Raw genomic sequence first — 57,359 nt, 5'->3', positions numbered from 1 at the left:
ACGGCTGGAACAGGAGGCCTGAACCAAAATACCGCCCGGCTTTAATACGGCAAGCCCCAGTTGGGTAAGGCGGCGATAGGCTGTCAGCGCTGCCTCGACCTGTGACTGATTCTGCGCGAACATGGGCGGGTCGAGGATGACCATGCCGAAGCGGCGTTGAATCCCCTTCATTTGCGCGAGCGCTTCAAAGGCATCCATCGCGATGGTTTCGAATTTTGCAGCGTTGACGCCGGGCACATCCCGGTTGCCGGCAATGTTGCGCAGAGTCGCTTCCACTGCCGGCCGGCTGATATCCACGCTGAGGACCTCCTCCGCACCGCCGCGCGCCGCATAGACGGAGAATCCGCCCGTGTAGGAAAATACGTTCAACACCGACTTTCCCGCGGAGAACGCCTCAACCCTTGCGCGATTGTCGCGTTGATCGAGAAAGAAGCCGGTCTTTTGTCCGTGGATGGGGTCACACTCAAAGGTGAGTCCATTCTCCTTGAACAGGATCAGGCCTTCGGGAGGCTGACCGAGGATCGTCATCCCATCCGTCAAGCCGTGTAAATATTTTGCCTGCCTGGTGAGCGAACGGCTGAGTCTCAGGATCAACCGCTCGAATGGATGGCCCCCCTCCAGCGCGGAACACAATTCCTTCAAGTGCGGGACCCAGGCCGGCGTGTAAAGTTTGATGACAAGGGTTTCGGCGTAGCGGTCGATCACCAGCCCCGGCAGTCCGTCGTTCTCGCCGTGGACGAGCCGATAGCCGTTTGTGTCCTGTTCCTGTAATGACGCGCGCAATCCTGCGGCGGTCCCCAGTTTTTCACGGAACCAGTTGCGGTCGATCGGCGCGGGTTTCCCTTTTTGAAAAATACGCACGCGGATCGGGGATGTGGGGTCGTACAAACCGACGGCAAGGAATTTGCGTTTGCCGTCGAAGATCACAGCCAGGTCGCCGGGCGCACCCTCATGGCTTTGTTCGATTATGGATTGATCGAAGACCCAGGGATGTCCCTGCCGAATGATGCGCCCGGCAGGCGCGGTGACTTTCATTGCAATGCGCTGGGAGGCAGGGAGGGGAAGATCGGAAAGTGCGGGAATGAAATCCATGATTTTTGGTGGAAATCATATTACTATAAAATCATGGCCGATACCATGCAAAGAAGGTAAGCCGCATCCCTTATGGATGCGGCTTACCTTCAAACTATTCGATATGACGCACTTCCCCGCTGACAGCGATGCTTTCCGCCGCCTTCTGTGTGAATGATACAGTCAGGCGCGATGGCATGCCCATGTCCTCTCCCTGTAAAATTGTGAAGGTCTTTGGTCCCCGCCAATTGATGTCGCGCAGATACCCCGCCAGCGCCGCGGCGGCGGCTCCCGTGGCGGGGTCTTCGTAGACTCCGCCGGAGGCGAATGCATTGCGCGAGTGGAACACATCATCGGATTCGTTCCAAAGCAGGCTGATCGTGACCAGTCCCTGCTCGGCCATGAGTGCGCGCACCTCGTCAAATGGGTAGGACATGTCCGCCAGAGTTTTGCGGTCCTTGAGGGATATGATCAGGTGCTTGGCGCCTGCCCCCGCCAAACGGATAGGGAAGCGTGTATCAAGTTGTTCCTTCGTCAGTTTGAACGCTGTCAGGATCTTATCCACATATTCCTGCGGCGCAGCCTCCGACCACGTCTCGGGTGATTGCAGTGTGGCCGACATCCCGTTCGTAGATTTTTCCGCACGTACGCTGATCTGGCTGTCGTTCAAATAAAGTTGATAGGTCCCTTCGCCAAAGCGTTCACCGAGCGCGCCGCCGAGCGCAATGGTGGCATGACCGCAAAAGGGGACTTCCATTTCAGGCGCGAAATAACGCACGCGCCAGCCTTCGCCCTGTTTGACAAGAAATGCCGTTTCCGAATAACCGACCTGTTTGGCGATCGCGAGCATTTCCTCGGCAGCGGGCGTCTCATCATAAAATGCCACGCCAGCGGGATTGCCGCCCTGTCCATTCTGGGAGAAGGCGGCGAGTTTTAACACGTTCATTCATACCTCCAAATTTTTTTCAAAAATAAACCGCATCCTCTCAGACGCGGTTTACTGGTAACAGATTACTGTAAACTGAATACTGGTTCTAATCCAGCTTCCCTGTGATCATCGCCATCTTCACCTCGCCGATGGCGCGGGTGATCTTGATCTCGCGCGGGCAGGCCTCGGTGCAGGAATACGCGGTATGGCAACGCGCCACGCCGTCCGTCTTCGCGAGGATTTGCAGGCGTTCGCCGGCGGCTTCGTCGCGGCTGTCGAAGATGAAGCGGTGCGCGGTCACGATGGCGGCGGGACCGTAATATTCGCCGTTCGCCCAATACGACGGACAGGAAGTGGTGCAAGCTGCGCATAAAATACACTTCGTCGTCTCATCGAAGCGTGCACGGTCTTCGGGACTTTGCAAGCGCTCGCGTCCGCCTTCGGGCAGCGGGCTGTCATTGATGAAATACGGCAGCACCTTCTTGTAATTATCGAAGAACGGCTCCATATCCACGATCAGGTCCTTGGCGATCTTCAAGCCGAGCAACGGCTCCACGGTGATGTTCGCCCCGATATCACGGATCAACACCTTGCAGGCCAGCATGTTGCGCCCGTTGATGCGCATCGCGTCTGACCCGCACACGCCGTGCGCGCACGAACGGCGGAAGGACAACGTGCCGTCCTCCTTGCCTTTGATGTATTCAAGCACATCCAGCACGCGGTCGTTCTCATCGGCTTCTATTTTATACGTGACATAGTTGCCGCGCTGGTCCTTCTCGGGGTTGTAACGGAAAATTTTGACTGTAACTTCCATATAAGTCTCCTGTCAAAAACCTCTAAACACGAAGGGCACAAAGGTCACGAAGGAAAACCCTTAAACCCTTTGCGTACTTCGTGTCCTTTGTGTTTAATAAACTCTGGCCTTGGGCTGGTGCTTGGTGATGACAACGGGCTTGTAACTGATCTCAAGCTTGCCGTTCTTCTGCGTGACCAGCGTGTGTTTCATCCAATTCTGGTCGTCACGGTCGGGATAATCCTCGCGCGAATGTCCGCCGCGTGATTCTTTCCTGTTCAACGCACTCAGCGCAACCACTTCCGCAATTTCGAGCAGGTTGCCGAGTTCCCAGGCGTTCAACAACTCGGTGTTGAAAATCTTGCCGGTGTCTGTCACACCCACGTTCTTGAAGCGTTCCTTCAATTCACGCACCTTGTCCAGGGCGGCCTGCATGTCCTTTTCGTTGCGGTAAATACCGACATCCGCGAACATGACCTTCTTCATTTCATTGGCGATGTCGAACGCATTTTCCCTGCCAGACCCATTGCGCAGCGCCTCCAGCGTGGATCTTGTGCCTGTTGCTGCATCCCCGGGCAGATTCTCAAACCCGGCTGCTTTTGCGTACTCCGCCGCCTTGAGTCCCGCGTGTTTGCCGAACACAACCAGATCAAGCAGGGAATTACATCCCAGGCGGTTGCCGCCATGCACGGAAACACAGGCACATTCCCCGGCCGCATACAACCCAGGCAGAACTGTGTTCCTGTCATCAATCACAACTTCGCCGTATTTATTTGTCGGGATGCCGCCCATTGTATAGTGCGCAGTCGGCTGGATGGGCATCATCTGGGTCAGCGGGTCAACACCCAGGTACACCCGGCAAAAATCAATGATATCGGGCAATTTTTTCAGGACTTGTTCAGTGGTCAAATTGAATTTGGAGCCGTCAGGGTTCGTACGTCCATCTTCCGCCGCAAATTTATTCACGCTTTCAGGGCGGATATCCAAATAGACGTAGTTCTTGCCGTCAATACCGCGTCCCTCTTTGACTTCTGTATAAATGGCGCGGCTGACCACATCGCGCGAAGCCAGGTCCTTGATGGTTGGCGCATAACCGGGCATGAAACGCTCGCCCCTGCCGTTGATCAGCACGCCGCCTTCACCGCGTACACCCTCGGTGATGAGGATACCGAGCTTATAAATCCCCGTCGGGTGGAACTGAAAGAACTCCATATCCTCCAGCGGAATGCCGTGACGCAACAGGATCGCCGCCCCATCCCCCGTGTACGCATACGCATTGGACGTGACCTCGAAGATGCGTCCGTGTCCGCCTGTGGCGAAGATGACTGCTTTTGCATGGATGGTATGCAATTCGCCCGTGGCAAGGTCCACCGCCACCACGCCGGCCGTCCTGCCGTCGACCATGATGAAATCCAGCACTTGATATTCATCAAAAAAGTTTACTTTGTTCTTAATGCACTGTTGATACAACGTTTGCAGGATCATGTGACCCGTGCGGTCGGCGGCGTGCGCCGCCCTGCGGACGGGTTTGCCCGTTTCGTTGTTGGTGTGCCCGCCAAACGGTCGCTGGGAGATGCGTCCGTCCGGGGTGCGGTCGAAGGGCAGGCCCATGTGTTCCAGTTCGAGCACGGCGTCGATCGCCTCATTACACATGAACTCAATGGCGTCCTGGTCGCCGAGATAATCGGACCCTTTGACGGTATCGTACATATGCCATTCGGGATTATCGCCTTCCAGGTTGCCGAGCGCGGCAGCAATGCCGCCCTGCGCCGCGCCTGTGTGCGAGCGGGTGGGATATAACTTGCTGATGACGGCGGTCTTGGCAGTGCGCGAGGCATACAAGCCAGCCATTAATCCCGCGCCACCTGCACCAACCACCACCACATCAAATTGATGAACGTTTGCCATGAATTATTGCTCCTGAATTTTCAGCACAAGGGCTTTTGGTCTTTCCTTGCGACACTTCATGTCCTTCGCAGGCAGGGATTTACGAAGTCCAGATGATGTACAAACCCATGCCACAGACCGCGATCGTCATGAGGATGCTCAGGAAGCGCACGAACTTGCGCGCGCCCGCGCCTGCGATGTAATCATCCGCAATCACGACCAGGCCATGCACGCCGTGCGCCGTTGCCACCAGCAATAACGCGCTGGCGGTCAGCTTCCAAAACGAAGAGGCCCAGGGATCAAGGTCCGGCACATCCGTGCTTTGCACGTGGGTAACGTTTGGCAGGAACGCCCAGCGCATCACATCTGCAAAGTTCATCTGTTCGCGCGCACCCATGATCAAGGCACCGGTCAAGCCCACGAGGATCAGACCATAGATCGCCAGGGCAGAGAGGCGGGTGAAGATCCACATCATGGCTTCAAAATTCGTCAATCCACGCTGCTGGATGGAGAGTTTTCTCGATTTTGTCGTCATGCTACCCTCCCAATGCCGTATTCATGATCACGAAGGCGGAGATGCCAAACAGCGGGATAAACACCGCCCATTCGATCCAGATGGCCTCCGTCTGGTAATCCTGCAGGTTGGGCCACAGGTCCAAAACGGTGATGCGCAGTCCATTGATCGCGTGGAACAAGGCGCAAAAGAAAATAAAGATTTGAAAGGCCCAGTTCTCGTACATGCCGTTCAGAAATCCCCCCGTCTCGCCGCCGATGAAGGATGCCAGAATGTGCACGGCGATGAAGACGGCCATGCCCAGCCCGCCGATGCGGTGCAGGATATACGTCAGATAGCCCGCCGGCCCCTTATATCGCAACCCCGCCGAAAGGCTGACATCTCGTTTCAAGCCCATCTATGCCTCCGTATGACTTTTCTGTGGAAGATCCGCCCACTCTCTCCCGGTGATTTTATAGTTTCAGCGCCTATTTTACTATCTAACCCATTAAATCGCAAAAGAAAGTGAAATCGTGAACAATGAAAGGTGACAAACATCCTGTCAATTTCATTTCAGCCGTCATGTAATAAAGTGTAGCAAGACCTTTATAATCCAATTCACACCGCTTATAATTTGCACATTCTCCTTTATTCATGAGCCCAATTCAGCAAGCGCAATAACACCCTTCAAGGAGGAGCACATGTCTGGTTCGAACGAACTTTCCCGCCGCGATTTCATCAAGGTGACGACGGGAATCGTGGGAGGATTGATCGGCGCAGTGATCGGTCTTCCGGCTGTTTATTATTTGATAGACCCCGCACTGCGCGAGGGCGGAAAGGACGCTTGGATTCCCATCGGAAATTTTGACGATATGCAAATAGGCGTTCCCTACGCCTTCTCCTTCACGCGCGTCCAGGTGAACGGCTGGGAGCGAACGGCCAGCAGTTTCGGCGGATACGCCGTCCGCAGATCCGAAGACCCCAACGACTTGCTCATCCTCAACAGCCGCTGTACGCATCTCGCCTGCACCGTCAACTGGTCGGCTGAAGCGGGAGCCTTTCTCTGCCCCTGCCACGACGCCTCCTTCAGCATCGAAGGCGGCGTGCTGCACGGACCACCCCCCCGCGATCTCGACGTGTACGAAGAACACCGCCTGACCGAGGACGGTTTGATCGAGATCTTCTTCAAAGAGAGTTAAACCATGTGGAAAAATATCTATGCCTGGCTCGATGAACGCATTGGATTCAACGAACTCTACACCAACCTGCTCGACCGCCCCGAACCCAAAACCACCTGGTGGAACACGCTCGGCTCGGCCAGCATGTTCCTTTTTATTTTGCAGGGGCTGACGGGCATCTTCCTTACCGTCTATTACACCCCCTCCCCCGATCATGCCTACGACTCCATCACCTACATCATGGAAGGCGTGGCCTTCGGCTGGCTGATCCGCGGCATCCACCACTGGGGCGCAACCCTGATGGTATTGCTTGTCTTCATTCACATGCTGCGCGTGTTCTACACCGCCTCGTTCAAATATCCGCGCGAGCTGACCTGGCTGATCGGCATCGGGCTCTTCCTCACCACCCTCGGCATGGGCTTTACAGGCTACCTGCTCCCGTGGAATCAAAAAGCATACTGGGCAACCATCGTCGGCACGCAAATTGCAGGGACCGTTCCCTTCCTTGGCGAATTCATTCTCAAGGTACTGCGCGGCGGACCCGAGCTCAGCGCGCTCACCTTGCAACGCTTCTTCGCCGCCCATATCTGGATCATCCCCGCCATCCTCACAGGCCTGATCGGTGTGCATTTATATCTCATCATTAAACACGGCGAGTCACACTTCCCAACAAAGGAAGATTAGCGATGAACGACGAAACTAAAAAACAAATCAACGAACGCTATGAACGCCAGCTCAACAAAGGCGAGCGCTTCTGGCCCGACACCCTCTTCAAAGACCTGATCATGTCGCTGGGAGTCTTCGTCCTGCTGATCCTGCTCGCCACCTTCGTCGGCATCCCCGCCGAACCCAAGGCAGACCCCAGTGACACATCCTACATCCCGCGCCCGGAATGGTACTTCCTCTTCCTCTTCAAATTCCTCGCGCTCTATGGTCAACTGCCGCTCATCGGCAAAATCGAATGGATCGCCACCGTCATCATTCCCACCGTCGCCCTTGGTGTGCTGACCCTGCTGCCCTTCATCGAAAAAAGCCCGCACCGCCATTACGGCAGGCGCGCCCTGCCCATCTCCATCATGACCATCATGGTCGTCGGCATCGTCCTGTTGACTCTCACCTCCGAAGTCCCCACCGTCTCCGAAGACGGCTCCACCCTGCTGGGGACTCTCCAAACCATTTCGGGTATCGCCATCCCGTTGGCCGCTTACATCCTGCTCTTCGTCTTCAAATCGAACACCCGCCTCATGATCTGGACGACAAGCCTGGCTGCCCTTTCGATGATCATTCTCTCAGGGACGGTTCTCGCCCTCGCCCCCGAAAAACACGGCGAAGAGGTGGAAGTCGCCACCACCCTGGTGGACCAGATCGTCGCCGGGCAGGATGTGTACTCCGTCCATTGCACCGAATGCCACGGTGACGATGGCTCCGTCGCGATCATCGCAGGCGTGGAGGGACTCGAAGGTGAAAAGATCACGCCCATCAACAGCCGCGATGTGCTCTACACCATCACCGACCCTTCCATGTACGAAGTCATCGCCTACGGGCGTCCCAACGCCGGCATGCCTCCGTTTGGCAAGACCTACGGCGGTGAACTCTCGCGCAGTGAAATAGATTACATGATCATCTTCATGCGCTATTCATGGGATGACCGTTTTGAAGCGCCCGAGATCCCCGAACTCTTCCCGCCGCTGGCAGAGGGGGAAGTGCCATCCTACGATGTCCACATCCAACCCATCGTCAAACGCTATTGCATCTCCTGTCACCGCGCGGGCAAGGATAACAACGACTACCTGATGACCACCTACGAGGAGATCCTCACCACCGGCGAGAACGCGGAGTTCAACGTCATCGCCGGGGACGAGAACAACTACCTCCTGCAAACCATTCAGGAACATCCCATCATGAATCCCGAAAAGCCCGATGAAGAAATAATCGGCGTCATGCCGCCCAGCCGTGCCTTGAAACCAAACGTGATCGATGTCTTCGTCCGCTGGATCATGAACGGCATGCCAAAGACGGCAGCGGAGGCGGGCGCGCTGTTCCAAACACCCACAGAAACACCAGCGCCGTAATTCAAATTCCGCACTACGTGAAAAAAGTCGGGACACAACATCCCGACTTTTTTCCCTCTGATCTTGTCCTAAAAAAGTGGACACAAAAAATGTCTGGATCCAGTAGACTTGGAAAACAGGAGCAGGATCATGGACGAAAAGAAAACAAGGTATCGGAAGTACACCGAAGAGTTCAAATTAGAGGCTCTGGAACTTTTGAAGAGCAGCGGAAAGAGTGCCGGGCAAATTGAACGCGATTTGGGGATCACGCCCGGACTGCTGGTGAAATGGCGCGATCGATACCAAGTGATATCCCAAGGGACAAACCCAATGCACTTGGAAGTTAGTGACTTTGAAGCTGCCAAGCGTGAGATCAAACGCTTGCAACGACGGTTGGCAGAAGTGGAAGAAGAGCGCGAGATCCTAAAAAAAACAATCAACATTTTCTCCCGGGAAAACCAATGAGATACAAATTCATTCGGGAGCATTGCCAGGAGTATAGCGTCAAGCGGATGTGCCAGGTATTGGGTGTGACGCGAAGTGGGTACTATGCCTGGCAGCCAGAAGCAGTCGGTCCGCGAGAGGTGGAGAATCGGATTCTGGTGGAGCAGATCCGGGCAGAATACAAACTGAGTCGCGAGACCTATGGCAGTCCGCGCATCCAGGCGGGTCTACAACGCAGAGGGTTCGCCTGTGGACGACATCGAGTCGCACGTTTGATGCGGAGAGAAGGAATTCGCCCTCAAAAACGAAGGCGCTGGCGTCCCATAACTACGCAGCGCCAGCCAGGTGTGATCCCAGCACCGAATTATCTGAACCAGGATTTTTCTGCCAGCGCGGCAAACCAGAAATGGGTGAGCGATTTCACCTACATTGATACCGCGGAAGGTTGGTTATATTTAGCAGTGGTTCTGGATTTGTTTTCACGAAAAGTAGTAGGCTGGGCGATGGCTGCACAAATGGATGCAACCCTTGTCGAGGCAGCCCTGGACATGGCTTTACAAGGACGACAACCGCAGGCAAGCCTGTTACATCATTCCGATCAAGGCAGTCAATATACCAGTGCCGCTTATCAAAGCAGTTTAGCAGATGCACATATTCAGGCGAGTATGAGCCGAGTTGGAAATTGTTATGACAATGCGGTGGCAGAAAGTTTCTTTGCTACCCTCAAGGTGGAGTGTGTGACCTCTCAATTTGCAACGCAAGCAGTAGCTCGAACAACGATTTTTGAATACATTGAGGTTTGGTACAATCGCCAACGCTTGCACTCTTCACTTGGCTACCTCAGCCCGGTTGAGTTTGAGCAACAATCTGGACTTTAATTGTGTCTATTAAACCGGGGCAAGATCACTCTCCCATTTTGGGAGAGGGGTAGGGGTGAGGGTAGGTAGCAGGTACAATATTCCCAAAATTCAATACTTGGAGAAATCATGAAAACAGCAAGCGGACTGGAATACATCGAAGTGGAAGCCGGCACGGGCGTGCAGGCAGAGGCGGGAAAGACTGTTAGTGTGCATTACACAGGCAAGTTTCAGGACGGCAAGGTCTTTGACAGCTCCATCCCGCGCGGCGAGCCGATCACCTTCCAGCTCGGGCGCGGAAACGTCATCAATGGCTGGGACGAAGGCATCGCGCTGATGAAGGTTGGCGGCAAGGCGCAGCTCGTCATTCCGCCAGCCCTTGCCTACGGCGAACGCGGCGCGGGCGGGGTCATTCCCCCGAATGCGACTTTGATCTTCGATGTTGAATTGGTGGATGTGAAGTGACTTTAAACTGTAGGGCGGGCTTACAGCCCGTCGAGTAAAACGTCAAGCTACAAGCCTGACCCACAAAAAAGGTCGGGACTTTTCAGTCCCGACCTTTTTGATTCATTACTTCTTTTTCTTAGCCGTCTTTTTGGCAGGTTTCTTCGCGGCAACCTTCTTAGCCACCTTTTTCACTGCTTTTTTCGGCGCAGCCTCCTTCACTGCTTTCTTTGTCGCGGTTTTCTTTGCCACAGCCTTTTTCATACCCTTCGACTTTTGACCTTCGACCTGCGACGACGCCGGAATATCCTTATCCATCCAATTAATAACCGCATCGCCAAATTCGGAGCACTTGATCTCCATTGGGTTGTCCATCAGGCGGGCAAAGTCATATGTGACCGTCTTCGCCGCGATCGCGCCTTCCATGCCATTGACGATCAGGTCGGCAGCTTCGCCCCAGCCCATGTAGCGCAGCATCATCTCTCCCGAAAGGATGACCGAACCGGGGTTGACCTTGTCCAGGTCGGCATACTTCGGCGCGGTGCCGTGAGTCGCTTCGAAGATGGCGTGACCTGTCTCATAGTTGATGTTCGCGCCCGGGGCAATGCCAATGCCGCCCACCTGCGCCGCAAGCGCGTCGGAAAGATAATCCCCGTTCAGGTTCATGGTGGCGATGACATCGTAATCGCGCGGACGGATGATGGTGAACTGCAACGAAACATCCGCAATCGAGTCCTTGATGAGCAGCATCTTCTTCCACTTGCCGTCGCCGTGGGTGTCCCACAACTTCAACGCTTCCTCCACTTCGCCCTTGATATCGTTCTGCTGGGCGGGGGACATCATGTCGAAGCCGGGGTCGATCATCTTGGCATTGTCTTCCACGCTCAAGTTCGGCCTGGCTTCCTTGTTGCCAAGGATCCACGTCTCGCGCTCGGTGACAATTTGTCCGCGGAATTCGCGCTTGGCGAGGGCATAGCCCCAATCCTTGAACGCGCCTTCGGTGAACTTCATGATGTTGCCTTTGTGGACGAAGTTCACGCTCTTACGCTTGTTATCCAGCGACCACTGGATCGCAGCGCGGACCAGGCGGTCGGTGCCTTCTTCGGAAATAGGCTTCAGACCAATGCCCGCCGTGTCAGGAAAGCGCATCTTGGCGTATTCCTTGGGGAAGGCTTCCTTGAATATCTCTTTGAATTTTTTATTATCTTCCGTGCCGTTCGCAAATTCGATGCCGGTGTAAATATCCTCGGTGTTCTCGCGGAAGATGACCATGTCCACGTATTCGGGATGGCGCACCGGCGAAGGCACACCTTTATACCAGCGCACCGGGCGCTGGCAGACGTACAGGTCGAGCAGTTTGCGCAGCGCCACATTCAACGAACGGATGCCGCCGCCGATGGGCGTGGTCAGCGGTCCCTTGATACCGACCAAAAATTCGCGAAACGCTTCGGTGGTCTCATCGGGCAGCCAGGTCTGGAACATCTTGAACGGTTTCTCGCCCGCGTACACTTCCATCCAGTGAATTTTGCGTTTGCCGCCGTACGCCTTCTGCACCGCCGCATCGAACACGCGCACAGACGCACGCCAGATATCCCGCCCGGTGCCGTCGCCCTCCACGAACGGGATGATCGGATTATCAGGAACGTTCAACTTTCCATTTTGGATTGAGATCTTCGTCCCGCCTGCAGGGACTTTTACGTTTGTGTAAGCCATCTTACCTCTCTCGTTTTTGAAAATTTTTTTTGGATTATATCACCCGTGATATTTGCGACAAAGTGACGATATTCTTAACCTTTGTTATACTCCATTTATGCTAAAACTCCCCGGATTGATCGACCCCCACGTCCATGTGCGCGAACCCGGTGCAACCCACAAGGAGGATTGGGATACGGTTACGCAGGCGGCTCTGGCCGGCGGCGTAACGACCATCCTGGCGATGCCGAACACCAACCCGCCCATTTTCGATGAAACGACGCTTGACCTGGCATTGACCGCTGCGAAACAAAAAGCGCGCTGTGACTATGGTCAATACCTCGGCGCGGGGCCGGACAACGCGGATATCGCCGCTTCGCTCGCCCCCAAAGCTGCCGGGCTGAAGATGTACCTAGACTCCACCTTCGGGGAACTGCGCCTCGATGACATGACCCTCTGGATGCCTCACTTCGCGAAATTCCAAAAAGATGCGCCGATGGTCATGCACTCCGAAAGCCGCACGATGGCGGCGGCGATCTTGTTCTCCGCGATCCATGACCGCCCCATTCACATCGCGCATGTTTCATTAAAAGAGGAGATCCTGTTGATCAAGGCCGCCAAGGAAAAGGGGATCAAGGTGACCTGCGAAGTCTGCCCGCATCATTTATTCCTTTCAAAGGAAGACATCCCCGTCATCTCGCACGGACAGCCCGGCCGGGGCGAAGTCCGCCCGAGGCTGGCGACCAAAGAAGATGTGGATGCGTTGTGGGTAAATTTGGATGTGATCGACTGCTTCGCCACCGACCACGCACCGCACACCCTGCAGGAAAAGGATTCGGAAAATCCTCCCCCAGGCTTCCCCGGGCTGGAGACGATCCTGCCGCTGCTTCTCACCGCCGTTGGTGAAGGGCGATTATCGATGAACCATATTCTCGAAAAGATGTACACCAACCCGCGCCGCATCTTCAAGCTGCCTGAACAGCCCGAAACCTGGGTGGAAGTGGATGAGAATGCGGTCTACGAGATCAAAGCCGCCGGGCAGTTCACCCGCTGCGGCTGGACCCCGTTCGAAGGCTGGCAGGTGAGGGGCAAAGTAACAAAAGTTGTACTGCACGGCAGGACCGCCTTTGAGAACGGAAAAATCATCATCGGAAAAGGCTTTGGCAGGAATGTTCGGATATAAACCACATATTGCTATCCGAAATATCCTTATCTAAAGCCCATATTTGGGGGTATTTGTTTAGACAAGAGTTTCTCACCGCGCCCTTTTCTGTGGATAACTGCCTGTAAACTGTGGAGAACTACATCCCCCTGTGGACAATAAGGCCGTTTTTTCAAAAAGAGGTCTGACAACTTAAAAAACCCACCCCCCATATATGGGGGGTGGGTTTTCATTATCCCTAAATATAGAAATCTCGCTAAAAGAGTGTTTTCAACCATTTAATTGTTCATAAGTTATTCAAGATATATCCACAGCGGAGCGAATGCCTTGAAAACGGATTCAACCGCAGGCGTGGAGGGAGGCAAAGCAAGTCATCCCGTATATGGGGGTGAATCCGTTTTATCCACACTATCAACACCCCCTACTAATATTACTAAATCATATAAATATATATATACTTCTTGAATCTATTAAGGGATTCCTGTACAATCCATGTACAGAACGTTCGTCCCCTCTTTGCCAACCTTGGGAGGTTGCCATGGATATGATCAAAGTTTCAGCCAACTCCCGTACCTCTGCAGTCGCCGGGGCCATCGCAGGCGTCGTCCGCGAGCATAAAAGGGCGGAAGTGCAGGCCATTGGAGCTGGCGCCGTGAATCAGGCGGTGAAGGCCCTGGTGCTCGCCACCGGATATCTCAAGAACGACGGCATCGATGTGATCTGCGTCCCCGAGTTCGTGGATGTGGAGATCGAAGACAAGGTTCGTACTGCCGTCAAGTTGGTGATCGAGCCGCGTTAGCGCAGCACCTTATTGGACAACCGAAGCCAGGGTGGCGTATATCATACCCGTTTGATGCACAATCGTGAACACGGCGGGTATAATCTTCACAGGTGGATGCTTCACACTGCGCCCGTATGTGAATCTGCGCGCGGGCACCCTCCACCTTATTCATATCCCATGAAAACCTGGAATAGACTCCCGCGCTTCCTGCTGGTCGTATCCCTGCTTGCCGGTCTGTGCGCAGGACTCTTCGCCCCGCGCCTGGAGAATGTGGAGGCGATGCCGTTGGGGGTCTGTCCGGGTGGGATAATCAGCCAATGGACATTTGATAATGTTACAACTCCTTCAACAGGTTTAGGGACTTTTGCAAATGGAATAGGTATAAATCCAGCGGCTCCACAATTTCCTACAGGTAATCCTGACCCTTCTATTAGTTTTACAAGTTGGAATACTCCTATACTTGACGAGACTGCATTTGTTGAATTTCAAGTGCCGACATCAGGCAGATCACTCATCAGATTGAGCTTTGATTTCCGACGATCCCTTTCCGGTCCGATTTTGCTTCAAGTTAGGTACTCAACAGATGGCTCAACATTTATTGATTTTGGTTTGCCAATTTCTGTTACGGATGCTGAGACTTGGTTAGGACATACAATTAATTTTAGTTCTGTTACTTCCCTTGATAACAACCCCAACGCATCTTTTAGGATATACGGGTATTCTGCCTCAGGCGGCAGTGGTACGCTGCGTTTTGATAATGTAACAATTTCGGAACTGTGCCCTCCTCCCATGACACTAATCATTAACGAAGTCGCCTGGGCGGGGACAAATGCAAGTGAAGGACATGAATGGATCGAATTATATAACCCGGGCGCATCCCCGATAAATCTGAGCGACGGCTGGCGGCTTGAATCAAGTGATGGAACTCCAAACATCGATTTTTCATCCGCATTGTGCACAATACCCGGCTGCACAATCCCTGCCGGTGGATATTTTTTGCTGGAGCGGGATACCGACGGGGTAATCTCAACCATCTCTGCCGATCTTATCTATGCCGGCGCACTTTCAAATAGTGGAGAAACCCTTTCTCTTTACTCTCCCGCGAACGAGCTCATTGATACCGCCAATGGCAACGGCGGCGCGTGGCCCGCTGGAAGTGCATCGACAAGAAGCACGATGGAACGCATCGGCATGCTGCCCGATGGCGATACCGCCTGGTTTACCAACGATGGCGTCATGCGAACCGGGCTGGACTATAACGAGGATCCGATATGGGGCACGCCAAGGAATGGAAACTCACTGACACCGACCCCGTCTCCCACCAACACCTCGACGCCCACGCCCACCATCACCACCACGCCGCCGGGCGTCCGTTCCGTCATTATCAATGAGATCGCCTGGGCCGGGACAGCTTCCGGTCTCCCCGACGACGAATGGATCGAGTTGTACAATCCCGGTACCGTACCCATCAGCATCACCGGCTGGAATTTGCGCGCCGTCGACGGCACGCCGAATATCGTCCTGAATGGCACGATCCCCGCGGGTGGATATTTCCTGCTCGAACGCGGCTCCAATCTTGGCGATGATACGACCGTATCCGACATTCCTGCGGATCAGATCTATACGGGGAACGCCCTTTCCAATACAGGTGAGGCCCTAACCCTGTACGATGGTGCCAATAGAGTCATCGATACTGCCAACGGGAACGGCGGCGCATGGCCTGCAGGCAGCGCGACCACCTACGGCACGATGGAACGCATCACCGGCACCGTGGACAGCGATACCGCCTGGCACACCAATACGGGTGTCAAGCGAAATGGATTAAATGCGAACGGCGGAAATATCCTGGGCACACCAAGGAACAGCAATTCCATTGGACCCACTCCCACGCCCTCTTCAACCCGAACGTCCACACCCACCAGCACGCCCGCCTTCGTGATAGATCCCCGTCCCATCATCAACGAGATTCTCGCCCGCCCCGGCTTCGATTGGAACCAGAACGGCAGGGTGGATGTCTTCGATGAGTTCATCGAGATAAAGAACCTCAGCCCGATCGATATCAACTTAAGCGGCTGGAAGCTCGATTTGCTGGACGGCGGCTCCTTCTCCCTGCCCAACGTCAGCCTGAAACCCGGCGAGCGCGTTGTTTTTTATGGCAGCCAGACCAACCTGCTGCTCAGCGACGGCGGCGCGACGATCCGCCTCTATAACCCCAGTGGAAGGATCTATGATGCCTATACCTACTCCTTCGCAAGGGAGGCGGACCGATCCTTCTGCCGCCTGCCGGATGGAAATGTCTTTGGAAAATGGTTTGAAGACTGCACGCCCACGCCCAATCTGGCAAACTCGCGCGCAGGCGTGGTCCCATCCATGCCGGGCGGCGGGTATGAATCCCCCGTCTGCGAACTGCCGGATACCATCCCCGCCGCATTCCTCTTGGCCGAGTGCCGCGGCTACGGCGCAAACATCTGGAACTCGTTTTATTGGGACCAGCCCGGCTGGCACGTTTTGTTTTTCCGGCAGAACACGAGCAAGTGGGAGGCGTTCATCGAGTAAAAGGACAGCCCATGGAAACCTTTTTCACCTTTCTTGAAAAGCGCGTCGAAGACTCAGCCTCCCTGCTCTGCATCGGACTCGACCCGCACTTCTCCGACCTTAAGGAGCCATCCGCCGCATCCGCCCGTGACTTTTGCCTGACTCTCATTCGAGCAACCGCTCCCTATGCTGCGGCATTCAAACCCAACGCGGCATTCTTCGAAGTCTTCGGCGCCGAAGGCTGGACGGCTCTCAAACAGGTCATCGAAATCGTCCGCGAAGAATCAGACCGCATGGGTTCACGCATCCCCGTCATCCTGGATGCGAAGCGCGGCGATATCGCCTCCACAGCGGAGGCGTATGCCCGGGCCGCATTTGAGTCCCTCGGCGCGGACTGCATCACATTGAGTCCATATCTCGGCAGGGATTCCATAGAGCCATTCATCCAAAATCAGGAGAAGGGGGTTTTCCTGTTGTGCAAGACGTCCAATGCCGGTTCCATGGATGTGCAGGATTTGCTCGTTCTGCCCAGGGGGGCAAACAACCCCGTGCATTTATATAGTTATATTGCGCAGCTGGCGCAGCAGTGGAATGAGAGGAACAACGTCGGCATTGTCGTCGGCGCGACCCACCCGCAGATCATGGAAATGATCCGTGCCGCCGTTCCGGACCTGTGGTTCCTCTCGCCCGGTGTCGGCGCGCAGGGCGGCGAATTGGAACTTGCGCTCAAGGCCGGGCTGCGGAAGGATGGAAAGGGAATGCTGCTGCCCGTCTCGCGTGCCATTTCCCGCAACCCTGCAGGCCCGGCCAAAGCCGCCGCGGAGTTGCGCGACCAGATCGTGAATATCAAGCGCACGCTGAACCAGGGATGATACAACGACTTGAAATGGATCACCCATGACAAAACTCGATAAGCACCTTGCAGCCCTTGCCGATGGACTGCTCGCGGCAGGCTGCATCAAATTCGGCGAATTCACCCTGAAATCGGGACTGAAATCCCCCATGTACATTGACCTGCGCCGCATCATCACTCATCCCAAACTGCTGGAACAGATCGGGCGGGCATATCTGCCCCTGCTCGAAAAACTGAAGTTCGACCGTATTGCCGGACTGCCTTACGCGGCCATTCCCATTGCCACAGCAATCAGCCTGGCGGGGAATTATCCGATGATCTATCCGCGCAAGGAAGCCAAAGCCTATGGTACAAAAGCCGAGATCGAAGGCGAGTATCACGCCGGGGAGACGGTTGTCATCATTGACGATCTGGCCACGACGGGCGGAAGCAAATTCGAAGCCATCGAAAAACTGACCGGCGCAGGCTTGCTCGTGAAGGACATCGTTGTGCTGGTGGACCGTCAGTCGGGCGCAAAGGAATCGCTGGAGCAGGCAGGCTATGCCATGCACGCGGTGTTGACCATATCCGCTTTGCTCGAGTATTGGGAGCAGCATGATAAAGTGAATAAGGACAAATTATTGGAAACATGGGATTTTCTGAAGGGATCGAAATGAAAAAGGTGCTTCTTTTGGGAATTTTGTTGATCTCGATCCTGGCATGTCTCCCGGTCATGGCGACAACCAGGGATGTCAGTGTAAACATCACTGCATTTGTTGACGGGAATGGGGAAGGGATATTCTCCGAGGCCTATAAGCCCCTGCCCAATACCCTGGTTATCGCAAAGTGGAATCGGCACGGAGGCGGGTACCGGGAAGTTAAGCTGACGGATCAAAACGGGCAGGTGAATTTTACGGTCAGGTATACACATTATTTCGATGTCAGTGTGGTCCCTCCCTGCGGATATTACTCCACCACCCCGATATTTCAGGATATGACCACTCAAGAAAAGGCCGAGTTTGGTTTTTGGCCCGCCGCTCCGCCGCATCAGATATCCAGGGTGAAGGTCCTTGTTTGGAAGGACCTGAACTCCAACGGGGCGCGCGATCCTCAGGAGGAGGTCGTGAACGAAAAGGTGAGCGTCACGTTCAATGTTCCTGGAGAGGTGAAGGGCGTTGTTGACGTGGATAATTTCGCCCAGGAATCCAATGACGGCTGGTTCGACATCAACCTGGGAAATTCCTGCGGGACCATCAACGTGCTTTGGCTGGGAGACGCTCTTGAAACCAGATCCGTCAGTGAACCGGGAATAATCAGCGATGATGAACACGGGAATGTTGCCATAGAGATCCCATACAACCCGGGCGAAACGACAGTCTATTGGGAAATAAAATAGAAGGCGGTACGGAATCCATATGCCAAACAAACACACCTTCAAAGCCGTCATCCTAAACGCGGGCGGAGGCGGGGCGTTCGTGGAGATCCCCTTCGATGCGGAAACGGCATTTGGCGCGAAAAAGCCCAGGGTCAAAGCCGTGATCGAGGGCGTTCCCTATCGCGGTATGTTGACGCGCATGGGCGGTGAGCAGCATATCCTCATCATCCTGAAATCCATCCGCGAACAGATCGGGAAAACATTCGGCGATGAAATAAGAATCATTGTGGAGGCAGACACCGCGCCGCGTGTGCTCGAAATCCCGAAGGACCTGTTGAAGGAGTTGAAGAAGGATAAGGAAGCCAAAGCCTTCTTTGACTTGCTTTCCTACACTCATCGCCGCGAATACGTGACCTGGATCAACGAAGCCAAAAAGGAAGAAACCCGTCAGGCGCGTATCTTAAAAACCATCGCGCTGTTGAAGAAGGGCGAAAAGTCGCGCTAGTGTATCCCCTCCTGCGTTCGTTCCTTTTTCGCCTTGAACCTGAGCGCGCGCACGCGCTCACACTTTTCGCATTGCGGTTGACGGGCGCGTCTCCGCTGCTGAATTGGACCGTCAGCCGCATGTTCCACGCACCGGAAAAACCTGTGGATGCCTTTGGTTTGAGATTCAAAAATCCCGTCGGGCTGGCAGCCGGATATGACAAGGACGGCCTGGCAATAGCGGGTCTTGCCGCGCTCGGGTTTGGCCACGTGGAAGTGGGCACGGTTACGCCCCTGGCGCAGGATGGAAACCCAAAGCCGCGTGTCTTCCGTCTGGTGGAGGACGAGGCGGTCATCAACCGCATGGGATTTCCCGGGCGCGGCGCGGATTTCCTGCGCAGGCGCATCAAGCCCGTGGATAAGATCAACCTGCTCCAACGCGCATTGGGAACCATGCCGAAGGGACAGCCGACCATTTTGGGGGTGAACCTTGGCAGGAACAAATCCACACCCAATGAAGACGCCGTGCTGGATTATCTGGCCCTTGTGCAGGATTTTTCCCCGTATGCCGATTTCCTGACAATCAACATCAGCTCACCAAATACTGCGGGACTCCGCGAGCTACAGGGTCGGGATGCGCTGGAAGGGCTGCTCGTCGAACTCCACGCACAGCGCCAGTTTGAGGAAACAAAGCTCGGAAAACAGGTGCCGATCCTTGTCAAACTTTCGCCGGATCTCACGGATGCGGAACTGGACGATGCGGTTGAAGTCATCCTGCGCGCAAGCATGGACGGCATCATCGTTACAAATACGACCCTCGCACGCGAGGGATTGAGGTCTGCACATCAGCGTGAATCAGGCGGGTTGAGCGGCGCCCCGCTGGCGGTTAAGAGCGAAGCGGTTCTTCGTCAGACGGTGCGGCTGGTGAATGGCGAAGTCCCGATTGTCAGCGTGGGAGGCATTATGCGGCCCGAAGATGCAAAACGCCGCCTCGATCTCGGAGCGGCGCTGGTGCAGATCTATACAGGTATGATCTATCGCGGACCATCCCTGGTGAAGGAAATTGTGAAGGCGATCTAGTCATGGCTGCGCGGGACGCAGGATCGGCATGGGGGCGTCGTTGCGGCGGGTAAAAAAGCGTTCGGGCAGAGGCACGGGGGCAAGGTCGCGGTCCGTCGAAAGCGAGTCGGCGGGAATGAGATATAAATTAATGGGGCTATCCGTGCCGAGACGGATATCCTGGAATGCAAAAATCACATGGGTTCCATCCGGGCTGAAGGATGCATCGCGGTAACAGCAATTGCCGTTGAAGAGGGCGGGTTTCTCCTGTTTGTGGGTGAACCCATTGTAAAACACAAGGTCGCCGAACCCGCCGTTGCGGGTATTGCCATTGAGGAAGAAGAGCAGGTCGCCGTCCCAGCTATAGTTGACGATCTCGTTGCTGAATGTGAAACGACCGAGCGGGAAGTCATCCAGGCGCACAGGGTCGGCATCATTGCAAAATTGAATCTCCATGATGCGGATGGTATCCACGCGGAGCCCGCCGGAGGGGGCGAGATATTTTATGGCAAGTTTTTGCCCGTCGTCCGACCACAACGCGCCTTTTACGGCCAGCTCGTCGTAGAAAAGGCATCCGCCCATGTCCAGCAGCTGGCTCTTTCTGGTAACGGTTAACAACGTTTCAACATCGAACGGGACGACGAACAGTTCGCGGTTCAGGCTGATGGCAGCCTGCTTTCCGTCCGGCGAGACATGGAAGGACTCGAAATATTCAGCCGAAAGATAATTGAATATGTTCTCCTCGCGCAGTGTTTCGATGTCCACTGTTTTTGCGGTCTTGCCGCTTATGTAAAGGATGGTCCTGCCGTCAGGAAGCCATTGCAGGTTGAACTTTGCGGCACCATCGTTGGTGACGGGGATCAGCTCTGTGCCGTCCACGTTCATGATCCAGATGTCGTTGTTGCGCAGGAAGGCGATCTTATCCGCACCGCCGATCGCGGGGAGTAATGCTGCGGCTGCTTCTTCCGTCGGCGCCGAGGTGGCTGTTTCCGGGATGGAGGCAGTTTCGGTGGTTTGGATGAGGGCCGCGGAGGCGGCATCTTGCGTCTGAATGACAGGTGGCGTGGGCGCCGCACGCAAAAACGGAAGCAGGCTTCCGCCCAATAAATATACGCCGCCGCCAAGCAGGATCAACACAAACAACCCCGCAAACACAGCCAGGGGACCAAACCTCTTTTTCCTAGCCGTAAATGTCTTCTCATTGGAAGGTTTTGAGATCGTGGTCCTGTTATAGGGCGAGATTTTCACGGTCGGCTTGCTTTGCTTAACCGTTTCGAGCGGGGATTCACCGCGCAGAAAGGCTTTGATGGTCTCGGTCATTTCAACGGCGGTGGAGAAGCGGTCGTCCCTGTCCTTTGCCATGGCTGTGGCAATGACCTTCTCCATCCACGCGGGCAGGTTCGGGTTTGCCTCCAGGATGCGCGGGACCGGTTCGGTGATGTGTTTGATCGCCACGCCCAGCGGAGTATCCGCCTGATAGGGCTGCCTGCCCGTCAGCATTTCATACAGGATGACGCCGAGCGCGTAAATGTCGGCGCGCCCGTCAACGGTGGCTTCCCCGCTTGCCTGTTCCGGCGCCATGTAGGCCGGGGTGCCGATGATGGCGCTCCCGGTGACGCTGCCCGCTTCGCCTTGTGTGAACTTGGCGATCCCGAAATCGGAAATGAGCGGGACGCCCTTGCTGGTAAAAAGGATGTTGCCCGGCTTGAGGTCGCGGTGGACAACGCCGCGGGCATGCGCTTCGTCCATGCCCGGCGCGATCTGGTCGAGGATTTTTACCGTGTCCTGGATGCTGAAGGTGGAACCGGTTTTGATGCGTTCAGAGAGCGAGCCTCCGCCCATGTAGCGCATGACGAAATACGGCTGGTTATTTTCCTCGCCCACATCATAGACCGGCACAATCGAGGGATGCTCCAGCTGGGCGATGATCTTTGCCTCGCGCTCGAAGCGCACTTTGAAGTTGGGGTCTGCGTGCACGAGTTCGGGCGGCAGGAATTTGATGGCAACCTCGCGCTCAAAGCGCGGATCGTAGCCGTGGTAGACGGTTGCCATGCCCCCGCGTCCCAATTCCGATCTGATTTCGTAGCGCCCGATCTTTTCAGGTTGCATGCGGGCAAGTATACCTAAGATTCAGGGGGAATACGTTCTGAAAAAACGTTGCAATTTTCTTAAGAGGTCATGTACAGCCCGCCCGTGGATTCCATCCAGTCCGCAATCCTTTCCACGGCGGCGGGAATGTCATTGTCGGAGATATCAAATTCCAGTTTGGGCAGAAGCGATTCGTCAAAAAGTTCGCGGATCAACTTCTGTTCATCGATGAACAGGTTCAGATCATCGTATTGCGAGGGATTGCCAGAGACCTTCAACCGTTCAAGCCGTGCGTCGGCAAAGGATTCAGGCGAGCGCGTCAACAGCACCAGCCGAAAATTGAGCGGCAGCAAACGCTCCTCCAGCCAGCGGAAATCGTAATCCTTGTTGTATGTATTCAGCTGATACATGCGCGTGGAGAGATGGAAGCGGTCGATGATCCAGGAATAATAGCGCTGTAACTCGAAAAGTTTCACCCACGTCTTGTAGGTTTCCATTGCAAGGGACGCCTCGTGCGGCTCAAAGTTGATCAGTCCGCGCCCCCAGGGGAGGTTGGTGAAGGCGCACCATTCGCCGCTGATCAGCGGCGAATGGTATTTGTACTTGCGCGGTCCCACAATACGCGGATGCTCGTTCAGCGCGAAGGCGATGTCGGTCTTGAAGGTCAGGCGCGTGCCTTCGAGGATGATCTTGGGGGTCAGTTTGGGCATGCGGCTATTATATGACGGAGGACCAGAGGCCGTGGACGGCATGGCCGGACTCGGTTTTTATAGCCCATTTGTCCTGTTAAAAATTCTGATAAATTTCTGAAACGAAACGTCCGTGCAATTGTGGTATATTCCCACCGTAAAGGTAATCTTATGGACGATAAAATCACAATCATTGAAGGACCGCCCCCGATCTTCGAGCATGTGAATGATGGTTGGGCAATGGGCTTGAACGAAAGCCCGACACTCTCCGTCCCTGCGCTGACGCGATTGCGAACCTTTAACGGTCCCGCGCTCGTGCAGAGATGCTACACCGCCTGGCACAGCAAGGCCTCCATTCACCTGCACTACCGCAACGAGATGGGCCTCGAACAGACCGCACCCATCCTTGCCGCCCGCAACGTGGACACCCCCGAAGGGAATGTTTTGCTCCTGTGGATCTATCTTGACGGCGAGGGTGTGGAATACGAAATGGACGCCGGCGACGACGACCAGCTGGACGATTTCCCCGACGAATAGAAAGGAATGAGGTGACAGCCGCCCTTAAGCGGCTGTCACCTTTTTGATTAACATGACAACGCTTCTCCCCTCGATGCAAGCTGGCTCTGTTATCCTGAGGCTGAATCGCCCCGAACGCGCCAACGCCTTCAATTATGAAATGACCACAGCCCTGCAAAACGCACTCGTTGCTGCGGAGAATGACCCGCAGGTGAAGTGCGTGGTCATCACCGGGTCAGGGAAAATCTTCAGCGCGGGGCAGGATATCAGTGAAATGAAAAAAAGCGGCGGGGAAATTTCCTACCGCGGACATTTGGAAAAGACCTACAACCCGCTCATCCTGCAAATCCGGCGGATGGGCAAGCCAGTCATCGCCGCGGTCAATGGCGCGTGCGCTGGCGCGGCGTTTGGGATCGCGCTTGCATGTGATCTGCGCATTGCCAAATCCAATGCATATTTTGTAGTGGGCTTTAGCGGCATTGCGCTCGCGCCCGATTCGGGTGTTTCGCTATTCCTGCCGAAACACATCGGGCTTGGGCGTGCACAGGAATATTTTTATTCCAATAAAAAGATTTCCGCGCAGTTGGCATATCAATGGGGCATGGTCAACCAGGTGGGCGGATTCACCTATCAGCGGCTGGTCAGGCAGTGGGCGCAGGAACTGGCTCGGGGTCCGCGTGAGGCGTTTGCGGCGGGGAAGCAGGCGTTCAATCAGGCGATCCTGCCCAATCTCGAGGAAGTCCTGAACTACGAAGGCAGCCTGCAGGAGAAGGCAGGCAGGTCGGCGGAGCATCGCGAGGGTGTGGCGGCCTTTTTCGAGAAACGCGCGACAAAATTCAATTAGCGCAACCTTTCACGAATGGCGGGGGTTTTTATATTCATCAAAAGCCATCATTTTGCCAAAAATAAGCGGATTTTTGTCATATTGACGCAAGGTTGATTCTCGTGTAAAGTTTGATGGTACTTGTGAATTATCGGATTAATCGTATGACCCAGCGAGTTGACAAACATCGTGCTTAAAGCGGGCAACCCCGTCCGGGGTGCCCGCTTATATTTTTCTCTATAACCTACCTAGGAGAACATCATGTCAGGACAAATCAATGCCTTTGAAATGGCGCAGGAGCAATTCGATGCGGTTGCCAAACAATTGAAACTCGATTCGGGTGTGGCGGAAGTATTACGCTGGCCCATGCGCGAGTATTCCTTCCGTATCCCTGTGCGCATGGACGATGGCTCACTGAAAGTTTTTCAGGGCTTCCGGGTTCAACACAACGATGCGCGCGGACCCAACAAGGGCGGCATCCGCTTCCACCCTGCCGAAACGATGGACACCGTCCGCGCCCTGGCGACCTGGATGACCTGGAAATGCGCCGTGGCGGACATCCCTCTCGGCGGCGGCAAGGGCGGCATCATTGTGGACCCGTCCACGCTCTCGGTCGTCGAGAAGGAAGAATTGTGCCGCGGCTGGGTGCGCGCCATGTGGAAGAACATCGGTCCGCGCAATGATGTTCCTGCTCCGGATGTCGGTACCACCCCGCAGATGATGGGCTGGATGATGGACGAATATTCCCGCCTTGTCGGTCAATTTACGCCGGGTGTGTTCACCGGCAAACCTGTCGGCGGCGGCGGCTCGCTTGGCCGCACCGAAGCCACAGGCTATGGCGTCATTTACACCGTGCGCGAAGCGATGAAGCACCTCGGCATGGACTCGAAGAAATCCGTTGCCGCGTTGCAGGGCTTTGGAAATGTTTCGCAATACGCAGCCATCGGCTTTGTCGAGATGCTCGGCGGCAGCATTGCCTGTGTCTCCTGCTATGACCGCCACGACAAGAAAGCCTACACCTACAGCAAGAAGGGCGGTATCGACCCGCGTTTCCTGCTTTCCATCGTGGATCAATACGGAACCATCGATAAGAAGAAAGCCATGGACTCCGGCTACGAAGTCAGCGACGGCGACAAATGGATCGAGTTCGAAGCCGATGTGTTGATCCCCGCCGCGCTCGAAGGCCAGATCAATGTCGACACGGTCAAGAAGATTTCCAAGAACGTGAAGATCGTCGCCGAAGGCGCGAACGGTCCCACCACCCCCGAAGCGGACGAATTCTTCAAGAAGAATAAGGTCTTCAACATCCCCGACTTCCTGTGCAATGCCGGCGGTGTGACCACATCCTACTTCGAACAGGTGCAGAACGACATGAACTTCTACTGGTCCAAGCAGGAAGTGCTGGAAAAACTTGACCAGAAGATGACCTCCGCCTTCCACGGCGTGCTCGAGCGCAGCGCCTCGGAGAAAGTCTACATGCGCGATGCGGCCTACATGGTTGCGATCGATCGCGTGGTCAAAGCCATGGAAATGCGCGGCTGGTTGACCGGCAGCGCATAGCTTTTCGTGATTAACAGTTGGCGATTAAGAGGATGCGCCTGCGAGGCCGCATCCTCTTTTTGATGGACGCTTCCTCCCTGCCCCAAACCTGCTCCTGTTTTCTCTACCAGAATCCTGCACCTAAACATTTGATACAATCACCTAAAACCAAACGCTAATCGCCAACGGCTGTTAGCTGACAGAGGCTCACATGGCAAAACAGAATTTCAAATGGGACGACCCCCTCCTTTTCAACGACCAACTGACCGACGAGGAACGCATGATCCGGGATACGGCGCGGAAGTATTGTCAGGACAAGTTGATGCCGCGCATCCTTGAAGCAAATCGCAGTGAAGTCTTCGAGCGCAGGATCATGGATGAAATGGGGAGCATGGGTTTCCTCGGCGCCACCATCCCCGAGGAATATGGCGGGGCTGGGTTGAACCACGTTGCCTACGGACTCATTGCCCGCGAAGTCGAGCGCGTGGATAGCGGCTACCGCTCCGCGATGAGCGTACAAAGTTCGCTGGTGATGTATCCGATATTCACCTACGGCACGGAAGAACAACGCAAGAAATACCTGCCGAAACTTGCCAGTGGGGAGTGGGTTGGCTGTTTCGGGCTGACCGAACCGAATCACGGCAGTGACCCCGCCAGCATGGAAACCCGTGCAAAGAAAACCGATGGCGGTTATATCCTGCATGGCAACAAGATGTGGATCACCAACTCCCCGATCGCGGATGTGTTCGTAATTTGGGCGAAATTGGACGGTGAGATCCGCGGCTTCATCCTCGAAAAGGGGATGAAGGGCTTGAGCGCGCCGAAGATCGAGGGCAAGTTCAGCCTGCGTGCCAGTTCCACGGGCGAGATCGTCATGGACGAAGTCTTTGTCCCTGAAGAAAATATCTTTCCCGAGGTTAAGGGCTTGAAAGGCCCGTTCGGGTGTTTGAACAAGGCGCGTTATGGCATTGCCTGGGGTGCCTTGGGCGCAGCGGAATTCTGCTGGCATGCGGCACGGCAATACACGCTCGACCGTCCGCAGTTCGGGCGTCCGCTGGCGGCAAACCAGATCATTCAACTGAAATTGGCAAACATGATGACCGAGATCACGCTGGGATTACAGTCCGTTCTGCGCGTGGGACGTTTGATCGACGAAGACAAGGGAACCCCCGAGATGATCTCACTGGTCAAACGCAACTCCTGCGGCAAGTCGCTGGACATCGCCCGTACCTCCCGCGATATGCACGGCGGCAACGGCGTTTCGGATGAGTATCATGTCATCCGTCATGTAATGAATCTGGAATCGGTCAATACGTATGAGGGCACGCATGACATCCATGCACTGATCTTGGGAAGGGCGCAAACGGGGATTCAAGCGTTCTCATAATTTTGTAAGGGCGACGCAGCGCCGCCCCTACAAATTATATATGACCTTCCAAACAGACCACACCCTCCGCGCCGACAGTGGCGTTATGCGACACTCCTGCGGGCAAATCCAATCTGTCTCCTGCTTTCAATGTCAGCGATTGATTCAGTTCGGGCAAGCCGAAGGTGATGCTTCCCTGCACAACGTAGATGACTTTGTCAAAACTGTGCTTGTGTGCGGAGTAGGTATCATACGGTCCATTTGACCATGAATATGGATCAAGACCTTCGTCCGCCATCAACTGCCGGAGCGTAATGCGTGTCGGGGGCTCAGAACCAGCCCAGGGTGTGACGCAAGGCAGGGTTGTCATCTGATTTTTTCCATCAGTTCGATGCGATTTCCAAATGGGTCGAAGACGTGCGCGCGTTTGTATCCATCCAGCGGCGGCTGGGATGTGTCGGTTTCGTATCCAACCGATCCAACCGACTGGATCTTTGCAATCAAGCCTTCAAGGTCATCCACGATGAAGGCGGGATGCGCCTTGCGCGCGGGGCGAAAATCCGCTTCGACGCCGAGGTGCAGTTGTACATTTCCAGACTGGAACCACGCGCCGCCGCGTTTGGCGAGTTCGGGCGGCTTTGGTATTTCGATGAAACCAAGCCCATTGATATAGAACCCGCGGGCCTTCCCTTCCCCGCCCTGCGGTATTGCGATTTGCACATGGTCAATCGAGAGGATTTTCATCTACGGTTGGGCGGGGTAGCCTGCATTGAGCCAGGCTTCGAATCCGCCAAGCATGGCCTGGACGTTGGTGTAGCCGTTGTTGATCAGAAGGAACGCCGCACGGGCGCTCGTATGTTCGTTCGGTCAGGTGCAATAGGTGATGATCCACTGGTCTTTTTCGAGCGAAAGGTTGTTGATGTTGTTCTCGAAATTTTGCAGGGGAATCGAAATGGCGCCTGCAACATGGTTTGCGGCGTAGGATTCCGCGCTGCGCACATCGACGATGACGGCCTGGCCGGCGTCAAGCGCGGCTTTCGAATCCTGCACGCTGATGCGCGGAGCTTCGTCTTCAGACTGCAGGATGGTGTTGTTTTGCGGTTGGGCGGGCGGCGCGGGCGATTCCGCCTGCGGTGAAACGACATTGCAGGCAAGGGCGGTAAGCAAAAGGATCGATACCGCTAAAAGGGTTTTGCGTTTTTTCATCTCTCTCCTCAATTGGTTTGTAGGTTACGCTTGCAGCGTGACGAAGCGCTGATGGAACTTGTCACGCTGCAAGCATGATCTACAGTTTCATTTACAACTGGCAGTAGCGGTCCACACGCCTGCCGATGATGGCAAGGCTGTCTGTCCAGAATTTTTTGGTGCGGATGTTGATGCCGAACTGGTCGGCGAGTTCCGCCGCGCGCGCTTCGCCCGTGGACGCGAGCAGTTTCTTGTACTCCGGTACGAACTCCGCGCCGCGTTTCTGGTAGATGGCATACAAACCTGTGGCAAAGAGCAGGCCGAAGGTATAGGGATAGTTGTAGAACGAGAAGCCGCTGGTGTAGTAGTGAGGTTTCCACGTCCACATGAATTTTTGCAGATACTTCCCATCCAGTCCTTCACCGTAGGAGGCCTTCTGCGCGCGTTCCATGATGTCGTTGAGATCATCTGCGGAGAGTTCGGACTGGGCGCGGCGTTCGAAGACTTCCTTCTCGAAGAGGTAGCGTGAGTAGATATCCACGACCACCTGTGAGGCGTTGTTCAATTGCGCTTCGAGCACGGCCAGGACCTCCTGCGGGTCGGTGACCTGCTCCAGCACGGCTTCGGTGACGATGGTCTCGCACATGATGGAGGCGGTTTCCGCCAGGGTCATCGGCGTTTGCTGCTGGAGCGGGGTCTTGCCCGCCTGATAGGCGCACTCATTGTGGAAGGCATGGCCGAGCTCATGCGCCAGCGTGCTGACCTGGTCGAACGAGCCGTCGAAGTTGCTGAGGATGCGGCTTTCCTTCACGGCTTCCACGCCCATGCAGAACGCGCCGCCGCGCTTGCCGTCGCGCTGTTCGGCATCGATCCAGTTGTTATCGAAGGCGCGTTTGGCGAATGTCCCAAGTTCGGGGGAGAACTTGTTGAAGTTGTTGACGATGAAATCGCGCGCCTCGTCCCATGAATAGACCTTGTCGGTCCTGCCCATCGGCGCGAAGAGATCCCACCAGGCGAGTTTTTCCTTGCCAAGCAGTTTGGCTTTATGTTTGAAGTAGCGCTCGAACATCGGGAAGGAATCCTTCATCGCGCCGAGCATGGCATCCAATGTGGCGCGGTCGATGCGGGCAAAGTCGAGCGAGGCGTGGACGGCATCCTCGCGTCCGCGCTTTTTATCGAGCGCGAGCGTCTCACCCTTGACGCCGTTCATGCAGGCCGTCAATGTTTCCTTGACCCCCTCCCAGGCGGCATTCTCCGCTTCATAGCCGCGGCGGCGGGTGGCTTCGTCGGGATGCGAGCGCAGATTGATCAGCGCGGGCATGGGCATCTTCTGGGGCGTGCCGTCCAGCTCAAAGTCCACGCTGAGCTGCGAAGTGATCGTCCCCTGCAATTTTCCGAAGGCGTTGCCCCCGCTCAAGGTCAGTTCGGCGGCGAGGGCTTCCTCCGCTTCGCTCATCAGATATTTGGATTGTTCCGCGTTTTCGAGCAGGGCGAATTCGTGTGCCTTTGCTGAAAGGTTGGTCTTCGCAGCTTTCCTGACGGCGGGCTTGCCGAGCTTTCCGACCCAGGCGCGGAATTTGGTGTTGAGGATGTTCGCCTGCACTGACATTTGTTCGAATTCGGAAAGGATGCGCATGGCCTCCTTGTCCCGCGAGTCGGTGGAGATGAAGGAATAGATGTAGGGATCCAGGGTGTTCGAAAGTTCAAAAAGTGCGTTGAAACGGTCCACGGATTCGCCGAGCAGTATGCCAAGTTTCTTCGGCTCGGTATTTGCATTGGCTTTGCCGGCTTTTTGGAAGAAGGTTTCCAGTTCATCCAGCGCAGACGTGTATTTCTTGACGGCATTCTTGAATTGCTTTGAATCAAGCGAAGGATAGACGTTGGTCATATCCCAGCGGGGTGCGGAAATGGTCATATGGGTGCTCCTTGTGAAATGATGGATTAAGTATACCGTGATTGGAAAACAAAAACACCCGTCTGAACCATGCTCAGACGGGCGTTTCCATTGAATGGAAGGTTATTTCTTTACCAGTATGAAGGATCCCGTGAAATTGACGCTGACGGAAACATAGCCATCTTCGGTTGTATGTACACCGACGGAGATCTTTTTCCCATCAGAGGGGTCATGCAGGTCTGTGGGGATACCGTTCCCGTCAAGAGGTTGAAGGGGAAGTTCAACCCAGCCGCCGGAGCCATTTTCGGCGGTTTCATCCCAATAGAGTATGGCGAATTCCTCGTTTTCCATCCCTACGGGGATGATGAAGGATACGACCATGAAATCCTCCATGGTCTTTATGAGGGCATTATCCTTGAGTACATTGGCGGTAAGAGCCGATATGAATTCATAGCCTGGGTCAAGCGCGGCGGGCAAGCCCCCGGCAGGCAGACTGTTTATGAAGGCAAAGTCGTTGATCGGACAGGGCAGGATTACATGATCGCCGTTGGGCAGATGCACCGTAATATTGGTCATGGAGCCATCGCAGGTGACCTTCTCGTCGCCGGTAACCGGGATGATCGCGGATAATAAACTCTTGCTGCCTCCACTCCCGCCACCTCCCCCGCCCGGGATCGGGGCGCAGTTTGGATCCTCGACCAGGCTGCCATTGAAGATGTTGTAATCGCCTGAGCCGTTCCCGCCGAAGGTGACACCATTGAAATGCAGCGTGCCATTCGAGCCGGCCTCAATGCCATAGCCGTTTGCGTTGTTCTGGAAGAAGCTGCAGGTGACGGTCGCGTCACCGCTGGCGTTGATCACAATGCCGTTCCCGTCGTTGCCGCTGGCGGTCACGTTGTTCAGGGTAATGTTCACACCGCTCAACGTTGCGCCGTCGCGGTCCAGGATCAACCCGCGTGCATCCGTGAAGCTTGTATTCGAAATATTGATCGAACCGGAATTGGTATTTGCATAGAAGCCGTTACTGTGGCTTAACCCGGTATTGTCTCCGTCGAAACTGCTGTTGCTCACCGTGATATCCCCGGAGTCGGAACTGAGCAGGGCTGTGTTGTTCAGGATGATACTTCGTTGCTCCTGGACATCAACATTGTTCAGGGTGATATCCCCGCTGGTTGTATGGATTGTCACGCTATTCCCAAACAAGACCTCGTTAAAGGCGAGGTCATTCAGCGTAATATCGCCAACCCACGGATTGGCACTTGTACCGATCTGGATGCGATTCGAATCAAAATCGGTCTGTCCGCTGAAGGCGGGGGTTACTGTATCGCCGTTCCACCCGCCTTGAAGAGTCAGGTTAAAACCTTTTAGCGCATTATAGTCCGGTTCATAAATGGGATTCCCTCCAAGGAAGGCAATGTTATGATTACCGCCGCCGGGTACCAGCACGAATGAACCGCCCGGACTGGCAGTGAAGTAGATAATTCCGTCCTGCTCATACATGGAGGCGCTGGTGGCCGGGTTGCTGCTGTCCATGTCGTTGATGAGGAGTTGGGGGGTGGCGAAATTGATCGTGCAGCCGGCACCGCCGGGCAATACCCCCACCGGACACCACATGGGGTCGGTATCTGTGATGATCTCTGCCGCCGCCTCGCTGGCAAGCGGCAGGAGGGTGCCCTCCTCATCCAGAACAACCACTTCGGTGTTCTCTGGGAGATCCTCTAATATTTCCGAAACGGACGGGGGCGCGGGGTCCCCGTCAATTGTTTCCTCCACGACCGGTTCCTCGGGCGGATTCACCTCGTCCGCCAGGACGGCGACCGGGAGGATCAGGCTCGCAAGCAGGGTCAATATAATAATAAGACCGGGAACAAGAAAGCGATCATTAAGTTTCATCTTTAACTCCTCAATCCTCAAATAGGAGAAAACCTTGCAAATCTGATAAGATTTATCCATTTTACGGCTTTCAGCGGTCGGAGTCAATGGAAAACCTTAATAATCATGTAGGGAAAAAGATGAGATTCGGGTTGCCCAGATTTGTCAAATAATTCTCTCGCAGGTGTTACCTATAGTAAATCTTGTTTCTCTGGCAGTACAAATACACCACCCAATAGGGTAGAGCCAGCGCTGAAACTTTTTGGCAGTTTTTTTCGTCAATTTGGAGTACAGTTAAGATGGAACTGGAGGTATTTATGAAACAGGATAGATTTTTGACCGGCATTCTGATAGGCATCGGCGCCCTCATCCTGCTCGCGCTGGGACTGTTCTTCACGCGGCAGGATGGGCGGGATTATGTTGCAGATTCCGCTCCGGACGGCGTGGTGCATAACTATGTACTGGCTGTTTTGAACAAGGATTACCAGAAAGCCTACGGCTACCTTGCAGACCTGGAACACAAACCGGCCTATGAAGAGTTCCGCCGTTCCTTTTTTAATGGCATGGTCAACCCCGGCGATGTGGGCGTGGATATCGGTTCGGTGGAGATCCATGATGATGAGGCGATTGTCTCGCTCGCGATCTATTATTCCAACACCGATCCTTTTTCCAGCCGTTATTCAAACTCCGACCGCGCCCTGCTGGTGAAGCAGAACGGCGCGTGGAAGTTGAATTCCATGCCGTATAACTTCTGGGATTACAGTTGGTATCAGGAGCCGTATCAGCCATAGTTTCATGTCATTGCGAACTTGCGGTTTCGACACCTGCACTTGCGTGCTGGTGCAAGTGTACGGCGGCGCTGGTTGAGTAGCCCGAAGGGCGTATCGGAACCCGCCGCCTACTCAACCACCTGCTTTGTTCGCAATGCCGGAAAGGGAAACCGATGAAAACCATTCGACGACTATACTTTTACGCCGTCGCCGTCATCAGCATCGAAGTGGTGCTGTGGGGCGTCATCAGCCTGTTGCGCTCGATCTTCAACTCCAAACAAGTCGTGGACAGTGCTTCCACACTAGCGCAGGCCTTATCGCTAATCCTGGTGGGTGTGCCGATCTTCCTGATCCACTGGCTGTGGGCGCAGCGCGCCTCTGCAAAGGACGAGGAGGAAAAAACGGCAAGCCTGCGCGCCATATTTTTGTATGGCATCCTGCTCGGCACGCTTATTCCTGTGGTGCAAAACACGCTTGCGCTGATTGACCGCATCTTCCTCTCCGCGGCGAACCTGTACACCACCCGTGCCATCGTCGGCGGTGCTCAGACGTGGAGCGATAACCTGATCGCCATTGTCATCAACCTGCTGCTTGCGGCCTATTTTTGGAACATTCTCAAGGAGGAATGGCGCTCGCTTTCCGAAACTGAAAACTATGCCGAGGTCCGCCGCCTCTACCGCTTCATCTGGATGCTCTACGGCCTGCTCATGGTCGTCTATGGTGCACAGCAGGCATTGGATTATGCCTTTACCCTGTCCACTGGCACGCTGTTGGGGACTGTCGGACGGGAGACAGCCGTCAATGCGATTGCCATGCTCATGATCGGCGGGCCGATCTGGTTCTTCTCCTGGCGCGTCTTACAGGACGGGCTGACTGTTTCGGCTGAAAGGGACTCTTATCTCCGCCTCGGCATTCTCTACCTGCTTTCGCTCGGCGGCGTGGTCATTGTCCTGACGGCGGGCGGGAACCTGCTCTACATGATCCTGATGCGTTTGTTCGCTGATGGGGAAACCTGGACGGAATTCGTGCAAGACATCGGCGCTCCGATTTCCATCGGTGTGCCCTTCGCAGTCATCTCGGCATACTATAGGACGTGGCTGAATCAGCAATTCGCATTCGATGAAAACGCGCCGCGCCGCGCCGGCAAACAGAGACTGTACTCCTACATCCTCTCCTTCCTTGGTCTTGCGGCGGTGTTCTTCGCAGTGCAATCCCTGCTTTCCGTGGTGATCGACCTGCTCACGGGCAGGGCGTATCTAGGCAGCAGCGGATTTGCATCACCGCTTTCCAGCGCGCTGGCGTTCCTTGTGGTGGGACTCCCGCTCTGGCTGTTGACGTGGCGGCCGGCCCAGGCGCAGGCGATGTTGGAGAATGATGAAGGCGAGCATGCACGCCGATCGGTGATCCGCAAGACGTATCTCTATCTTGTCCTCTTCGCTGCCGTCATTGGCGGGATGGTTTCGGCGGGCGGTTTGATCTTCACGCTCATCAACGCCGCGCTTGGCGGCGGGACGGGAAACTTTGTCAATTCCGTTCTTAACACCCTGCAAACGCTCGTATTGTTCGTTGTGTTATTGCTGTATCACCTCTCGGCCCTGCGAAAGGATGGCACAGCCCATGCTGATATGCTGGAGGAAAAACAGTCACAATTCAAGGTGCTGGTCTTCGACCATGATGGCAAGTTCGGCGAATCCGTCAGGACCGTGTTTGCAAAACGTGCGCCGAAACTGCAATTGACGGTGACCAATGCCAATGAAAGAATCGCAAACAGTGTAAAAGCGGATGCAATCATCCTGCCCGGGTCACTGGCGGTGAATACGCCGGCTTCGCCAAACCTCGAAGCGTGGATTCGGTCATTTGATGGGAACAGGCTCATCGTCCCGGATGAGGCGGCGGGCGTGTGCTGGATGAATGATTTTGAGCAGACAGCCGATTTCGCGAAGGCGATGGCGGAAGGGCTGGAGGTCCGCCCGCAATCCGCAGCCCGAAGCACACCGCTGTGGGCGTATGTAGCCTATGTGTTCGCGGCATTGTTTGCGTGCCAGTTGTTGTTCATGTTGATCCTATTTGGGGTTTCGATGGTGACGGGGTTTTAGCCTGCTTCATTGCAAGGAGGCGGGGAGCACCGATGACGTGCACCACGAAGCGAAGCAATCTTCATCCCAGCGGAGGATTGCTTCGCCGCTTCGCGGCCCGCAATGACATGGAAGTTAATGATATACTTTTGAAAATTATTCCACGAAACCGAGGGCGAACGCCATGAAAGTAACTGTCCTTCAAGAAAACCTTGCACGCGGACTGAGCATTGTTTCACGCGCTGTATCGCCGCGCAGTACACTTCCCGTTTTATCGAACATTTTGATCGCAACCGATGAGGGCCGCCTGCGGCTCTCCGCCACCAATCTTGAATTGGGTATTACCTGCTGGATCGCCGCGCGCATCGATGAAGACGGTTCGACGACCGTGCCCGCGCGCACGTTTTCGGACCTGGTGAGCGCCATGCCGAACGATCAGGTGCAATTGAGCCTCGATCTGAAGACGCAGAGTTTACATGTGAAGGGCGGTGCTTCGAATAACGACATCAAGTGCATCGATGCACAGGAGTTTCCTCCGCTGCCCACGCCTGAAATGGACGGCGCAGTCCAATTGAATGTGGCTGATTTCAAGGAGATGATCCATCAGGTTGCGTTTGCCGCCTCGACCGATGAAGCCCGCCCGGTATTGATGGGGGTGTTGATGAACGTGGAAAAGGATAAGGTGACGATGGCGGCGGCGGATGGTTTCCGTCTTTCCGTGCGCAAGGCACAGCTTTCACAGGCGGTGCCGCAGCCGCTCAATGTCATCATCCCCGCCCGCGCGTTGAACGAACTTGCACGGGTGGCTGGCGACGGCGAGGAACCCATCTACATGGTTGTGCCGAAGAACCGCGGACAGGTGCTCTTCCGCGTCAAGGATGTGGAGGTGGTTTCGCAGTTGATTGACGGCACGTTCCCGGATTACCATCAGATCATTCCGCGCAGTTACAAGTCCCGCACGCTGATCTCCACGGCGGCATTGCTCAAGGCCTGCAAACAAGCCGAGATTTTTGCACGGGAGGGCTCGAATGTTGCGCGGCTGGACATCAAGGAATCCAGGGGCGAAATGCAGCCGAGCGAAGTGGAAATCTCGGCGACATCCGAGGAGACGGGGAAGAATGAAACCATCGTCGAAGCCACGGTGGATGGCGGCAGCGTGTTGATCGCCTTCAATGTCAAATTCCTGCGTGAAGCGCTGGAGGTCATCCGCACCCCGAATGTCGCGCTGGAAACATCCGCGGCGAATGCGCCCGGGGTGGTCAAGCCCGTCGGTGACGAGGGGTTCCTGCACGTCATCATGCCGATGCACCTGGGATGATTAAATGTAGAACGAATCCAAATCCGTCAGGCAGTTTGCTCTGGCGGATTTTTGTTATCATTGGGTCAACAGGTTTCCGATGACATTCCCCAGCATTTCCATGGACAGCGTGTTAAAAATATTGCTCTCGTTGAGCCAGTATCCCATTTTAAGTGGGCGCATCCGTTCGCGTATGAGGAAGGAATTGTTCACGCGCGGCATCATCGCAAAGGCCGTGTTCGAGACGGAGGCGCGGAACAAGGCTATCGAGTCACAGGAACGCGAGGGACTGCACGATCCGGTTGTCGAAGAAAGCGCCGAAGTCTGGGAGACCCGGCTTGCGCGTGTACGGGACTCGCTCACCGATTTTTATTTTGCCTACAACCTGCCCTATGCCGAATTTGAAAACATCGTCCGCCAGGCGCTGACAGAGCAGGGCAGTTCTGAATCGGATTTTGTGTGGTTCAACCCGGAGCTTTCCCCGCAGGATATGCTCTTCGAACAGGCTGAAGTCATTGAATTGATGCCGCCCGAAGAAAGGGAGAAGTATGGGGCGCGTTTACAGGAGATCATCGTGGTGCTCATCCGCACCATGATCAGCGATCAGTTGAAATATATCAAGATCGCGCGCCGCTGGTTTACCGCGGGGGACTTGAAGGAAATCCGCAAACGCAAGATCGGCGGGGGAAAGATCGGCGGAAAAGCGGCAGGGATGCTGCTGGCCATGCGCATCCTCAAGGAGACCGCGCCGCCGCAGGTCCGTGAACGCTTCAAGATCCCGGTCTCTTACTACCTCGGCTCGGATGTATTCTATAACTTCATGTCGTTCAACGGGCTGATGCACTGGAACGACCAGAAATACAAGAGCGAAGATCAGATGAGGGCGGATTATTCCATGCTGTGCGCCGAATTTTCAAAAGGGCAGTTCCCCGCGGAGATCATCAAACGACTGGAGGAGATTCTTGTTAAAGCGGGGAATACCCCCCTGATTGTTCGTTCCTCCAGTTTGTTGGAGGATAACTTTGGCACCTCCTTTGCGGGCAAATATGAAAGTGTCTTTCTCCCCAATCAAGGAAGCCGGAAGCGGAAACTCATAGCACTGACGGATGCCATTAAAAAGATCTATGCAAGTGTCCTGGACCCGGATGCCCTGCTCTATCGCCACCACAAGGAATTGGTTGATTATGATGAGCGCATAGGCATCCTGATCCAGTTCGTGGAAGGGGAAAAGATGAGGCAGTATTACCTTCCGCATGCGGCGGGAGTCGCCTTCAGCCGCAACCTGTACCGCTGGTCGCCTCAGATCAAACAGGAGGATGGATTCCTGCGTCTCGTCTGGGGATTGGGAACCCGCGCGGTGGACATGGTGGCGGATGATTATCCGCGCCTTGTGGCGCTCAGTCATCCGGCTTTGTATCCTTCATCTGATATTCGCAGGACAAAAACGTATTCCCAGCAAAGCGTGGATGTGATCGATCTCAAAAACAATAAATTCATCACCGCCCCAGTGCATCAGATCATTCATGGCGATTATCGTGTGCTTCGCTTCATTGCCCAGACTGAACAGGATGGTTACCTGGCGCCTATCCGTTCAACGATGGCAGAGCCTGAAAAAATGGTCATTACCTTCGACGGGTTGTTGTCCCGTACATCCTTTGCGGAAACCATCCGCGACGCATTGAAATTATTGGAAACGCACTACCACTCCCCGGTGGATACCGAGTTCACGGTTGAAATTCTCGAACCCGAAGAACAACGCTCGGACGTTCGCATCACACTTCTGCAATGCCGCCCGCAAAGCCATATTCAGGATTCCGGTGAAGTGCAGATCCCAAGCGACCTGCGGCGTGAAAATATCGTTTTCTCCTCCCAGCGCATGGTCCCGCAGGGCGCGGTGCAAAATATCCGCTATATTCTTTATGTTCCGTCTGAAGGGTATTTCAGACTCGCATCGCAGGTCGAGCGTGTCGCGCTGGAACGTGCCATCGGTCAACTCAATGCTGCGCTAAAGGATGAAACCTTCATTGCTGTTGGTCCCGGCCGCTGGGGCACCTCCACGCCCGATCTCGGCGTGCATGTTGCCTACAGCGATATTTATAATGCACGTGCGTTGGTTGAACTGGCGGGTGAAACTGTTGGCGCGTCATCCGAACCGTCCTTTGGGACCCACTTCTTTCAGGATCTGATGGAAGCAGAGATCTATCCGCTGGTAGTTTTCCTCGATGACAAGGACGCCATCTTCAATCGCGAAATTTTCCACGACACCCCAAACCGCATCGAAGAATTCATCTCCGTTGACAACCGGCAGGTTCTTTCCGCTCTGCGATTGATTGCCGTCCAGGATTACCGCCAAAATCATCACATCGATTTGGTCATGGATTCTCAAAAGAGTCGTGCCGTTGCATTTCTGGTCGAGGATGAGCCAGGGGAAATTTTAGAGGAGGAGGAATAAACAAAATTGGGCGATGATGTGTCGCCCAACTTTGGTGACCTGCAAAAAGAACAAACGTTCTATTTTGTTTGCGCCTCCCCTTCAGGGACGGCTGCCTCTGTTTCCCCAACCTGATCCTGCACTGGGAGCCGTTTCGTCCAAACCAGCCATGTGATGAACAACAACATGCCGATCCATGCCGTCGGTGCGGCCAGCGTTCCGCCGAATGCCATGTTAAAGCCCGGCACAAGGAACAGCACCGGCAGTCCCGCCACCGCATTGACCGATCCATGCGCCAGCGCCGCCGCCCAGGGACTCTTTGTGTTCAAGTACATCCACGAAATGATGATGCCGAGCAGCACGCAAAAGATGATCATCATGAACACACCCAATACCGGATAGCCCGGATAGTTATGTCCCTGCAAGATCGCAGGCGCATGCCAGACTCCCCATATCGCCCCGCTGACCACCATCGCCTTCCATTGTCCGAGTGGCAGCAACTGCGGAAGTAAATACCCGCGCCAGCCCAATTCCTCGCCCAGCGCAAATACGACGTTGATCAATGGTCCCAGCGTAAATGCGAAAGCGATCTGGACGAGAACGATCAAGCCGACCGGAATTGCTCCGCCGCCCGCCGCAGACTCCATTGCACTGCGCATCATCGTAAACTCCAAGTCCAGTACTGCCATGCCGAACAGCACTGTCAGCAGACCGCCGAAAATGGTCAGGGGAATTGGCAGCAGCCATGCCCACAAATAGAAGCGTTTCGGTCCCAGCGTATTCAACCGCAGACTGCTGAACGGTTTCTTCGCAACGAATAACGTGACGATGATTGCGGCGATGCCCGGTCCCCACATGGCAGTTGCCCATAAACCCTGTATCGCCAGTTGTTTGGTTGTGGCATCCATATCACCGAATGCCAGTGGTGCAATGAACAACGTCCACGAGAAGATGAACGTGATGACCAGAAACCAGGTCAGGGATTTTTTTCCAACATTTTTCCTCCAACATTAATATTTGTACTGTGGCATCGAGCGCCGTCGGATCGTCTCACGCGTGAGCGGACGTTTTGCGATCACATTGATCTTGTTCGCGTTCTCAAGGATGTGTGTGGACACGACCTCCCAACCTTCCTCGCCCCATTCATTGAGAAGTGTCTCCAATTCATCGGCGGGGACTCCTTTGAAAAATCCGCCGACGGTTTGCACGCGGTATTCCCATTTTTGAAGTTGATCGTTCATCATCGTTTCCTTATCGTTTTGCTTGAGGTTCTGGCGAAACATCGTTGCTATTCCCAGCGAAATGTCCACGTCGCAATGATCGTTCCCATGATAATGATCCCACCAAGCACAGCCACTTCCATAAGGTGTTCACCGAACGTTTCGCCGAACCATAACCCTCTTAGCAGCGTGACCACATGGGTCATAGGAACAAACCGGGATGTGTTGCGAACCGCCTCCGGCATCAACTCCAGCGGAAAGGTCGTTCCGGAAAGTGCCATCATAGGAAAAAGAAGCACATTCCCGATGATCGTCGCTGTGCGGGGGTTGGGAGCGAGGCTCGCAAGAACAAACCCGAGGGAAATAAACGCGGCAGTACTCAGGCAAATTCCCATGATGAGAGGCAATGGACTGCCGTCAAAACGAACTTTATACACGGTGACGCCAAGAAGGAACAGCAGGAAAATACCCAGAATCGTCATTGCAAAGTGTGTCAACACGTCGCCAAGGATATAGGTGAGCGGACGCAATGGCGTGGCGCGGAACCGACGCAGGACCCCTGCCTCCCGCCGACCCGTGGTTTCGACGGACACGCTCATCAACCCAACCACGGCGATGACGATCGCCGCATAGGATGGCAGAAAAACATCCAGTGCCCCGCGTCCGCCGGACATTGGGTCAGGTTCGTTCCCAAAAATGAATCCCATAAAGATCAACAGCAAGGGAGCAAACAACAGTATAAAGAACACACCCATCGGATCCCGCAGGGAAAGCCTGACCTGGGCAATTACAAGTTTCTGTAAAGCTCGGATTTGTATCATTTAATTCCTCATTTTCTTTCCAGTCAATGCCAGGAATACGTCTTCCAACGTCGGTTGTTCGGTGCGCAGATCATTGAAGCGCGTGGCGCCGGAGTCTAGGGCGTTGACCACACCGCTGACCAATCCCTCCCTTTGTCCGTAGACAATGACTCGTTCGCCGATCCGCTCAACCCGACTGACACTGGGGATCCGCCGCAGGGATTCTTCGTCGAAAGGTTCAACAACATTGAAGACCACCCTGTTTTCCGCTCGTAGTGAAGCGATCAGACTGCCCGGCGTGTCAAGTGCCACAATTTTCCCATGATCCACGATTGCCACCCGGTCACATAGGCGCTCCGCTTCTTCCATAAAATGCGTGCTGAGGAAGACGGTCCTCCCCCGCTTGCGGATGTCCTCTATCAGGTCCCATACTGCCCGCCGTGATTGAGGATCCAACCCTGTGGTTAATTCGTCCAGGAAGACCAGTTCCGGGTCGTTGAGCAGCGCCATGGCAATGAACACCCGCTGTCTTTGCCCGCCGGAAAGCTTATCAACGTAGGCGCCATCCTTCGATTCTAACCCTACTTGTTCCAACAGTTGTCGCCATTCCACCGATTTTCGGTAGAAGGAGGCGAAAAGATCTAACGCTTCTCCCACCTTGATTCGAGGAGGAAGAGCGGCGGACTGAAACTGGATGCCGATGCGTTCCCGCAGCTCATATCCATCCTGCTGCGGGTCCAAGCCCAGTACTCGTATGCTGCCCCGATCCGGTTTGCGTAGACCCTCTATGCACTCAATGGCTGTTGTTTTTCCGGCTCCGTTTGGTCCCACCATTCCAAAGATTTCTCCTTCATGCACTTCAAAAGATACATTGTTTACAGCAGTCACGCCCGGGTATTTTTTGAGCAGACCTCTTGCTTCAACCACAATGGTTTCTCGTATTTTCATGGTTTCCACACTCTAGTATTACATTGAACGTGAAGGTTATAACGCCAGCAACACATGCAAAACAATATCTGCTGAGAAATGCGCAATGATCGCGGATTCAAGTCCGCGTTTCCAGTACAGCCAGCCGAACGCGACACCCGCCACGCCGTTCAGAATGATGGCGCGTGTGATGACCAGTGGCGTGAGCGGAAGAAGATTTGCCGTGGCAGGCAAATGCCCCAGACCAAAAAGGACAGCCGCAAGAATGTTTGCAACCCAGAACACTGCACTGGTTGGTTTGCCTTCCGCGGTTTTGCTGATAAACGAACCAAGCCACACGAACAGCGACATGACGAACAGGCGCAGTAGAATCTCTTCAGTGATTCCGCCATAGAACGATGCAAGAAATCCCTGCCATGCAGGCGGCTTTACGGATCCGCTTGCCAGGGCTTCTGCGGCATCACCCAACTCGCGTAGCAAGGCAGGTTGAAAGATGGCGACGTCTAACACGAGGATAAGCCCTGCCGCAGCCACGCCGATGCCGATGCTCATCGGCAGGATCGCCCGCACTTTGTCAGCGACGGATTCTCCTGCCAGTTTCGCCTCCAGGATCGGGGTTCCAAGACCGACGCGGTTGGCGAAGAAGAGGCCGAGCGCTGTCAGTATGGCAAACATCACGGCGTTCTGACCAATTTGAATGGCGAGAAGAAGCGGTACAGGAATTGGTAATTCCAGTTCCTGCAAGATTGTGCCTTGTAACGTCAGCGTGTATGGGATGACGGCAATAACACCAAAGACTGCCGCGATCCATACGATGAAAAAGATCTTCCAGTTGAACGGTTTTTTCATGTTGTTTTCCTTGTTTCACGTGAAACAGGTTTGGCTACGCTTTCGTCTCGCGCTGGTACAGCACAAAGGAGTAGATCACCAGGAAGACCGCCGAGCCAAGGACGGGCGCAAGCGTCAGCCATACAGCGGTTGGACCGCCGAAGAAGGCTCCAAGGAAGGCGAAAACTCCCGAAGCCATGAACAACACCGAGCCGAGTTGATGCGTCTTGTCCCAAACGGTATCGCTGGAGAGAGTCCAGGGAGTCCGAATCCCGATGAACCAGTTGCGCTTCGCCTGCCTGAGCATGTAACCGACGGCAATGAACAGGATGCCCATGAACGGCAGCATCGCAGCGCTCATCCTGAAGTTTTGATACCCGAGGTTCCAGGCGAGCGTCAGCCCGTGGATATAGAGCATGAACGCGGTGATGAACAGGATAAAGAGATTGAATACGCCGCGGAATTGCGCGATGTTCGCCTTGAGCGGGTCGATGTTTGGGATGGCGAGGAACAGCGCGAACATGCCGAGCGTAACCAGCGGCATCATCCACACGCCCCAGAATTTGGACATATAGCCGTCCACTTCGTCGTTCGCATTCCAATGCGAAGCCATCTGCCCAGGCAGTTGATTCCACAAGAGCGCGCCCGCAATGACGGCCGCGGCGACCAAGATGAGAACGAGGATGGCGGTGAGTTTGGTTGACATTCGATTTCCTTTCTGTTGTTTCACGTGAAACGTTATTTGCAGGGGCGCCGTGCCGCATGCGCCCCTGCGGGATTATTTATCTTCCTTCGGCAGGTGGCTCTGTCCCAGCGCAACCATGCCGCTCAGCCCGCCGAGATTCATCGTATCCACTGCGGACGACGGTACGATGATCAGCGCACCCTTTTCCTTCAGACCTTCGAAGAGCATGTTCATGGCGCGCAGATGCAGCGCCGTGGGATTGTTGATGTATGCCTGTGAAGCTTCTGCAAAGGACGCTGCGATCTGCTTTTCGGATTCGCCGAGGATGACACGCGCTTGACGTTCGCGTTCCGCCTGTGCCTGCCGCGACATGGCATCTTCCAGATCCTGCGGGATGACGATATCGCGAATCTCCACCGACTGAACCGTCACACCCCACGGCGTTGTGCGCTCGTCAATGACCTGTTGCAGTTCCTGATCGATCGAACTGCGCCCGACGAGAATATCCGCCAGCATCTTCTTGCCGATGATGTCACGCAGCGCGGTCTGTGCCGCCCAGTCCACGGCGGCGCGGTAGTCTTCCACTTCCAACGCGGCTTTCTCGGCATCCCATACCACCCAAAATAATACAGCATCCACGTCTACAGGCACGGTGTCTTTTGTCAGCGTTTTCTGCGCGGCGAACGGCGTGACCATCACGCGGTGATCGATCCACGTTGGGGTCGTGTCCACGATGGGAATGATCCAGAACAAGCCGGGTCCCTTCAGCCCGTGAAACTTGCCGAGCCGCAACACGATGACCTTCTCCCATTGCGATGCGACCTTCAACGCGAACAAAATATACACGCCGATCAACATCCAAAAAACAACCCAGCCGCCAAGCATGGCATCGGAATATTTCCCGTCACCAAGGATCGCGCCGAGAACGGAGATCAACAGGAACACGGCAAAAATAGTCCCTGCAATTGGCGGGATGTGCTGGTCTTCCTTTTTGTTTTGAACAAGCGACTTAAGGTATCTTGAATTCATTTTGACATTCTCCTTCTTCATGATTCTTCACCATCTTCGTCATTCGCTTCTTTTCTGGACTTCAACCTGCCTCCGACCATCAGGCTGACCTCGCGCTTCGAAAATCCCAACCGAACAGCCTCGCTGATGAATCGGTCTGTCAGTTCCAGCAGGGACTCGCTGCGCAGTTTTTCACTGACCTCTGGCGGCGGGATCTCTGTGATGAATGTTCCGCGTCCTTGTTGCGTGGAGATGATGCGGGCTTCGTCCAGGATACGATAGGCACGTGCCACGGTGTTGAAGTTGACACGTAGTTCCAAGGCCAATGCACGGATGGTCGGCAGTTGATCGCCTGGTTTCAATATCCCGTTCACCAGTTGACTTTGGATCTGGTTCACGATCTGGGTGTAGATGGGCAGCCCTGAATGAAAGTCAAGTTGCAGGGTGAGTTGTTTTTCTTTCATGGGCGATCCTTTATTGTACTAATTGTATCATTGTATGCATTGTAGCACTCCGGTGTATTTTGTCAAGAGGAGAATCCTGCTCTTTCGCAGTGTCAGGTTTCAGCCAAGGCGAGGCGATTCGTGTTTACAGTCCTCTTATGATTTAAAGATAGTCTGCATGGTAGAATTTATATGCAATTACTACAAGGAGTAACTCAATGGAAGCAAAGACTGGTACCTGGACAGAGAAAAAAGGTTTAGCCCAAATGTTGAAAGGCGGCGTCATCATGGATGTGGTGAATGCCGAGCAGGCCAAGATCGCGGAGGATGCGGGTGCGTGCGCGGTGATGGCGTTGGAACGTGTGCCTGCCGATATCCGCGCGGACGGCGGTGTGGCGCGCATGTCCGACCCCGACATGATCCTGAAGATCATGGATGCGGTGTCCATCCCGGTGATGGCGAAGTGTCGCATCGGTCATTTCGTGGAAGCACAGATTCTCGAATCGCTTGGCGTGGACTACATCGACGAATCCGAAGTGCTCACCCCCGCAGATGAAGAACATCATATTTTGAAACACAACTTCAAAGTGCCGTTCGTATGCGGATGCCGCAACATCGGCGAGGCATTGCGCCGCATCGGTGAGGGCGCGGCGATGATCCGTACGAAGGGTGAAGCAGGCACCGGCGACGTGGTCGAAGCGGTGCGTCATGCCCGTACGGTGATTGGTGCGATCCGCCAGTTGCAGACGATGAGCGATGAAGAATTGATGACCTTCGCCAGGAACAACGGCGCGCCGTATGAATGGGTGAAAGAGACCAAGGAACTCGGACGCATGCCCGTGGTCAATTTTGCGGCGGGCGGTGTTGCGACTCCCGCGGATGCGGCCTTGATGATGCAGCTCGGCGTCGACGGCGTGTTCGTTGGCTCGGGCATCTTCAAGAGCGGCAACCCCACCCAGCGTGCACAAGCCATCGTCAAAGCGGTGACGCATTATCAGGATGCCTCCATCCTCGCGGAAGTGAGCAAGAATCTCGGCGAAGCCATGGTGGGCCGCAATGCCGCACAAATGCCAGAAGCGGAACGTCTGGCAGTGCGTGGCTGGTAAAACCGAACGGTCTACCGTCCATGGTCCAAAAATGAAAATTGGAGTTCTCGCCCTGCAGGGCGATTTTTCAGAACATAGTTCCATGCTCAAAAGAATCGGCATGGAGACTGCCGAAGTACGTTTACCGAAACATCTCGATGGATTGGATGGATTGATCATGCCCGGCGGCGAATCCACGACGATCGGCAAACTGGCGGTGGCGTACGAGTTGATGGAACCGTTGCGCGAGTTTGGAAAGTCCCATGCCATTTGGGGAACGTGTGCGGGTGCGATCTTCCTTTCCAGGGATATCGGGCGCGACCAGCCCCTGCTTGGGTTGATGGATATCAAGATCCGGCGCAATGCGTTTGGACGGCAGGTGGACTCGTTCGAGACCGATCTTGAGATCGATGAGTTGTTCAACGTCACCGGCACGGAACATTCCTATCACGCGGTCTTCATCCGCGCACCGATCATTGACTCGGTTGGTAAAAAAGTGAAGGTGCTTTCGAAACTGGAAGATGGACGCATCGTCGCGGCGCAGCAGGGCCATTTGCTGGCGACCTCGTTCCATCCTGAGTTGACGGACGATACGCGCTTTCATGAGTATTTTATTTCGCTCGCAAGTTGACATGTCGTTGCGAGGAGCGAACAAAGTGAACGACGATGCAAGCTCCTCATATCAGGGGATTGCTTCGCAAAGTGCGCTCGCAATGACATAAAACATCCAATGACCATTCGCCCACTTGATTTTCTCGACCTCCCCACCATCGCACGCTATCGAAACGATGTGCTTACCCTCGATAGCGCGCGCGCCCTCACGCGCGGCCATCCCCTGGGTGCGATGGGACTGCTGGCCTACATCAACCCGGCGCGTCATTTGTATGCGGCGGTTGACAACGGCGGTGAGTCTGTTTTATTGGGGGGCGTCATCCACACCCGCGGTGAGACCTTTGCAAAGTTGTTGTATCTCGCGCCTTCATCCAGATTGTATGATCCGCAACTGCCTGTCTTGATCGAGCATCTTGCACTTCAGGCTGGCGAATGGCAGGCGTTTCATGTGATTGCAGAAGTGGACGAAACGAGTGACGTCTTCCCCGCGTTGCGGATGACCGGTTTTTCCGTCTATGCGTGGCAGAGGGTCTGGGATGCGAGTCTGCTGGAAAAGGCGAAGGCAGGCAGCGGCGGAGACTGGAGGCGGATGCGGTCCGTCGATTTGCACGCGGTGCAAAGTCTGCATTATCAAATTGTCCCGCAGTTATTGCATCCTGTTGAACCTGCGCCGAACCGTGTGATCGGTTTCGTGCATCAGGAGATGAAGTGTTTTGCAAGTGTGACTTCTGGAATGTATGGCATGGTGCTGACGCCGTTCATTCATCCGGATGAGAACAAGGTCAGTCAAAAAATCGCATCGCTTGTTTCAGGCCTGACGGACCGCGGCGGACGTCCCGTCTATTTGAATGTGCGTTCGTATCAAGCCTGGCTAGAACCGGTGTTGGAAGATCTTGGGGCAAAGGCTTCCGCGCGGCAGGCCGTGATGGTAAAACATCTTGCGCATCTGGTGAGGAACGGCCAGACCGTGCGTGCGGTCCCGACACATGTGGGTGTGCAGCCTTCGCGCATCAGCAGAATGGAAGTGGATGAGTAATTGGTCTGCGTTTGATGATGGCCGCAGCATCGGCATGGTGGGCGCCGAGGGCGCTGTGATCATGAACGATGAAGAACATCCCAATGGTGCGCGCATTATATTAAAACGCGGCAGGGGGTATATTTCAGTTTCATGCAATCTGTACGGCTGGATGGATCATACGCGTTTCTTTGGCTCGGATTCCGAGGCCCAGCGTGAGTATGCGGCCATGAAGGCCATGCTCGATGAAGTGCTGGCGGTGATCAACACCGACGGTGTGAAGGATATAAAAATATGGGAAGCAATTTCAGAATTTGTCAGGCGGTTTCCATAAATGCTTAAGGCACTTATCTTTGATTTCGACGGGCTGATTCTCGACACCGAGACGCCTGAGGTCCTGGTCTGGCAGTCCATTTACCGCGAACACGGATTTGAACTCCCCGTCCATGAATGGGAAAAGACGATCGGCGGATACGGCATCTCGACCTTCGACGCGGCGGATCATCTCTCGCTTCTTTCCCAGAGACGGCTGGATCCTGCGGCGATGCGCACGCGCTACCGAAGAGAATCAGACCTGCTCATCCACGCCAGTTCGGTGATGCCCGGAGTATTGAACTTAATCGAACAGGCCAGAGAGACGGGATTGCAGATTGCCATTGGTTCCAGTTCCCCTCATTCATGGGTGGATGCGCACGCAAAACGACTCGGCATCTTTCATTGTTTCAAGCATATTATCTGTCAGGAGGATGTGGCGCCCGGCAGGACAAAACCCAACCCGGATATTTATTTGAAGGTCCTGGAGCGGCTCAAAGTCCAGAACACGGAGGCGGTCGTCTTCGAGGATTCTCCCAATGGTGTGCAGGCTGCCCGCCATGCGGGGATCTTCGTGGTGGCTGTTCCCAACCCATTGACGGCGAAGATGGGTGTCTCCGGTGATATGACGATTTCATCCCTGGCTGAATTATCCCTGCGGGATTTGATGGCAAAAGTTCCCTGAAAGAATGGAATGAAAATGCATGCCTAAAAAAATTCTTGTGGCGGGGATCATGCTGGTGTTTTATTTTTTGGGGGCGATGGGCAGGGAGCAGCCAGTGGCCGTCGTGGCCCCGCCTGTGGTTTTACCATCCACGCCCACATTGACGCCTGCGCGTACCCCTGAGGTCATTCCCATTGAAGACAGCCCGCTCAAGGAGGCGGTGATCGCCTCCGCTGATTATTTGGTGCGCCAGCAACTGGCAAACGGCGAACTTTCCTATCAGGTGAATTTCCTGAACAACCAGAGGTCGTATGTTCCCTCGGATATCCGCCTGATCGCAGGGACGGGGGCTCTTTATACCATTTGCCGGGTTTCGGGGGATTCAAAATATTGCGAAGCGGGAGACCGCGCGTTGAACCATTACCTTGAATTGCTGGTGAGTGACCCGCAAAGATTCAAGGGGACATGTCTATATACGAACGGCGGCTGCCCATTGGGCGGTGCGGCATTGACCGTTGACGCCATCTACAAGCGCTGGCAGGCCAGCGGCAGGTTTATGTTGAAGAACCGCAACCTGCTCACAACCGCCACGGATCTGGGAAATTTCATCGTGTCCATGCGAAAGCCTGACGGCGGTTTCCACCATTTGTTTGACCCGCATTTTGCCGGCACAATGGACCCTGATTATTTTGTCACCTATTTTCCCGGCGAAAGTTTATTTGCGCTTTTACAGCTCAACGAAATGACGGGTAACGATTTCTGGCTTGAACAGGCACGTGAAGTGAATGCGTACATGGTCGCACAGCCCGTCACGGAGGACCACTGGCACAGTTATGCATTTGCCATGCTTGCCCGCCTGGACACACTCAACAATACCGATAAAAGCTATGCAATGCAGATCGCAGACACCATCCTTGCCGGGCAGGTCCGCTCGCTGAATTCCGGCAATACCAGCATTTCCGCCGCCACCAAAGTGGAGGCGCTCGCGGCGCTGGCCCAGGCGTTTTATCTCTCCGGCGCGGAGCATCAGTGGCTGGACCGCGAGATCCGCACGTTCATCGCGTTCGTCCGCGCGCGGCAATTGCCGGATAACAACTGCAACTTTGACATCAGCGACGAAATTACATTAAAGTATACCGGCGGCGTATTCAGCAGTTGTGACGATCCCTCCATCCGCATTGACGGCGTTCAGCATTGGGTCAATGGTGTTACCGCATATCTGGAATATCAGGGTATGATAGGGACAAGGTAGCCTCTGCGGCCATGTTACAGTGTTCCGGCTGTTTTTTGTTTAAATAGGAGATAAAAATGAGTATTGGAAAAATAAAATGGCAGTCGGTTGTTTCAAAATATGCCTACCCGGAAACATGGCGCAGTGTATGGCAGGTGTTTAATTCGGTCATCCCGTTCTTCGTGTTGTGGTATCTCGCATACCGCAGTCTGGAAGTTGGCTACTGGCTGACCCTCCTGTTGACCGTCCCTGCGGCGGGCTTCATGGTGCGCATGTTCATCATCTTCCATGATTGTTGTCACGGTTCCTTCTTCCGCACGCCGCTGGCAAACAACCGATTGGGGCTTTTGCTTGGTGTGGCTGTATGGACTCCCTATTTTGCATGGAAACATTCCCATGCGATTCACCATGCCACCGCCGGTGACCTGGACCGCCGCGGCATCGGCGATGTCTATACCATGACGGTGGAGGAATACCTGGCTGCGCCCTGGTATAAGAAGATCGGCTACCGCATCATGCGAAGTCCGTTGATCCTCTTCACCGTGGGCGCGCTGATCGTCTTCGTATTTGCGCACCGCTTCTGGGAAAAAGACGCAGGCAAACGCGAGAAGAACAGCGTGATCTGGACGAACATCGCCCTCTTCGCATTTGTCGGCTGGGCGGTCTATCACATCGGCTGGCAGGCATATTTACTGGTCGAGATCCCCATTCTGCTCATGGCATGCGGTGCGGGTGTGTGGTTGTTCTACGTCCAGCATAACTTCGAGCCGACCTACTGGGAACGGCACCAGAACTGGGAGTTCTTCAGGGCCGGCATGGACGGCAGTTCGTTCTATAAACTTCCCAAAGTCCTGCAGTGGTTCACCGGCAACATCGGATTCCATCATATCCACCACCTCAGCCCGAAGATTCCGAACTACAAGCTGGAGGAATGCCACAATGAAAACCCGATTTTCCAGATCGAGCCGCTTACCTTTCGAGACAGTTTGAAGTCGCTCTACTTCCGTCTGTGGGATGAAAAGGAAAAGATGCTGGTCGGCTGGCGCGCCGTGAAAAAATACAAAATGCAAATGCAGGGCGATAAAACATAAACAAAAAGGACTGGCTTCAAAGAGCCAGTCCTTTTTGTTTCCCAGATATTTTATACGACCTTTTCGCGCATCACCGAGCTGATGTAATCCATCAACGAGACAACGACCGCGATGGCGATCATCTGCGCGCTGGCCGCGCGGCAGTTCAACAGATTGATGTTCTGCTGGAGCAGGAAGCCGATCCCGCCACCGCCCACGAAACCGATGATGGTGGACATGCGCACGTTGATGTCCCAGCGGTACATGGTGTAGGAAATATACGGCGGGACGATCTGCGGCACAATGCTTTTCACTCTATCAGTTTTTCCTGTTGTTGTATATCAGCAAAATTACACATATTTTTCCCTGATCTTGGATGATATGTAATCCATCATGGAAACAACGATCGCAATGGCCAGCATGTTGACACTGGCCGCCCGGTAGTTAAGCAGGTTGATGTTCTGCTGAAGGATGAAACCAATTCCGCCGCCGCCGACAAAACCAATGATCGTTGACATGCGTACGTTGATGTCCCAGCGGTACATGGTATAGGAAATATAAGGCGGGACGATCTGCGGGACGACAGCGTAGATGATGGTCTGTAAACGATTTGCGCCGGTGGCTTGTATGGCTTCTATAGGTCCGGACATGATGCTTTCCACCTGTTCGGAATACAATTTTGCAAGCGAGGCGATCGTATGCAGTCCCAACGCAAGCGCACCTGCAAATGGTCCAAGACCCACCCAGGCGACAAAAACGATTGCCATGACAAGGGCTTCGATGGAACGGGTACCATTTAGAATGGTGCGGATGATTCCGTAGAAGATGATCCCGATTGGCAGCGATTTCTTTGGCGAGGCTGTGATTGCCAGGGCCAGTCCGATGATCGCGCCAATCCCAGCGGGCCAGTGGACTGTGATGGACGGGTTGTTGAACTGATACAACCAATCTATTCCCTGCATGGTCAGAACCGCTACCAAAGCACCGGCAAGCGGGGTGACGATCAGGTTGATGACTTTCCCAGTTGCGGGAGCGATTCTGTCGCTGATTGTCTGACCAAAATTACCAAATAGTCCGCCAAAAATCCCACCGCCGATCACGCCGGCAAGGGCGGGTAACACCATGGTCACGATGTCACCCACTTGGAAAACAAACTTTCGAATGAAGAAAAGCGGAGCCTCTTGATTTTGCGTAAGGTAACGGCCAGCCTGAAGGAAAATATCTCCAAAGAACTTAATCGAGGCAAGTACCAGGATGGCTGCGATCAATGTGTAGAGTAGATTTGAGAGCCGTTTTTTTAATTGTGACTCTGCATCATCATCCTGGATGGAAAGGAACCACCTTACGAACCAAAATCCCAAAACCGGCAGGATGATTGCGCCCACCAGCGTGGGAAGAAACGTATTTAAGAGGGGCGATAACAAGGTCGTGAGAAGGTCACTAGCCTTAATCCCCAGCCAGATACCCAGAGGCCATCCAATCAGCGAAAGGGAAATATGGCTGAGCGTACTCTTTATATCCGACATCAAGTTGCGGGCGGCAAAGAAGCTGATTGGGATGGCTAATAAAGTGCCAAAAGCAGTGGCAAGCAGCGCCATAAACACAGTTTCAACAATTTTTTCCCAGGTGACCAGGGCTTCCCGGGAGATCATGGGAACTCCAACTGGCACTCTTCCGGTGGCGCGGATGGCTTGCGGTTCTTCCTTGACCTGACGGTTGGGGATGGTGACTTCTACCCGGAAATTTCCCTGTGCATCCGCCTGAAAACTTCCCATCTGCAAAGGAACCCCGTCAGGAGCATCGGGGCTGAACCCGATGAAGTTGATGGGTCCGGATGAGTTTTCCTGGAAGTTGTATCCTTCCACTATGATGGTTTCCTTGGGATCGGCACATGCGACACTGGTCAGGATGAACGCCCCTGAGCGTTCTACTTGATGGGGTGTAACGCCTTCTTCGGGACATCCCAAATAGAAGGGTATCTCAACATCCACCGACTCAAATTCGTAATCGAGAATTTTTGGATGCGCCAAAGCCCTGAGAATTCGCGTAAGTGAAGCCACACGTCTTTCAGAGCGGGTCTCTTCGAAGTTAATGTTGGTGACCGAAAAGCCATACGCGAATGTGATGAAGACAAGGAGAGTTAGCAGCCCAACAAATAGAGATCGCAGTAATGATTTATTTTTCATTGAAAACTCCTTTATCCCACACGCTCTGCGTCTTTGCCGTAGATTTCCCGGAATTTTTCGTCGTCGATTTGATTGGGTGGTCCATCGAACATTAATATTCCATCGTTGAGCGCAATGGCTCGGTCGGCGTATCGGTGTACCAAGTCCAGGAAGTGCAGACTGCAAATGACGGTGACGCCGTCTTCCTTGTTGATCTTCTCGAGGTGTTGCATGATGGAATGAGCTAGGACGGGGTCCAAACTGGCGACAGGTTCATCTGCCAGGATCATGGCGGGTTCCTGCATCATGGCGCGCGCGATCCCCACCCGTTGCTGTTGACCACCGCTGAGTTCGTCAGCGCGCTTGTATGCCTGGTTCATAATGCCAACTTTGTCGAGTTGGGCGAGAGCCATTTCAATATCGCTTTTTGGGAAGCGGTTAAAGGCGCTCAACATGGGGTGGACATATCCAAGCCTCCCCGCCAGGACATTGGTGATGACTTTTGAACGGGATACCAGATTAAAGTGCTGAAAAACCATACCGATCTTGCGACGGATGCGGCGCATCTCATCCTGACTGGCAGCGGTAACATCCTGCCCGTTCCAAATGATCTGTCCTTCCGTGGGTTCGATCAGACGGTTGATACAGCGCAAGAGAGTGGATTTTCCAGAGCCACTTAATCCGATCACGGCCAGGAATTCACCCTGCTTCACGTTAAAACTGACGTTCTTAAGGGCCTGCACGTCACCATCATACACTTTGGAGAGGTTTTTGACTTCTAGCATGGTGAAAGACCGCCTTTCTTGTGTTCAATTTTAAATGTTCAATTTTAAAAATGTGGGCGAAAAGAATAAATTTAGAAATGAATAATACCCATATTTAAATCTTGCCCCAGGTTTCCCTGGGGCAAGAAATGGTAAAGCGTCTAATACTACTCACCAAGGTTTTCGAGAGTGATCCCTTGTTGGGCAACCAGAATGCGGACGCCGTCAAAGTTCTCATCTGCGATTGGTCCGGCTGCGGTCCAGCTGTAGAATTTCTCGTTGCAAAGGGAGTCGGCGCAGGCCGGGTTTTCGAGATCGATAAATTCGATCAAAGCATCAATGATGACCTGCTTCAACTCGTCAGGGAAATTCGGGGAGAAGGACATGGTATCGTTGGGAATTTCCTTGGAGAGGGTCAGGAGACGGACCTTCTGGACGATGTCAGGCGCATCACCGGTTACGCTTCCGCGGGCATCCAGCACACGGTAGTCACCGCACCACAACTCACCCTCTGCATTCGGGGCGCAGGAATCCAGCACATCATCAGGAACCTCTGGGGAATCACCTATTGCCCAACGGCCTTCCGGCAACAAGGGAGGGCTGAAGAAGGCGGTGGCGACATCAGCCTGTCCGTTATATACCGCCAGGATGGACTGTGGGTGACCGCCAGCCTCGACTGTTTCGCCAACTTCGATGCCCAAATCAGAAAAGATGGATGCGGGGTACAGGTAACCTGAAGTGGAGCTGGCATCCGGGTAAGCCCACTTGGCGCCAGCCAGATCCTCGAGGGTCTGGAATTCGCTGTCGCGGGCGACGAAGAAGCCGGTCCAGTAGATATTCCAGCCGCGGCGTTCGGCCGCTAAGCCGGGCTGAACGCCACACAGTTGATTGGCAAGCACATAAGGGACTGCCGGGATAAACCCGATGGTGTCATCAGGCGAAGCGCACATTTCCTCAATAGTTGCGGCGTAGGAGGTGGGCACGCTGACCTCGAAGGTCAGACCGGTGGCTTCATTCAATGCTTGTTCAATCAGGGCGCCGCTCTCGATCATGAAGTCTACATCCACGGATGGAACGAAGAGTACCTTGATCGGTTGTTCAGGTGAACCAAGTTCAGGAGTTGGCTCTTCAGTAGGCTCTGCGGTGGGCGGAACTGCAGTGGGAGCGGGGGCTTCTGTGGCAGGAGCGCCGCAGGCGCTGAGGATCATCGCAACGGAAACGAAGATCGCCAGCAGGACGAAAGACAAACGTTTGTTCATATCTTCTCCTCTTAAGAGATAATGGGATTTGTGGGGTGCAGCCACCCCTGACAGAATCATGATAACGCAAAGTCGCGGTAAGAACAAGTACGCTATTCTTAAAAAAGTTTACCAGGCTACTGTATCTCCTGAAAAGATCACCCTTTATTGCGCAGGACGAAGGCAATGGGAGTCAATCCCAGTGTCAAGGCGACGAAGAGCAGGCCGATGTCGAAAACGATATAACTGCCCGCGCTCACGCTCGCCTCCGCACGGACTGGTTTTACCATTGATTTTCTGATAGAATGTACCTGCTCGTCGTTAGGGTGCCCCCCTCACCCTGGCGGCGAGCATTTTTACAAAAAACTCCCGGCACATTTGTGCCGGGAGTTCCTCGTTTTACATTCACCATTTATTTCACCACAGACAATGGCTCCCCCCGGTCATCCCCGCGCGGAGTTCGTTTCTTCAAGGTAGCGGCATCAGGCCCGGCAGGGATGGCTGCATTGGCTCGACCTTCACCGTCACCCAAGTACCGGCCGCAGCGGCCTGCAAGGTGACGTAGGTGATATGCAGTTCCTCCATATGCATGAACACCAGCGTGGTTCCACCATCCGGGATGAAATGCGTACTGCCGGCCCCCCAACCCCTATCCTGAAGTTGCTGTTCGTGAAAATCCTTGATTTGCGCTGTGTCGGAGGAACTGGTATAGGCCAGCACGCCCGGTAACCGCTGGATGTCGAACGCGTCATCCATGATCGGGAAATCGGTCAGCACCGCCAGGCAACCCTGCGGCAGCTGCGGACCTTCGAACGTGTCCACCTGGTCAAGTTCATATTCAAATGCCTGTTCCCCCTGCACACCCTCCCCAAAAAAATCACCTGCGCCCTGAATCCGCATCGAGTACTTCACCACATATCCGCCCGCTTCAGCCAGCCATACCTGCCCCTCCACGGTTGTGCTGGGTGGATATTCCAAGACAGCGGCATCGAAATCATAGCGCCGGGCCTGGACTCCATTCACCGGCTCCTGGCCGCCCTCCCTGGCGGAAAGCAGGGGAGGCAGCAATCGTGCCGGCACAAATGGCTGGCTACCTTCCGCGCGCTCGCCCCATGAAACACGGCATTCGCCGTCATCCATTTGTGAGTAATAGGCCTCGCCAAGGTGCCCGGAGAGAATGTTATCCCGGCCGCCTTCAAGCCTGGCAATATCCACAAAGGTGAATTGCGCGTTGATTTGGCGGTTGGCTTCCTGGCGGTAAGTATCGATGTACTCAAACGCGATTCCGTTCTGCGATCCACGGAAGGAAATGGAAAGGGTCTGGACATAACTTTGCAGCCCATCCAGCCCCGCGGTCGGGTCGGGTAAAAAGTAGCCGCTCAGGTCAACATTCCCGGCCTGTGGTATGTTCCCGTTCTGGTTATCGGTTCCAACGCCGAAGGCGCGGCATGACAACGCAAGCAGCGCCAGGCAGGTCACTGCAACTGCGGCGCGGTTCATGATCCCCTCCTTGGAATGATCGTGATCGGAACGGTGTACGGCTCCTCACCGGGGCAGTTAAAGGGAACGTCCAACGTCCCTGATTCAAAGCTAAAATCATCCAGCACGATCTGGCAGGCGCCGTAGGTATAACCCGGAAAAGACATACTGGCGCTGTGATCTTCGCCGGTGCAGGTGAGCGTGGTACTGTTCACGCTCAGGGCCGCCAATTCCATGCTCACCACGGCGGCGCCGTCGTCGTCCATCTGGCCGCTGAAGGTGATGCCCGAACTGCCCTCCCAAGGCGGGCTGTGCACGCACGAACCTCCATCCAGGGAATAGGGCGGGATATCGCTCCATATCGCCTGGGTGCCGCTGCCGCTGATCCCCCCGTTTTCATCCATCTTGAGGGTACCGCTGCCGCTGTAGGTGGTGATCACCGACGCCATCATGTATGAAAAGCTCGTCCGTTGATGGAACTTCATTGAAGCGCTGCATTTTTTGACCTTAAACGTGATCGGCGGTTTAAGATCAACTTTTTCGCCGAACATAGACACTGTAATGTTGATGGTTTCATTGCCCTCCTTCTTTCCGGTGGCGTACGAGAATTTCTCTATGTTCACTGAACCACCAACTTTGGCGTTCGTATAACGGAAGAGTTTTGGAGAAACAGTGCCCACTTTCGAAGATAGCCTTGCTTCTGCTTCATTCATCCGAGGAACTAATGGGGGCGCTTTACTTCCCCGTAAATATACGAAATAAAATTCAATTGTTAATTTCTGCCCCATGCAAATTTCTGAGGGAATGTCCGGTGTCATCAATCCCACGAAGAGCGGGCTGGGGCCTTTTGGTGGATCAGTCCGGGCCGCCACCGGCCGCGAGTCTGCGAGAAAGGCGAGAGACAGGATCAGTAGCAAAAACAGCGCCTGGCATGAAAACTTGCATGCATGTTTCATCGATTGCTCCTTTCGATGTCCTGCATGGGGTGACAAAGACCGTAATGCCTGGGATTAAAAAAAGTATAGTCACTTTACCGAAAGATTTCAAGTAAGAATTTTTCAACGGATAGATATTTGGACAGAGCTTACATAAATAGTCAACTTCAATCACTGACGTTCAGCGGGGGTAAATTCGCCGACAAGATGAACACAAGAAAAACCCCCGCTGGTGCGGGGGTTCAAGGGCTTACTTCATCATCGGCGC

Annotated in this window: 58 protein-coding genes (1 of these 58 cut by a window edge); 29 read left to right on the top strand and 29 right to left on the bottom strand. The window is 54.5% G+C overall.

Going from position 1 to position 57,359, the window contains the following annotated elements:
* The 6 genes from QY332_02570 to QY332_02545 form a co-directional block, all read right to left on the bottom strand.
* Nucleotides 1-1,092, bottom strand: the 5' portion of a protein-coding gene (locus QY332_02570; protein WKZ36812.1) for a class I SAM-dependent rRNA methyltransferase. Its footprint begins 156 nt before the window's first position; 1,092 of the gene's 1,248 nt are visible here — the first part of the coding sequence; the start codon lies at nt 1,090-1,092; its stop codon lies beyond the left edge, outside the window.
* Nucleotides 1,093-1,186: 94 nt separating this feature from the next.
* The gene (locus QY332_02565) at nt 1,187-2,017 is read right to left on the bottom strand and encodes a PhzF family phenazine biosynthesis protein (protein ID WKZ36811.1); all 831 of its coding nucleotides are present in this window, start codon (nt 2,015-2,017) and stop codon (nt 1,187-1,189) included.
* Between the two features lie 88 nt (nt 2,018-2,105).
* Nucleotides 2,106-2,813: a succinate dehydrogenase iron-sulfur subunit gene (locus tag QY332_02560; GenBank protein ID WKZ36810.1), complete on the bottom strand. Its 708-nt coding sequence runs from the start codon at nt 2,811-2,813 to the stop codon at nt 2,106-2,108.
* A gap of 93 nt (nt 2,814-2,906) precedes the next feature.
* On the bottom strand, nt 2,907-4,700 hold the full coding sequence (locus QY332_02555) for an FAD-dependent oxidoreductase (protein ID WKZ36809.1): 1,794 nt from the start codon (nt 4,698-4,700) through the stop codon (nt 2,907-2,909).
* Nucleotides 4,701-4,779: 79 nt separating this feature from the next.
* Nucleotides 4,780-5,214, bottom strand: coding sequence for a hypothetical protein (locus QY332_02550; GenBank protein WKZ36808.1), 435 nt, complete (start codon nt 5,212-5,214; stop codon nt 4,780-4,782).
* 1 nt (nt 5,215) lies between these two features.
* A complete protein-coding gene (locus QY332_02545; GenBank protein ID WKZ36807.1) occupies nt 5,216-5,590 on the bottom strand; it encodes a hypothetical protein in 375 nt (124 codons plus the stop codon).
* A 283-nt stretch (nt 5,591-5,873) separates the two neighbouring features.
* On the opposite strand from QY332_02545, the gene QY332_02540 reads away from it, so the two are divergent.
* The 6 genes from QY332_02540 to QY332_02515 all read left to right on the top strand — a co-directional run bounded on the left by QY332_02540 (nt 5,874) and on the right by QY332_02515 (nt 10,167).
* Complete coding sequence (locus QY332_02540; GenBank protein WKZ36806.1) at nt 5,874-6,371, top strand: ubiquinol-cytochrome c reductase iron-sulfur subunit; 498 nt, start codon at nt 5,874-5,876, stop codon at nt 6,369-6,371.
* A gap of 3 nt (nt 6,372-6,374) precedes the next feature.
* Nucleotides 6,375-7,034 carry a cytochrome b N-terminal domain-containing protein gene (locus tag QY332_02535; GenBank protein WKZ36805.1) on the top strand — a complete coding sequence of 220 codons (660 nt, stop codon included), beginning with the start codon at nt 6,375-6,377 and terminating at the stop codon, nt 7,032-7,034.
* Between the two features lie 2 nt (nt 7,035-7,036).
* Nucleotides 7,037-8,422, top strand: a complete 1,386-nt coding sequence (locus QY332_02530; GenBank protein ID WKZ36804.1) for a c-type cytochrome — start codon at nt 7,037-7,039, stop codon at nt 8,420-8,422.
* A 129-nt stretch (nt 8,423-8,551) separates the two neighbouring features.
* On the top strand, nt 8,552-8,866 hold the full coding sequence (locus QY332_02525) for a transposase (GenBank protein WKZ36803.1): 315 nt from the start codon (nt 8,552-8,554) through the stop codon (nt 8,864-8,866).
* Entirely contained in the window at nt 8,863-9,723 is an 861-nt protein-coding gene (locus QY332_02520) for an IS3 family transposase (protein ID WKZ36802.1), read from the top strand. Before QY332_02525 ends, QY332_02520 begins: the two co-directional genes overlap by 4 nt.
* Nucleotides 9,724-9,831: 108 nt before the next feature.
* On the top strand, nt 9,832-10,167 hold the full coding sequence (locus QY332_02515; GenBank protein WKZ36801.1) for an FKBP-type peptidyl-prolyl cis-trans isomerase: 336 nt from the start codon (nt 9,832-9,834) through the stop codon (nt 10,165-10,167).
* Between the two features lie 105 nt (nt 10,168-10,272).
* Here QY332_02515 and icd read toward each other — a convergent pair whose 3' ends face one another.
* Nucleotides 10,273-11,859 carry an NADP-dependent isocitrate dehydrogenase gene (gene icd / locus QY332_02510; GenBank protein ID WKZ36800.1) on the bottom strand — a complete coding sequence of 529 codons (1,587 nt, stop codon included), beginning with the start codon at nt 11,857-11,859 and terminating at the stop codon, nt 10,273-10,275.
* Nucleotides 11,860-11,956: 97 nt separating this feature from the next.
* Here icd and QY332_02505 point away from each other — a divergent pair, with 97 nt between their 5' ends.
* The 8 genes from QY332_02505 (at nt 11,957) to QY332_02470 (ending at nt 20,086) form a co-directional block, all read left to right on the top strand.
* Nucleotides 11,957-13,021 carry an amidohydrolase family protein gene (locus tag QY332_02505; protein ID WKZ36799.1) on the top strand — a complete coding sequence of 355 codons (1,065 nt, stop codon included), beginning with the start codon at nt 11,957-11,959 and terminating at the stop codon, nt 13,019-13,021.
* Nucleotides 13,022-13,538: 517 nt separating this feature from the next.
* Nucleotides 13,539-13,799 carry a stage V sporulation protein S gene (locus QY332_02500; GenBank protein ID WKZ36798.1) on the top strand — a complete coding sequence of 87 codons (261 nt, stop codon included), beginning with the start codon at nt 13,539-13,541 and terminating at the stop codon, nt 13,797-13,799.
* A gap of 771 nt (nt 13,800-14,570) precedes the next feature.
* Nucleotides 14,571-16,337, top strand: coding sequence for a lamin tail domain-containing protein (locus tag QY332_02495; GenBank protein ID WKZ36797.1), 1,767 nt, complete (start codon nt 14,571-14,573; stop codon nt 16,335-16,337).
* Between the two features lie 11 nt (nt 16,338-16,348).
* Nucleotides 16,349-17,188, top strand: a complete 840-nt coding sequence (gene pyrF / locus QY332_02490) for an orotidine-5'-phosphate decarboxylase (protein ID WKZ36796.1) — start codon at nt 16,349-16,351, stop codon at nt 17,186-17,188.
* Nucleotides 17,189-17,213: 25 nt separating this feature from the next.
* On the top strand, nt 17,214-17,825 hold the full coding sequence (gene pyrE / locus QY332_02485; GenBank protein WKZ36795.1) for an orotate phosphoribosyltransferase: 612 nt from the start codon (nt 17,214-17,216) through the stop codon (nt 17,823-17,825).
* Nucleotides 17,798-18,544, top strand: a complete 747-nt coding sequence (locus tag QY332_02480) for a hypothetical protein (GenBank protein ID WKZ36794.1) — start codon at nt 17,798-17,800, stop codon at nt 18,542-18,544. Before pyrE ends, QY332_02480 begins: the two co-directional genes overlap by 28 nt.
* A 19-nt stretch (nt 18,545-18,563) precedes the next feature.
* Complete coding sequence (locus tag QY332_02475; GenBank protein ID WKZ36793.1) at nt 18,564-19,028, top strand: YdeI/OmpD-associated family protein; 465 nt, start codon at nt 18,564-18,566, stop codon at nt 19,026-19,028.
* Nucleotides 19,028-20,086, top strand: a complete 1,059-nt coding sequence (locus QY332_02470) for a quinone-dependent dihydroorotate dehydrogenase (protein ID WKZ36792.1) — start codon at nt 19,028-19,030, stop codon at nt 20,084-20,086. The genes QY332_02475 and QY332_02470 overlap by 1 nt, the downstream gene beginning before the upstream one ends.
* On the opposite strand, the gene QY332_02465 is transcribed toward QY332_02470, so the two are convergent.
* Both QY332_02465 and QY332_02460 read right to left on the bottom strand, forming a co-directional pair.
* A complete protein-coding gene (locus QY332_02465; protein WKZ36791.1) occupies nt 20,087-22,174 on the bottom strand; it encodes a protein kinase in 2,088 nt (695 codons plus the stop codon).
* A gap of 59 nt (nt 22,175-22,233) precedes the next feature.
* The gene (locus QY332_02460; protein ID WKZ36790.1) at nt 22,234-22,863 is read right to left on the bottom strand and encodes a hypothetical protein; all 630 of its coding nucleotides are present in this window, start codon (nt 22,861-22,863) and stop codon (nt 22,234-22,236) included.
* 150 nt (nt 22,864-23,013) lie between these two features.
* On the opposite strand from QY332_02460, the gene QY332_02455 reads away from it, so the two are divergent.
* The 4 genes from QY332_02455 (at nt 23,014) to QY332_02440 (ending at nt 27,107) form a co-directional block, all read left to right on the top strand.
* The gene (locus QY332_02455) at nt 23,014-23,379 is read left to right on the top strand and encodes a hypothetical protein (GenBank protein ID WKZ36789.1); all 366 of its coding nucleotides are present in this window, start codon (nt 23,014-23,016) and stop codon (nt 23,377-23,379) included.
* Between the two features lie 52 nt (nt 23,380-23,431).
* The gene (locus tag QY332_02450; GenBank protein ID WKZ36788.1) at nt 23,432-24,202 is read left to right on the top strand and encodes an enoyl-CoA hydratase-related protein; all 771 of its coding nucleotides are present in this window, start codon (nt 23,432-23,434) and stop codon (nt 24,200-24,202) included.
* A gap of 240 nt (nt 24,203-24,442) precedes the next feature.
* On the top strand, nt 24,443-25,741 hold the full coding sequence (locus tag QY332_02445) for a Glu/Leu/Phe/Val dehydrogenase (GenBank protein WKZ36787.1): 1,299 nt from the start codon (nt 24,443-24,445) through the stop codon (nt 25,739-25,741).
* Nucleotides 25,742-25,931: 190 nt separating this feature from the next.
* Nucleotides 25,932-27,107 (top strand): acyl-CoA dehydrogenase, encoded by a 1,176-nt coding sequence (locus QY332_02440; protein ID WKZ36786.1) that lies wholly within the window; start codon nt 25,932-25,934, stop codon nt 27,105-27,107.
* A gap of 34 nt (nt 27,108-27,141) precedes the next feature.
* Here the strand turns inward: QY332_02440 and QY332_02435 are convergent, their stop codons facing one another.
* The 5 genes from QY332_02435 to QY332_02415 all read right to left on the bottom strand — a co-directional run bounded on the left by QY332_02435 (nt 27,142) and on the right by QY332_02415 (nt 32,058).
* On the bottom strand, nt 27,142-27,456 hold the full coding sequence (locus QY332_02435; protein WKZ36785.1) for a hypothetical protein: 315 nt from the start codon (nt 27,454-27,456) through the stop codon (nt 27,142-27,144).
* Nucleotides 27,453-27,830 carry a hypothetical protein gene (locus QY332_02430; GenBank protein ID WKZ36784.1) on the bottom strand — a complete coding sequence of 126 codons (378 nt, stop codon included), beginning with the start codon at nt 27,828-27,830 and terminating at the stop codon, nt 27,453-27,455. Before QY332_02430 ends, QY332_02435 begins: the two co-directional genes overlap by 4 nt.
* 123 nt (nt 27,831-27,953) lie before the next feature.
* Entirely contained in the window at nt 27,954-28,292 is a 339-nt protein-coding gene (locus QY332_02425; protein ID WKZ36783.1) for a rhodanese-like domain-containing protein, read from the bottom strand.
* A gap of 91 nt (nt 28,293-28,383) precedes the next feature.
* The gene (locus QY332_02420; GenBank protein WKZ36782.1) at nt 28,384-30,186 is read right to left on the bottom strand and encodes a M3 family oligoendopeptidase; all 1,803 of its coding nucleotides are present in this window, start codon (nt 30,184-30,186) and stop codon (nt 28,384-28,386) included.
* A 102-nt stretch (nt 30,187-30,288) separates the two neighbouring features.
* Nucleotides 30,289-32,058, bottom strand: a complete 1,770-nt coding sequence (locus QY332_02415) for a right-handed parallel beta-helix repeat-containing protein (protein WKZ36781.1) — start codon at nt 32,056-32,058, stop codon at nt 30,289-30,291.
* 296 nt (nt 32,059-32,354) lie between these two features.
* Between QY332_02415 and QY332_02410 the strand changes: the two genes are divergently transcribed.
* From QY332_02410 to QY332_02395, 4 genes are all read left to right on the top strand, one after another.
* Nucleotides 32,355-32,828 (top strand): hypothetical protein, encoded by a 474-nt coding sequence (locus QY332_02410; GenBank protein WKZ36780.1) that lies wholly within the window; start codon nt 32,355-32,357, stop codon nt 32,826-32,828.
* Nucleotides 32,829-32,980: 152 nt separating this feature from the next.
* Complete coding sequence (locus QY332_02405; protein ID WKZ36779.1) at nt 32,981-34,903, top strand: DUF5671 domain-containing protein; 1,923 nt, start codon at nt 32,981-32,983, stop codon at nt 34,901-34,903.
* Nucleotides 34,904-35,066: 163 nt separating this feature from the next.
* Nucleotides 35,067-36,200, top strand: coding sequence for a DNA polymerase III subunit beta (gene dnaN / locus QY332_02400; GenBank protein ID WKZ36778.1), 1,134 nt, complete (start codon nt 35,067-35,069; stop codon nt 36,198-36,200).
* A gap of 79 nt (nt 36,201-36,279) precedes the next feature.
* Nucleotides 36,280-38,631, top strand: coding sequence for a PEP/pyruvate-binding domain-containing protein (locus tag QY332_02395; protein ID WKZ36777.1), 2,352 nt, complete (start codon nt 36,280-36,282; stop codon nt 38,629-38,631).
* Between the two features lie 59 nt (nt 38,632-38,690).
* Here the strand turns inward: QY332_02395 and QY332_02390 are convergent, their stop codons facing one another.
* The 8 genes from QY332_02390 to QY332_02355 form a co-directional block, all read right to left on the bottom strand.
* A complete protein-coding gene (locus QY332_02390; GenBank protein WKZ36776.1) occupies nt 38,691-39,518 on the bottom strand; it encodes a CPBP family intramembrane metalloprotease in 828 nt (275 codons plus the stop codon).
* A 102-nt stretch (nt 39,519-39,620) separates the two neighbouring features.
* Nucleotides 39,621-39,854 (bottom strand): DUF4177 domain-containing protein, encoded by a 234-nt coding sequence (locus QY332_02385; GenBank protein WKZ36775.1) that lies wholly within the window; start codon nt 39,852-39,854, stop codon nt 39,621-39,623.
* Nucleotides 39,855-39,898: 44 nt separating this feature from the next.
* Nucleotides 39,899-40,651, bottom strand: coding sequence for an ABC transporter permease (locus QY332_02380; GenBank protein ID WKZ36774.1), 753 nt, complete (start codon nt 40,649-40,651; stop codon nt 39,899-39,901).
* Nucleotides 40,652-41,578, bottom strand: a complete 927-nt coding sequence (locus QY332_02375) for an ABC transporter ATP-binding protein (GenBank protein ID WKZ36773.1) — start codon at nt 41,576-41,578, stop codon at nt 40,652-40,654.
* 36 nt (nt 41,579-41,614) lie between these two features.
* Nucleotides 41,615-42,406 (bottom strand): CPBP family intramembrane metalloprotease, encoded by a 792-nt coding sequence (locus QY332_02370; protein ID WKZ36772.1) that lies wholly within the window; start codon nt 42,404-42,406, stop codon nt 41,615-41,617.
* Nucleotides 42,407-42,440: 34 nt separating this feature from the next.
* Nucleotides 42,441-43,091 (bottom strand): SdpI family protein, encoded by a 651-nt coding sequence (locus QY332_02365; protein WKZ36771.1) that lies wholly within the window; start codon nt 43,089-43,091, stop codon nt 42,441-42,443.
* Between the two features lie 72 nt (nt 43,092-43,163).
* Nucleotides 43,164-44,099, bottom strand: a complete 936-nt coding sequence (locus QY332_02360) for a slipin family protein (GenBank protein WKZ36770.1) — start codon at nt 44,097-44,099, stop codon at nt 43,164-43,166.
* Between the two features lie 17 nt (nt 44,100-44,116).
* Complete coding sequence (locus QY332_02355; GenBank protein ID WKZ36769.1) at nt 44,117-44,542, bottom strand: GntR family transcriptional regulator; 426 nt, start codon at nt 44,540-44,542, stop codon at nt 44,117-44,119.
* Between the two features lie 197 nt (nt 44,543-44,739).
* On the opposite strand from QY332_02355, the gene pdxS reads away from it, so the two are divergent.
* The 7 genes from pdxS (at nt 44,740) to QY332_02320 (ending at nt 50,531) form a co-directional block, all read left to right on the top strand.
* A complete protein-coding gene (gene pdxS / locus QY332_02350; protein WKZ36768.1) occupies nt 44,740-45,627 on the top strand; it encodes a pyridoxal 5'-phosphate synthase lyase subunit PdxS in 888 nt (295 codons plus the stop codon).
* 31 nt (nt 45,628-45,658) lie between these two features.
* Complete coding sequence (pdxT, locus tag QY332_02345; GenBank protein WKZ36767.1) at nt 45,659-46,237, top strand: pyridoxal 5'-phosphate synthase glutaminase subunit PdxT; 579 nt, start codon at nt 45,659-45,661, stop codon at nt 46,235-46,237.
* 99 nt (nt 46,238-46,336) lie between these two features.
* Nucleotides 46,337-47,254, top strand: a complete 918-nt coding sequence (locus QY332_02340; protein WKZ36766.1) for a hypothetical protein — start codon at nt 46,337-46,339, stop codon at nt 47,252-47,254.
* A complete protein-coding gene (locus QY332_02335; GenBank protein ID WKZ36765.1) occupies nt 47,247-47,567 on the top strand; it encodes a hypothetical protein in 321 nt (106 codons plus the stop codon). The genes QY332_02340 and QY332_02335 overlap by 8 nt, the downstream gene beginning before the upstream one ends.
* On the top strand, nt 47,568-48,230 hold the full coding sequence (locus QY332_02330) for an HAD family phosphatase (protein ID WKZ36764.1): 663 nt from the start codon (nt 47,568-47,570) through the stop codon (nt 48,228-48,230).
* Nucleotides 48,231-48,249: 19 nt separating this feature from the next.
* Nucleotides 48,250-49,461, top strand: coding sequence for a hypothetical protein (locus QY332_02325; GenBank protein ID WKZ36763.1), 1,212 nt, complete (start codon nt 48,250-48,252; stop codon nt 49,459-49,461).
* Between the two features lie 56 nt (nt 49,462-49,517).
* Entirely contained in the window at nt 49,518-50,531 is a 1,014-nt protein-coding gene (locus QY332_02320) for a fatty acid desaturase (GenBank protein WKZ36762.1), read from the top strand.
* 50 nt (nt 50,532-50,581) lie between these two features.
* On the opposite strand, the gene QY332_02315 is transcribed toward QY332_02320, so the two are convergent.
* The 7 genes from QY332_02315 to QY332_02285 form a co-directional block, all read right to left on the bottom strand.
* Nucleotides 50,582-50,824: a hypothetical protein gene (locus QY332_02315; GenBank protein WKZ36761.1), complete on the bottom strand. Its 243-nt coding sequence runs from the start codon at nt 50,822-50,824 to the stop codon at nt 50,582-50,584.
* Between the two features lie 36 nt (nt 50,825-50,860).
* Nucleotides 50,861-52,696: an ABC transporter permease subunit gene (locus tag QY332_02310; GenBank protein ID WKZ36760.1), complete on the bottom strand. Its 1,836-nt coding sequence runs from the start codon at nt 52,694-52,696 to the stop codon at nt 50,861-50,863.
* A gap of 11 nt (nt 52,697-52,707) precedes the next feature.
* Nucleotides 52,708-53,460 (bottom strand): phosphonate ABC transporter ATP-binding protein, encoded by a 753-nt coding sequence (gene phnC / locus QY332_02305; protein ID WKZ36759.1) that lies wholly within the window; start codon nt 53,458-53,460, stop codon nt 52,708-52,710.
* A 146-nt stretch (nt 53,461-53,606) separates the two neighbouring features.
* Nucleotides 53,607-54,698 carry a phosphate/phosphite/phosphonate ABC transporter substrate-binding protein gene (phnD, locus tag QY332_02300; protein ID WKZ36758.1) on the bottom strand — a complete coding sequence of 364 codons (1,092 nt, stop codon included), beginning with the start codon at nt 54,696-54,698 and terminating at the stop codon, nt 53,607-53,609.
* A gap of 137 nt (nt 54,699-54,835) precedes the next feature.
* Nucleotides 54,836-54,967, bottom strand: coding sequence for a hypothetical protein (locus tag QY332_02295; protein ID WKZ36757.1), 132 nt, complete (start codon nt 54,965-54,967; stop codon nt 54,836-54,838).
* A 178-nt stretch (nt 54,968-55,145) separates the two neighbouring features.
* A complete protein-coding gene (locus tag QY332_02290) occupies nt 55,146-56,177 on the bottom strand; it encodes a hypothetical protein (protein ID WKZ36756.1) in 1,032 nt (343 codons plus the stop codon).
* Entirely contained in the window at nt 56,174-57,112 is a 939-nt protein-coding gene (locus QY332_02285) for a hypothetical protein (GenBank protein ID WKZ36755.1), read from the bottom strand. The genes QY332_02290 and QY332_02285 overlap by 4 nt, the downstream gene beginning before the upstream one ends.
* Between the last annotated feature and the right edge of the window lie 247 nt (nt 57,113-57,359).

The sequence above is a fragment of the Anaerolineales bacterium genome (assembly GCA_030583885.1).
In the GTDB taxonomy this organism is placed as follows: domain Bacteria; phylum Chloroflexota; class Anaerolineae; order Anaerolineales; family Villigracilaceae; genus Villigracilis.
This window is presented reverse-complemented; position numbering and strand designations above follow the sequence as displayed.

Bases quoted from the DNA above. Each gene is read 5' to 3' on its own strand.
- QY332_02285 (WKZ36755.1), bottom strand. From the start codon at position 57,112: ATGAAACATGCATGCAAGTTTTCATGCCAGGCGCTGTTTTTGCTACTG.
- QY332_02425 (WKZ36783.1), bottom strand. From the start codon at position 28,292: ATGAAAAAACGCAAAACCCTTTTAGCGGTATCGATCCTTTTGCTTACC.
- QY332_02330 (WKZ36764.1), top strand. From the start codon at position 47,568: ATGCTTAAGGCACTTATCTTTGATTTCGACGGGCTGATTCTCGACACC.
- QY332_02380 (WKZ36774.1), bottom strand. From the start codon at position 40,651: ATGATACAAATCCGAGCTTTACAGAAACTTGTAATTGCCCAGGTCAGG.
- QY332_02495 (WKZ36797.1), top strand. From the start codon at position 14,571: ATGACACTAATCATTAACGAAGTCGCCTGGGCGGGGACAAATGCAAGT.
- phnC (WKZ36759.1), bottom strand. From the start codon at position 53,460: ATGCTAGAAGTCAAAAACCTCTCCAAAGTGTATGATGGTGACGTGCAG.
- QY332_02480 (WKZ36794.1), top strand. From the start codon at position 17,798: ATGGGATTTTCTGAAGGGATCGAAATGAAAAAGGTGCTTCTTTTGGGA.
- QY332_02430 (WKZ36784.1), bottom strand. From the start codon at position 27,830: ATGAAAATCCTCTCGATTGACCATGTGCAAATCGCAATACCGCAGGGC.
- QY332_02365 (WKZ36771.1), bottom strand. From the start codon at position 43,091: ATGTCAACCAAACTCACCGCCATCCTCGTTCTCATCTTGGTCGCCGCG.
- QY332_02465 (WKZ36791.1), bottom strand. From the start codon at position 22,174: ATGCAACCTGAAAAGATCGGGCGCTACGAAATCAGATCGGAATTGGGA.
- QY332_02295 (WKZ36757.1), bottom strand. From the start codon at position 54,967: ATGGTAAAACCAGTCCGTGCGGAGGCGAGCGTGAGCGCGGGCAGTTAT.
- QY332_02565 (WKZ36811.1), bottom strand. From the start codon at position 2,017: ATGAACGTGTTAAAACTCGCCGCCTTCTCCCAGAATGGACAGGGCGGC.
- QY332_02515 (WKZ36801.1), top strand. From the start codon at position 9,832: ATGAAAACAGCAAGCGGACTGGAATACATCGAAGTGGAAGCCGGCACG.
- QY332_02475 (WKZ36793.1), top strand. From the start codon at position 18,564: ATGCCAAACAAACACACCTTCAAAGCCGTCATCCTAAACGCGGGCGGA.
- QY332_02360 (WKZ36770.1), bottom strand. From the start codon at position 44,099: ATGAATTCAAGATACCTTAAGTCGCTTGTTCAAAACAAAAAGGAAGAC.
- pyrE (WKZ36795.1), top strand. From the start codon at position 17,214: ATGACAAAACTCGATAAGCACCTTGCAGCCCTTGCCGATGGACTGCTC.
- QY332_02375 (WKZ36773.1), bottom strand. From the start codon at position 41,578: ATGAAAATACGAGAAACCATTGTGGTTGAAGCAAGAGGTCTGCTCAAA.
- QY332_02560 (WKZ36810.1), bottom strand. From the start codon at position 2,813: ATGGAAGTTACAGTCAAAATTTTCCGTTACAACCCCGAGAAGGACCAG.
- QY332_02340 (WKZ36766.1), top strand. From the start codon at position 46,337: ATGACCATTCGCCCACTTGATTTTCTCGACCTCCCCACCATCGCACGC.
- dnaN (WKZ36778.1), top strand. From the start codon at position 35,067: ATGAAAGTAACTGTCCTTCAAGAAAACCTTGCACGCGGACTGAGCATT.
- QY332_02355 (WKZ36769.1), bottom strand. From the start codon at position 44,542: ATGAAAGAAAAACAACTCACCCTGCAACTTGACTTTCATTCAGGGCTG.
- QY332_02540 (WKZ36806.1), top strand. From the start codon at position 5,874: ATGTCTGGTTCGAACGAACTTTCCCGCCGCGATTTCATCAAGGTGACG.
- QY332_02440 (WKZ36786.1), top strand. From the start codon at position 25,932: ATGGCAAAACAGAATTTCAAATGGGACGACCCCCTCCTTTTCAACGAC.
- pdxT (WKZ36767.1), top strand. From the start codon at position 45,659: ATGAAAATTGGAGTTCTCGCCCTGCAGGGCGATTTTTCAGAACATAGT.
- QY332_02310 (WKZ36760.1), bottom strand. From the start codon at position 52,696: ATGAAAAATAAATCATTACTGCGATCTCTATTTGTTGGGCTGCTAACT.
- QY332_02505 (WKZ36799.1), top strand. From the start codon at position 11,957: ATGCTAAAACTCCCCGGATTGATCGACCCCCACGTCCATGTGCGCGAA.
- QY332_02555 (WKZ36809.1), bottom strand. From the start codon at position 4,700: ATGGCAAACGTTCATCAATTTGATGTGGTGGTGGTTGGTGCAGGTGGC.
- QY332_02435 (WKZ36785.1), bottom strand. From the start codon at position 27,456: ATGACAACCCTGCCTTGCGTCACACCCTGGGCTGGTTCTGAGCCCCCG.
- QY332_02370 (WKZ36772.1), bottom strand. From the start codon at position 42,406: ATGAAAAAACCGTTCAACTGGAAGATCTTTTTCATCGTATGGATCGCG.
- QY332_02320 (WKZ36762.1), top strand. From the start codon at position 49,518: ATGAGTATTGGAAAAATAAAATGGCAGTCGGTTGTTTCAAAATATGCC.
- QY332_02390 (WKZ36776.1), bottom strand. From the start codon at position 39,518: ATGGATGCCACAACCAAACAACTGGCGATACAGGGTTTATGGGCAACT.
- QY332_02325 (WKZ36763.1), top strand. From the start codon at position 48,250: ATGCCTAAAAAAATTCTTGTGGCGGGGATCATGCTGGTGTTTTATTTT.
- QY332_02535 (WKZ36805.1), top strand. From the start codon at position 6,375: ATGTGGAAAAATATCTATGCCTGGCTCGATGAACGCATTGGATTCAAC.
- QY332_02445 (WKZ36787.1), top strand. From the start codon at position 24,443: ATGTCAGGACAAATCAATGCCTTTGAAATGGCGCAGGAGCAATTCGAT.
- QY332_02545 (WKZ36807.1), bottom strand. From the start codon at position 5,590: ATGGGCTTGAAACGAGATGTCAGCCTTTCGGCGGGGTTGCGATATAAG.
- QY332_02450 (WKZ36788.1), top strand. From the start codon at position 23,432: ATGACAACGCTTCTCCCCTCGATGCAAGCTGGCTCTGTTATCCTGAGG.
- QY332_02290 (WKZ36756.1), bottom strand. From the start codon at position 56,177: ATGAACCGCGCCGCAGTTGCAGTGACCTGCCTGGCGCTGCTTGCGTTG.
- phnD (WKZ36758.1), bottom strand. From the start codon at position 54,698: ATGAACAAACGTTTGTCTTTCGTCCTGCTGGCGATCTTCGTTTCCGTT.
- pdxS (WKZ36768.1), top strand. From the start codon at position 44,740: ATGGAAGCAAAGACTGGTACCTGGACAGAGAAAAAAGGTTTAGCCCAA.
- QY332_02410 (WKZ36780.1), top strand. From the start codon at position 32,355: ATGAAACAGGATAGATTTTTGACCGGCATTCTGATAGGCATCGGCGCC.
- QY332_02455 (WKZ36789.1), top strand. From the start codon at position 23,014: ATGGACGATAAAATCACAATCATTGAAGGACCGCCCCCGATCTTCGAG.
- QY332_02530 (WKZ36804.1), top strand. From the start codon at position 7,037: ATGAACGACGAAACTAAAAAACAAATCAACGAACGCTATGAACGCCAG.
- QY332_02415 (WKZ36781.1), bottom strand. From the start codon at position 32,058: ATGAAACTTAATGATCGCTTTCTTGTTCCCGGTCTTATTATTATATTG.
- pyrF (WKZ36796.1), top strand. From the start codon at position 16,349: ATGGAAACCTTTTTCACCTTTCTTGAAAAGCGCGTCGAAGACTCAGCC.
- QY332_02335 (WKZ36765.1), top strand. From the start codon at position 47,247: ATGAGTAATTGGTCTGCGTTTGATGATGGCCGCAGCATCGGCATGGTG.
- QY332_02420 (WKZ36782.1), bottom strand. From the start codon at position 30,186: ATGACCATTTCCGCACCCCGCTGGGATATGACCAACGTCTATCCTTCG.
- QY332_02395 (WKZ36777.1), top strand. From the start codon at position 36,280: ATGACATTCCCCAGCATTTCCATGGACAGCGTGTTAAAAATATTGCTC.
- QY332_02525 (WKZ36803.1), top strand. From the start codon at position 8,552: ATGGACGAAAAGAAAACAAGGTATCGGAAGTACACCGAAGAGTTCAAA.
- QY332_02385 (WKZ36775.1), bottom strand. From the start codon at position 39,854: ATGATGAACGATCAACTTCAAAAATGGGAATACCGCGTGCAAACCGTC.
- QY332_02520 (WKZ36802.1), top strand. From the start codon at position 8,863: ATGAGATACAAATTCATTCGGGAGCATTGCCAGGAGTATAGCGTCAAG.
- QY332_02405 (WKZ36779.1), top strand. From the start codon at position 32,981: ATGAAAACCATTCGACGACTATACTTTTACGCCGTCGCCGTCATCAGC.
- QY332_02500 (WKZ36798.1), top strand. From the start codon at position 13,539: ATGGATATGATCAAAGTTTCAGCCAACTCCCGTACCTCTGCAGTCGCC.
- QY332_02460 (WKZ36790.1), bottom strand. From the start codon at position 22,863: ATGCCCAAACTGACCCCCAAGATCATCCTCGAAGGCACGCGCCTGACC.
- icd (WKZ36800.1), bottom strand. From the start codon at position 11,859: ATGGCTTACACAAACGTAAAAGTCCCTGCAGGCGGGACGAAGATCTCA.
- QY332_02550 (WKZ36808.1), bottom strand. From the start codon at position 5,214: ATGACGACAAAATCGAGAAAACTCTCCATCCAGCAGCGTGGATTGACG.